The sequence below is a fragment of the Gilliamella sp. W8136 genome (assembly GCF_016101285.1).
In the GTDB taxonomy this organism is placed as follows: domain Bacteria; phylum Pseudomonadota; class Gammaproteobacteria; order Enterobacterales; family Orbaceae; genus Gilliamella; species Gilliamella apicola_N.
Genome location: NZ_JACFQU010000005.1, coordinates 120261 through 177931 on the forward strand (window position 1 = coordinate 120261; position 57671 = coordinate 177931).

Annotated in this window: 58 protein-coding genes and 5 tRNA genes (1 of these 63 only partly in view); 30 read left to right on the plus strand and 33 right to left on the minus strand. The window is 32.4% G+C overall.

All coding sequences use genetic code 11. The features are described from left to right. Positions 1 to 586: 586 nt before the first annotated feature. The 9 genes from H3T96_RS04415 to H3T96_RS04455 all read right to left on the minus strand — a co-directional run bounded on the left by H3T96_RS04415 (position 587) and on the right by H3T96_RS04455 (position 8163). A complete protein-coding gene (locus H3T96_RS04415) occupies positions 587 to 805 on the minus strand; it encodes a Flp family type IVb pilin (protein WP_198248597.1) in 219 nt (72 codons plus the stop codon). A 557-nt stretch (positions 806 to 1362) separates the two neighbouring features. Then, positions 1363 to 1581: a Flp family type IVb pilin gene (locus tag H3T96_RS04420; RefSeq protein WP_144091629.1), complete on the minus strand. Its 219-nt coding sequence runs from the start codon at positions 1579 to 1581 to the stop codon at positions 1363 to 1365. A 539-nt stretch (positions 1582 to 2120) separates the two neighbouring features. Beyond that, the gene (locus H3T96_RS04425; RefSeq protein ID WP_144091628.1) at positions 2121 to 2339 is read right to left on the minus strand and encodes a Flp family type IVb pilin; all 219 of its coding nucleotides are present in this window, start codon (positions 2337 to 2339) and stop codon (positions 2121 to 2123) included. 541 nt (positions 2340 to 2880) lie between these two features. After that, positions 2881 to 3099 carry a Flp family type IVb pilin gene (locus H3T96_RS04430; RefSeq protein ID WP_198248598.1) on the minus strand — a complete coding sequence of 73 codons (219 nt, stop codon included), beginning with the start codon at positions 3097 to 3099 and terminating at the stop codon, positions 2881 to 2883. 388 nt (positions 3100 to 3487) lie between these two features. Continuing rightward, positions 3488 to 3709, minus strand: coding sequence for a Flp family type IVb pilin (locus H3T96_RS04435; protein ID WP_144091627.1), 222 nt, complete (start codon positions 3707 to 3709; stop codon positions 3488 to 3490). Between the two features lie 942 nt (positions 3710 to 4651). Then, a tRNA-Gly gene (locus H3T96_RS04440) sits at positions 4652 to 4727 on the minus strand. Between the two features lie 70 nt (positions 4728 to 4797). Further along, entirely contained in the window at positions 4798 to 5055 is a 258-nt protein-coding gene (locus H3T96_RS04445) for a DUF1145 domain-containing protein (protein ID WP_086309111.1), read from the minus strand. After that, positions 5055 to 5618, minus strand: a complete 564-nt coding sequence (gene rsmD, locus H3T96_RS04450) for a 16S rRNA (guanine(966)-N(2))-methyltransferase RsmD (RefSeq protein ID WP_144091626.1) — start codon at positions 5616 to 5618, stop codon at positions 5055 to 5057. The genes H3T96_RS04445 and rsmD overlap by 1 nt, the downstream gene beginning before the upstream one ends. 13 nt (positions 5619 to 5631) lie before the next feature. Continuing rightward, a complete protein-coding gene (locus tag H3T96_RS04455; RefSeq protein WP_144091709.1) occupies positions 5632 to 8163 on the minus strand; it encodes a penicillin-binding protein 1A in 2532 nt (843 codons plus the stop codon). 267 nt (positions 8164 to 8430) lie between these two features. Between H3T96_RS04455 and H3T96_RS14980 the strand changes: the two genes are divergently transcribed. Next, on the plus strand, positions 8431 to 8838 hold the full coding sequence (locus tag H3T96_RS14980) for a protein YgfX (RefSeq protein WP_086327258.1): 408 nt from the start codon (positions 8431 to 8433) through the stop codon (positions 8836 to 8838). Between the two features lie 35 nt (positions 8839 to 8873). Here the strand turns inward: H3T96_RS14980 and tusA are convergent, their stop codons facing one another. The 6 genes from tusA to H3T96_RS04490 all read right to left on the minus strand — a co-directional run bounded on the left by tusA (position 8874) and on the right by H3T96_RS04490 (position 13186). After that, positions 8874 to 9110 carry a sulfurtransferase TusA gene (gene tusA, locus H3T96_RS04465; RefSeq protein ID WP_039129621.1) on the minus strand — a complete coding sequence of 79 codons (237 nt, stop codon included), beginning with the start codon at positions 9108 to 9110 and terminating at the stop codon, positions 8874 to 8876. Between the two features lie 19 nt (positions 9111 to 9129). Beyond that, positions 9130 to 9936, minus strand: coding sequence for a Cof-type HAD-IIB family hydrolase (locus H3T96_RS04470; RefSeq protein WP_086327259.1), 807 nt, complete (start codon positions 9934 to 9936; stop codon positions 9130 to 9132). Positions 9937 to 10062: 126 nt separating this feature from the next. Then, positions 10063 to 11331 carry a secretin N-terminal domain-containing protein gene (locus H3T96_RS04475; RefSeq protein ID WP_186279224.1) on the minus strand — a complete coding sequence of 423 codons (1269 nt, stop codon included), beginning with the start codon at positions 11329 to 11331 and terminating at the stop codon, positions 10063 to 10065. A gap of 64 nt (positions 11332 to 11395) precedes the next feature. Beyond that, positions 11396 to 11770 carry a hypothetical protein gene (locus H3T96_RS04480; protein WP_144091624.1) on the minus strand — a complete coding sequence of 125 codons (375 nt, stop codon included), beginning with the start codon at positions 11768 to 11770 and terminating at the stop codon, positions 11396 to 11398. Then, positions 11767 to 12240: a type II secretion system protein gene (locus H3T96_RS04485; protein ID WP_144091623.1), complete on the minus strand. Its 474-nt coding sequence runs from the start codon at positions 12238 to 12240 to the stop codon at positions 11767 to 11769. Before H3T96_RS04485 ends, H3T96_RS04480 begins: the two co-directional genes overlap by 4 nt. Continuing rightward, positions 12230 to 13186 (minus strand): PilN domain-containing protein, encoded by a 957-nt coding sequence (locus tag H3T96_RS04490; protein ID WP_144091622.1) that lies wholly within the window; start codon positions 13184 to 13186, stop codon positions 12230 to 12232. The genes H3T96_RS04485 and H3T96_RS04490 overlap by 11 nt, the downstream gene beginning before the upstream one ends. 199 nt (positions 13187 to 13385) lie before the next feature. On the opposite strand from H3T96_RS04490, the gene H3T96_RS04495 reads away from it, so the two are divergent. The 5 genes from H3T96_RS04495 to H3T96_RS04515 all read left to right on the plus strand — a co-directional run bounded on the left by H3T96_RS04495 (position 13386) and on the right by H3T96_RS04515 (position 15700). Next, positions 13386 to 13461 (plus strand) — tRNA-Val (locus H3T96_RS04495). A 35-nt stretch (positions 13462 to 13496) separates the two neighbouring features. Continuing rightward, positions 13497 to 13572: transfer RNA gene (locus tag H3T96_RS04500), tRNA-Val, on the plus strand. A 20-nt stretch (positions 13573 to 13592) separates the two neighbouring features. Continuing rightward, positions 13593 to 13668: transfer RNA gene (locus tag H3T96_RS04505), tRNA-Lys, on the plus strand. Between the two features lie 545 nt (positions 13669 to 14213). Further along, on the plus strand, positions 14214 to 14918 hold the full coding sequence (locus H3T96_RS04510; protein ID WP_144091621.1) for a tetratricopeptide repeat protein: 705 nt from the start codon (positions 14214 to 14216) through the stop codon (positions 14916 to 14918). A gap of 173 nt (positions 14919 to 15091) precedes the next feature. Next, entirely contained in the window at positions 15092 to 15700 is a 609-nt protein-coding gene (locus H3T96_RS04515) for a tetratricopeptide repeat protein (protein ID WP_144091620.1), read from the plus strand. 333 nt (positions 15701 to 16033) lie between these two features. On the opposite strand, the gene H3T96_RS04520 is transcribed toward H3T96_RS04515, so the two are convergent. From H3T96_RS04520 to H3T96_RS04535, 4 genes are all read right to left on the minus strand, one after another. Further along, positions 16034 to 17995 carry a glycoside hydrolase family 3 protein gene (locus tag H3T96_RS04520; RefSeq protein ID WP_086327541.1) on the minus strand — a complete coding sequence of 654 codons (1962 nt, stop codon included), beginning with the start codon at positions 17993 to 17995 and terminating at the stop codon, positions 16034 to 16036. Between the two features lie 395 nt (positions 17996 to 18390). Continuing rightward, positions 18391 to 19017 (minus strand): LysE/ArgO family amino acid transporter, encoded by a 627-nt coding sequence (locus H3T96_RS04525; RefSeq protein ID WP_186279223.1) that lies wholly within the window; start codon positions 19015 to 19017, stop codon positions 18391 to 18393. Between the two features lie 88 nt (positions 19018 to 19105). Continuing rightward, positions 19106 to 20455 carry an APC family permease gene (locus H3T96_RS04530; RefSeq protein WP_198248599.1) on the minus strand — a complete coding sequence of 450 codons (1350 nt, stop codon included), beginning with the start codon at positions 20453 to 20455 and terminating at the stop codon, positions 19106 to 19108. Between the two features lie 111 nt (positions 20456 to 20566). After that, entirely contained in the window at positions 20567 to 20986 is a 420-nt protein-coding gene (locus tag H3T96_RS04535) for an OsmC family protein (RefSeq protein ID WP_086327352.1), read from the minus strand. A gap of 263 nt (positions 20987 to 21249) precedes the next feature. On the opposite strand from H3T96_RS04535, the gene H3T96_RS04540 reads away from it, so the two are divergent. Then, complete coding sequence (locus tag H3T96_RS04540) at positions 21250 to 22056, plus strand: sulfite exporter TauE/SafE family protein (RefSeq protein ID WP_144091618.1); 807 nt, start codon at positions 21250 to 21252, stop codon at positions 22054 to 22056. A 133-nt stretch (positions 22057 to 22189) separates the two neighbouring features. Here the strand turns inward: H3T96_RS04540 and H3T96_RS04545 are convergent, their stop codons facing one another. The 4 genes from H3T96_RS04545 to H3T96_RS04560 form a co-directional block, all read right to left on the minus strand. Continuing rightward, positions 22190 to 22561 (minus strand): ASCH domain-containing protein, encoded by a 372-nt coding sequence (locus tag H3T96_RS04545; RefSeq protein ID WP_086351388.1) that lies wholly within the window; start codon positions 22559 to 22561, stop codon positions 22190 to 22192. Further along, the gene (locus tag H3T96_RS04550) at positions 22539 to 23609 is read right to left on the minus strand and encodes an N-acetyltransferase (RefSeq protein WP_144091617.1); all 1071 of its coding nucleotides are present in this window, start codon (positions 23607 to 23609) and stop codon (positions 22539 to 22541) included. The genes H3T96_RS04545 and H3T96_RS04550 overlap by 23 nt, the downstream gene beginning before the upstream one ends. A gap of 570 nt (positions 23610 to 24179) precedes the next feature. Continuing rightward, positions 24180 to 25259 (minus strand): lytic murein transglycosylase B, encoded by a 1080-nt coding sequence (gene mltB, locus H3T96_RS04555; protein ID WP_144091616.1) that lies wholly within the window; start codon positions 25257 to 25259, stop codon positions 24180 to 24182. Positions 25260 to 25312: 53 nt separating this feature from the next. Next, positions 25313 to 26317, minus strand: coding sequence for a 2-hydroxyacid dehydrogenase (locus H3T96_RS04560; RefSeq protein WP_144091615.1), 1005 nt, complete (start codon positions 26315 to 26317; stop codon positions 25313 to 25315). Between the two features lie 262 nt (positions 26318 to 26579). Here H3T96_RS04560 and H3T96_RS04565 point away from each other — a divergent pair, with 262 nt between their 5' ends. From H3T96_RS04565 to H3T96_RS04630, 14 genes are all read left to right on the plus strand, one after another. Then, positions 26580 to 27842, plus strand: coding sequence for an AmpG family muropeptide MFS transporter (locus tag H3T96_RS04565; protein WP_144091614.1), 1263 nt, complete (start codon positions 26580 to 26582; stop codon positions 27840 to 27842). A gap of 8 nt (positions 27843 to 27850) precedes the next feature. Then, positions 27851 to 28507: an NAD(P)H-dependent oxidoreductase gene (locus H3T96_RS04570; protein ID WP_186279222.1), complete on the plus strand. Its 657-nt coding sequence runs from the start codon at positions 27851 to 27853 to the stop codon at positions 28505 to 28507. Positions 28508 to 28972: 465 nt separating this feature from the next. Next, positions 28973 to 29926: a thioredoxin-disulfide reductase gene (trxB, locus tag H3T96_RS04575; RefSeq protein ID WP_144091612.1), complete on the plus strand. Its 954-nt coding sequence runs from the start codon at positions 28973 to 28975 to the stop codon at positions 29924 to 29926. Positions 29927 to 29940: 14 nt separating this feature from the next. Continuing rightward, complete coding sequence (cydD, locus tag H3T96_RS04580; protein WP_198248600.1) at positions 29941 to 31656, plus strand: cysteine/glutathione ABC transporter permease/ATP-binding protein CydD; 1716 nt, start codon at positions 29941 to 29943, stop codon at positions 31654 to 31656. Continuing rightward, on the plus strand, positions 31650 to 33293 hold the full coding sequence (cydC, locus tag H3T96_RS04585; protein WP_144091610.1) for a cysteine/glutathione ABC transporter ATP-binding protein/permease CydC: 1644 nt from the start codon (positions 31650 to 31652) through the stop codon (positions 33291 to 33293). The genes cydD and cydC overlap by 7 nt, the downstream gene beginning before the upstream one ends. Before the next feature lie 138 nt (positions 33294 to 33431). Next, complete coding sequence (rsfS, locus tag H3T96_RS04590; protein WP_086326647.1) at positions 33432 to 33749, plus strand: ribosome silencing factor; 318 nt, start codon at positions 33432 to 33434, stop codon at positions 33747 to 33749. A 4-nt stretch (positions 33750 to 33753) separates the two neighbouring features. After that, complete coding sequence (gene rlmH / locus H3T96_RS04595; RefSeq protein ID WP_025314901.1) at positions 33754 to 34224, plus strand: 23S rRNA (pseudouridine(1915)-N(3))-methyltransferase RlmH; 471 nt, start codon at positions 33754 to 33756, stop codon at positions 34222 to 34224. 23 nt (positions 34225 to 34247) lie between these two features. Beyond that, entirely contained in the window at positions 34248 to 34715 is a 468-nt protein-coding gene (ybeY, locus tag H3T96_RS04600) for an rRNA maturation RNase YbeY (protein ID WP_039128837.1), read from the plus strand. Between the two features lie 82 nt (positions 34716 to 34797). Next, complete coding sequence (corC, locus tag H3T96_RS04605; protein ID WP_039128840.1) at positions 34798 to 35661, plus strand: CNNM family magnesium/cobalt transport protein CorC; 864 nt, start codon at positions 34798 to 34800, stop codon at positions 35659 to 35661. A 1-nt stretch (position 35662) separates the two neighbouring features. Then, positions 35663 to 37204, plus strand: a complete 1542-nt coding sequence (gene lnt, locus H3T96_RS04610) for an apolipoprotein N-acyltransferase (RefSeq protein ID WP_039128843.1) — start codon at positions 35663 to 35665, stop codon at positions 37202 to 37204. Between the two features lie 227 nt (positions 37205 to 37431). Then, positions 37432 to 38340, plus strand: coding sequence for a glutamate/aspartate ABC transporter substrate-binding protein (locus H3T96_RS04615; protein WP_039128847.1), 909 nt, complete (start codon positions 37432 to 37434; stop codon positions 38338 to 38340). Positions 38341 to 38420: 80 nt separating this feature from the next. Next, positions 38421 to 39155: an amino acid ABC transporter permease gene (locus H3T96_RS04620; protein ID WP_144091609.1), complete on the plus strand. Its 735-nt coding sequence runs from the start codon at positions 38421 to 38423 to the stop codon at positions 39153 to 39155. 1 nt (position 39156) lies between these two features. Then, positions 39157 to 39858, plus strand: coding sequence for an ABC transporter permease subunit (locus H3T96_RS04625; protein WP_039128854.1), 702 nt, complete (start codon positions 39157 to 39159; stop codon positions 39856 to 39858). Further along, complete coding sequence (locus H3T96_RS04630) at positions 39855 to 40580, plus strand: amino acid ABC transporter ATP-binding protein (protein WP_144091608.1); 726 nt, start codon at positions 39855 to 39857, stop codon at positions 40578 to 40580. Before H3T96_RS04625 ends, H3T96_RS04630 begins: the two co-directional genes overlap by 4 nt. A 106-nt stretch (positions 40581 to 40686) precedes the next feature. Here H3T96_RS04630 and recD read toward each other — a convergent pair whose 3' ends face one another. Continuing rightward, positions 40687 to 42537 (minus strand): exodeoxyribonuclease V subunit alpha, encoded by a 1851-nt coding sequence (recD, locus tag H3T96_RS04635; protein ID WP_144091607.1) that lies wholly within the window; start codon positions 42535 to 42537, stop codon positions 40687 to 40689. A gap of 9 nt (positions 42538 to 42546) precedes the next feature. After that, complete coding sequence (locus tag H3T96_RS04640) at positions 42547 to 44136, minus strand: DUF4139 domain-containing protein (RefSeq protein ID WP_086326640.1); 1590 nt, start codon at positions 44134 to 44136, stop codon at positions 42547 to 42549. 243 nt (positions 44137 to 44379) lie between these two features. Here H3T96_RS04640 and nadR point away from each other — a divergent pair, with 243 nt between their 5' ends. Together nadR and pnuC are read left to right on the plus strand one after the other, a co-directional pair. Beyond that, a complete protein-coding gene (gene nadR / locus H3T96_RS04645) occupies positions 44380 to 45615 on the plus strand; it encodes a multifunctional transcriptional regulator/nicotinamide-nucleotide adenylyltransferase/ribosylnicotinamide kinase NadR (protein WP_144091606.1) in 1236 nt (411 codons plus the stop codon). Positions 45616 to 45617: 2 nt separating this feature from the next. Further along, entirely contained in the window at positions 45618 to 46307 is a 690-nt protein-coding gene (pnuC, locus tag H3T96_RS04650) for a nicotinamide riboside transporter PnuC (RefSeq protein WP_144091605.1), read from the plus strand. Between the two features lie 362 nt (positions 46308 to 46669). Here pnuC and H3T96_RS04655 read toward each other — a convergent pair whose 3' ends face one another. The 6 genes from H3T96_RS04655 to H3T96_RS04680 are packed head-to-tail and all read right to left on the minus strand — an operon-like array spanning position 46670 to position 50186. Further along, positions 46670 to 47299: a protein-L-isoaspartate(D-aspartate) O-methyltransferase gene (locus H3T96_RS04655; protein WP_039128036.1), complete on the minus strand. Its 630-nt coding sequence runs from the start codon at positions 47297 to 47299 to the stop codon at positions 46670 to 46672. 5 nt (positions 47300 to 47304) lie between these two features. After that, positions 47305 to 48327, minus strand: a complete 1023-nt coding sequence (truD, locus tag H3T96_RS04660; protein WP_039128038.1) for a tRNA pseudouridine(13) synthase TruD — start codon at positions 48325 to 48327, stop codon at positions 47305 to 47307. A gap of 21 nt (positions 48328 to 48348) precedes the next feature. Further along, positions 48349 to 48834, minus strand: a complete 486-nt coding sequence (gene ispF, locus H3T96_RS04665; RefSeq protein WP_144091604.1) for a 2-C-methyl-D-erythritol 2,4-cyclodiphosphate synthase — start codon at positions 48832 to 48834, stop codon at positions 48349 to 48351. A gap of 18 nt (positions 48835 to 48852) precedes the next feature. Beyond that, on the minus strand, positions 48853 to 49542 hold the full coding sequence (ispD, locus tag H3T96_RS04670; protein ID WP_186279221.1) for a 2-C-methyl-D-erythritol 4-phosphate cytidylyltransferase: 690 nt from the start codon (positions 49540 to 49542) through the stop codon (positions 48853 to 48855). A gap of 8 nt (positions 49543 to 49550) precedes the next feature. Further along, positions 49551 to 49847, minus strand: coding sequence for a cell division protein FtsB (ftsB, locus tag H3T96_RS04675; protein WP_039128044.1), 297 nt, complete (start codon positions 49845 to 49847; stop codon positions 49551 to 49553). A 21-nt stretch (positions 49848 to 49868) separates the two neighbouring features. Further along, positions 49869 to 50186 (minus strand): TusE/DsrC/DsvC family sulfur relay protein, encoded by a 318-nt coding sequence (locus H3T96_RS04680; protein WP_144091602.1) that lies wholly within the window; start codon positions 50184 to 50186, stop codon positions 49869 to 49871. 192 nt (positions 50187 to 50378) lie between these two features. Here H3T96_RS04680 and H3T96_RS04685 point away from each other — a divergent pair. Further along, positions 50379 to 50466, plus strand: a tRNA-Ser gene (locus tag H3T96_RS04685). Positions 50467 to 50687: 221 nt separating this feature from the next. Here the strand turns inward: H3T96_RS04685 and H3T96_RS04690 are convergent. Together H3T96_RS04690 and H3T96_RS14985 are read right to left on the minus strand one after the other, a co-directional pair. After that, entirely contained in the window at positions 50688 to 50882 is a 195-nt protein-coding gene (locus tag H3T96_RS04690) for a transposase (protein ID WP_144091601.1), read from the minus strand. Further along, positions 50843 to 51013, minus strand: a complete 171-nt coding sequence (locus tag H3T96_RS14985; RefSeq protein ID WP_370531423.1) for a PDDEXK nuclease domain-containing protein — start codon at positions 51011 to 51013, stop codon at positions 50843 to 50845. Before H3T96_RS14985 ends, H3T96_RS04690 begins: the two co-directional genes overlap by 40 nt. Positions 51014 to 51305: 292 nt before the next feature. Between H3T96_RS14985 and H3T96_RS04700 the strand changes: the two genes are divergently transcribed. The 6 genes from H3T96_RS04700 to H3T96_RS04725 form a co-directional block, all read left to right on the plus strand. Beyond that, a complete protein-coding gene (locus tag H3T96_RS04700; RefSeq protein WP_144091600.1) occupies positions 51306 to 52166 on the plus strand; it encodes a GNAT family N-acetyltransferase in 861 nt (286 codons plus the stop codon). Positions 52167 to 52231: 65 nt separating this feature from the next. Continuing rightward, positions 52232 to 53545 (plus strand): DUF6271 family protein, encoded by a 1314-nt coding sequence (locus H3T96_RS04705; protein WP_186279220.1) that lies wholly within the window; start codon positions 52232 to 52234, stop codon positions 53543 to 53545. Between the two features lie 27 nt (positions 53546 to 53572). Then, positions 53573 to 54829, plus strand: a complete 1257-nt coding sequence (locus H3T96_RS04710) for a nucleotide sugar dehydrogenase (RefSeq protein WP_144091599.1) — start codon at positions 53573 to 53575, stop codon at positions 54827 to 54829. Positions 54830 to 54859: 30 nt separating this feature from the next. After that, entirely contained in the window at positions 54860 to 55819 is a 960-nt protein-coding gene (locus tag H3T96_RS04715) for an NAD(P)-dependent oxidoreductase (protein ID WP_144091598.1), read from the plus strand. Continuing rightward, positions 55806 to 56699: a TIM barrel protein gene (locus tag H3T96_RS04720; RefSeq protein WP_144091597.1), complete on the plus strand. Its 894-nt coding sequence runs from the start codon at positions 55806 to 55808 to the stop codon at positions 56697 to 56699. The genes H3T96_RS04715 and H3T96_RS04720 overlap by 14 nt, the downstream gene beginning before the upstream one ends. Positions 56700 to 56712: 13 nt before the next feature. After that, positions 56713 to 57671, plus strand: partial view of a M20/M25/M40 family metallo-hydrolase gene (locus H3T96_RS04725; RefSeq protein ID WP_144091596.1) — the 5' portion only. The gene runs 229 nt beyond the window's last position; only the first 959 of its 1188 coding nucleotides appear in the window; the start codon lies at positions 56713 to 56715; its stop codon lies beyond the right edge, outside the window.

Below are 57671 nucleotides of genomic sequence, written 5' to 3' on the forward strand. Positions count from 1 at the left end.
GCTGATAAGTACATCATATTAACTCTCTCCTTTCAATATTTACGATATTTTTAATTTGTTTTCTCTTTCTTATCAGAAAGTTTTCATATTATATGCACTTTAATATCAATTTACCAGCATTAAATGCAATTTTATTGTAATTTTTTTTATATTGGCTCAACAAAGAAATAATAATAATGAAGCAATACAAAATAAACGTTAAAAATCAATATGTTAATTAAAGAATGGTTATTGTTATCCAAAATAGATTGTAATCATTACTTAATTTTTAAGATATAAACTATGTTTTTATTAAAATATTTTATTAAAGCCTATTAAAATTTTTAAATTGCCTAAGAGGAAAAAATAATTTAGATGTGGATCATAAAATTGTTGAAAGTTTAATTTTAAAATACTGAAAATATAATATTAAACTAAATATATAAAGAATTTAAAGTGAATTCTACCGCCATTGATAATATCTATTATATTTTGATACGGTTTATTTTATCACTTGAATAAATAGCAATCCTGCTTAAAAACAATAAACCACCCCTTCCTTTACAAAGGGGTGGTTTATTTCAGAATAGTAATTAAAGATTACTAATTAGGAAATAATACTTGATAATTTAGCTTGTAATGAAGTAAATACACCATATAACATTTTATAAACAGGTCCGTTGGCTTTATCAAAGATAACCAAAAGCACAGCTGAAACACCTGCTGCAACAATTGCATATTCAATTGCAGTTACACCGCGTTCATTTTTAATAAATTTGCCTGCAAAGTTTCTTACTTGTGCGCGAACTGCTGATAAGTACATCATATTAACTCTCCCCTTTCAATATTTACGATATTTTTAATTTGTTTTCTCTTTCTTATCGGAAAGTTTTCACATTATATGCACTTTAATATTAATTTACCAGCATTAAATGCAATTTTATTGTAAATTTTTTATATTGGCCCAACAAAGAAATAATAATGAAGCAATATAAAATAAACTTTTAAAATCAATATGTTAATTAAAAAAGGGTTATTGTTATCCAACAATAGATTGTAATCATTACTTAATTTTTAAGATATAAACTATGTTTTTATTAAAATATTTTATTAAAGCCTATTAAAATTTTTAAATTGCATGAGAGAAAAAAGATAACTTAGATGTGGGTCATAAAATTGCTGAAAGTTTAATTTTAAAACACTAAAAATTTAATATCAAACTAAATATACAGAGAGTTAAAGTGTATTCTACTGCCATTAATAATATCTATTTTATTATCAATACGGTTTATTTTATTACTTGAAGAAACTGGCTTAAAAACAATAAACCACTTCTTTACAAAGAAGTGGTTTTTTTTCAGAATAGCGATTAAAGATTACTAATTAAGAAATAAGACCTGATAATTTAGCTTGTAGTGAAGTAAATACACTATATAACATTTTATAAACAGGACCGTTAGCTTTATCAAAGATAACCAAAAGTACAGCTGAAACACCTGCTGCAACGATTGCATATTCAATTGCAGTTACACCGCGTTCATTTTTGATAAATTTGCCTGCAAAATTTCTTACTTGTGCGCGAATTGCTGATAAGTACATCATAATAAATCTTTCCTTAGATATTTACATTATTTTTAATATCGTTTTCTGTTTATTTCCAGAAAACTTTCACATTATATGCGGTTTAATATCAATTTGCCAGCATTAAATGTAATTTTATTATAAATTTTATGTATTAGCGCAATAAAAAACCAACAATGTATAAATAAAAAATAAATATTTAAAATCAATATGTTAATTAAAAAAGGGTTATTGTTATCCAAAAAATAGATTGTGATTTATTACTTAATTTTTAAGATAAGAGCAATCTATTCATTAAAATATTTTGTTAAAGCACCATTAAATTTTTTGAATTGCATAAGTGGAAAAAAGTAATATAGATGTGGGTCATAAAATTGCTAAAAATTTAATATTAAAATTTAAACATACAGAGAGTTAAAGTGTATTCTACTGCCATTAATTATATCTCTCTTATTATTGATACAGTTTATTTTATTACTCGAAGAAACTAGCTTAAAAACAATAAACCACCTCTTTACAAAGAAGTGGTTTATTTCAGAATAGTAATTAAATATTACTAATTAGGAAATGATAGCTGATAATTTAGCTTGTAGTGTAGTAAATACACTATATAACATTTTATAAACAGGACCGTTAGTTTTATCAAATATAACCAAAAGCACAGCTGAAACACCTGCAGCAACAATTGCATATTCAATTGCAGTTACACCGCGTTCATTTTTGATAAATTTGCCTGCAAAGTTTCTTACTTGTGCGCGAACTGCTGATAAGTACATCATAATAACTCTTTCCTTTAATATTTACATTATTTTTAATTTGTTTTCACTTTCTTATCAGAAAGTTTTCACATTATATGCAGTTTAATATTAATTTGCCAGCATTAAATGCAATTTTATTGTAAATTTTTTTATATTGACCCAATAAAGAAATAATAATAATGAAGCATAGAAAATAAACAATTTAAAATCAATACGTTAATTAGAAAAGGTTTATTGTTATACAAGTATAAATTATAAGTATTACTTAATTTTTAAGATATAAACTATGTATTTATTAATAATATTTTGTTAAAGCATCATTAAATTTTTTGAATTGCATAAGTGGAAAAAAGTAATATAGATGTGGGTCATAAAATTGCTAAAAATTTAATATTAAAATTTAAACATACAGAGAGTTAAAGTGTATTCTACTGCCATTAATTATATCTATCTTATTATTGATACAGTTTATTTTATTATTTGAAGAAACTAGCTTAAAAACAATAAACCACCTCTTTACAAAGAAGTGGTTTATTTCAGAATAGTAATTAAATATTACTAATTAGGAAATAATACTTGATAATTTAGCTTGTAGTGTAGTAAATACACCATTTAACATATTATGAACAGGACCGTTACCTTTATCAAAGATAACCAAAAGCACAGCTGAAACACCTGCAGCAACAATTGCATATTCAATTGCAGTTACACCGCGTTCATTTTTAATAAATTTGCCTGCAAAACTTCTTACTTGTGCGCGAACTGCCGATAAGTACATCATAATAATTCTTTCCTTAACTATTTACATTTATTTTAATGTTAATTTTCTTCCTTTTTAGAAAGCGTTAACATTATATTTGTATTGAAATAAATTTACCAGCATAAGTTTAATTTTATTTTAAATTTTTTAAATTGCATGAGAAGAAAAAGCGTCAACTTAGATATAAATCATAAAATTGCCAATAATTTATCAAAAAAGAATCAAAATATAATATTCGAATGAGTATAGAGAGAATGTTAACGCTTTGGACCAATCTTTTATATTATCTGTTTTAATATTTGCAACGTCTTATGCCATAAGTTGAAGCGATGTTATACTTCTCTAAAACAACAAACCACCCCCTTTATAAAGGAGTGGTTTTTATTAATAATATTATGAGAAATATTACTTATGAATAAATAATACTCTCCATTTTATATCTCAAGTTATTGAATACATCCTCTAACATAATAAAAACAGGGCCACCGTTCGCTCTAAAGATAAACAGAATCACTGCAGAAACACCCGCTGCAACAATTGCATATTCAATTGCAGTTACACCACTTTCGTTTTTAATAAATTTGCTTGTAAAATTCCTTATTTGCGCACGGATTGCTACTAAATACATCATAATTACTTTCTCCTTAATATTTATAAAATTCTAATCTTTATTAATTTCTCTTTACAGATTTTAACAAATTATATGCCGTTTAATATAAATTTACCAGATACAAATATAATTTTTTTAAAAAAATTTATATTAAAAATATTTTATTAAATTATAAAACTATAATAAAAAAAATAAATTTATAACCATTTGAATAATATAGATAAAATCAAAAATAATTATTTTAAACTTCAGATTACCTTTGTAGATAATAAAAAGATTAACGGATAAAATAGAACAAAAAATAGAAATATATTGAATATTTCATGATCTAAAAAGTTGAAAATTTATAAGGTTAATTAGCTTTATTAAAAATTTGAGCTTATCCCCTAAACTGTTATCTATATCTATTTTAATAAGCTAGAAAATGAAAAAGCAAAATTAAATGATAGTATAAAATTTATGCTTTAGTTTTCAAGTAATTCAGTTAAAGCGTTTTTAACTGGATCATGATCACACAAAATACTTGAAATTATCACTGTAATTCCTAATGTATAATTGCATATTCGATCGCATACATACCACGTTCGTTTTTTACAAATTTAGTTTCAATCGATTTTAGCTGACTAAAAATTACAGATATGTCCAAAATAATAACGCTCCATTTACTGGCTTACATTTTATTTTCTTTATGGTTATTTTTTTATTTTACGATAATTACAGTAACGTTAATAATGATAATTAATTTATGATGATAGAAATATTTGGAGGAATAAAAAGAGATATATAATGATAAAATTAAAGATAATCTTTATAAGTTAAATGTTAAATTTCAACATAACAAATACTACTTATATATCCTTTATCGATGATAAGTTACATCAAATTCTAATTAAAAGTAGATAAACTAGATCCTTAATTATCTAAAAAAATTTAATCAATATTGAATATTTGTAGATGAAGAATTGGAGCGGGAAACGAGGTTCGAACTCGCGACCTCAACCTTGGCAAGGTTGCGCTCTACCAACTGAGCTATTCCCGCTTATTGGAATACTTCGAAAGAAGTGGGAGCATTATACAAAATTTTTTGTATCTGGCAACCACTTTTATCGTTATTTTTTAATTTTCCAGCTAAGTGATTCAAATACACCAAAAATAAAAAGACGAAGTGCTTTAAATTTATCCTCTTCTTTCTCTTTATTCGTCATTGTTGACTGTAACATATAGGCTTGCAAGCCATGAGTTAGTGTAAAAGCGGCCAAACCAAAATACGCAACAATATTGGCAGGTTTTGGGTATGGGTGAATCAGATTGAATAATAAAAATAACCACATTATGGTATATAAAAATTTACCAATAAATATAAACATTAATTTTCTTCTCGTATAAAAAGATAGCTGTGAACCTGGCCGACGGTTTTTTCTCGATGTAATTGCCAATTAGTAGGAATATAACTCATTAGCTCATGGTCTTTTTCTGTTTCGATATAAATATATGCAGATGATTTCAGCCAATTATTATTTTCAAGCTGATTAACCGTTTGGGCAACGAGTGATTGATGAAATGGTGGATCGATAAACACAATATCAAACTGTTTTTGAGCAGGTTGATTAAGCCATATTAGCGTATTAGTGTGATGAATCTCAATTGCATCGCAAGCAATAAGTTGTTTATTTTTATTAAGCAGCTGCGCAACTTGTTTATCTTTTTCTAGTAATATTACACTTTTTGCACCTCGTGATGCAGCTTCAAAGCCTAATGAACCACTTCCCGAAAAACAATCTAAACATTCACTATCATAAATAACTGGCATTAACCAATTATAAAGAGTTTCTTTAACTCTATCAGTAGTAGGGCGTAAACCTTGTTTGTCAAGTACTGCCAATTTACGTCCACGCCATTTGCCACCAATAATTCTTATAGAACCATTCATACTCAATACCTTACTAGAATAGTTCTTGTGTGTTACCTTGGGAATCGGTCACACTTGTATCAACTTCTTGAGTTGCATAAGATTTTGGTTCAGTACCTTTAATAAAGTATTCCGACATTGTTTTAGAACCTGATTGAGGTAATAACCCAGTCTTTTGGTCAATGGTAACAGAGATGACATTGTCCGGCTTAATATCTTCATTTACAGGTACATCCTGTAGGGCAATTTTCATATAATCAATCCAAAGTGGATTGGCTGTAACTGCCCCTGCTTCCGCTCGAATAGTTCGACCTAAATTGCGTCGATGATCATCAAAGCCCATCCATACAGTTGTTACAATATTGCCGCCATAACCAGAAAACCAAACATCTTTTGATGAATTTGTGGTACCGGTTTTCCCTCCTACATCTTTTCTACCTAATGCTTTCACGCGCCAAGCCGTACCTTGCCAATCAGAACCGCCAAAGACAATTGTTCTAAGTCCATCTTTCATAATAAAAGCTAAACCACTATCGATCGTATGAGGTGCATATTTTGGAGTAACATCCGTTGCTTTATTATCCAGATTGATATTTGGTAATACCATATTATCATCTGATTTAAGGTTAGCTTGTTCAGGTTCTTCATTACCTGATTCGTCTATTTCATTCTCTACATTATTTAAGGATACTGGCATTGACTCTGTTTTGATAACCTCATCAGTACAATTTTTACAAGCAATCAAAGGTTGATGTTGATAAATAACACCACTACCATTATTATCTTCGATTTTTTCAATTAAATAAGGCGAAATTAAATATCCACCATTAACAATCACCGAATAAGCTCTTGCTACTTGCAATGGTGTGAACGAAGCAGAACCTAAAGCTAAAGATTCATTAAGTGAGATATTTTCTTTAGGGAATCCAAATCGCTCTAAATAAGTCGCAACATATTCAATTCCTACTGCACGCAGCGCTCTAACCATCATTACATTTTTAGACATCCCTAAGCCAATTCTTAAACGTAATGGGCCAGCATAGTTTGGTGGGGAATTTTTAGGTCGCCAAGTCGCACTACCTGTTGAGCGAACAATAGGCGCATCATTGAGTAGTGTAGCCATAGTTAAACCTTTTTCTAATGTTGCTGTATAAATAAAAGGTTTAATATTTGAACCTAATTGACGAAGAGCTTGGGTAGCACGATTAAATTTACTTAAATAAAAATCATAACCGCCAACAATTGCTTTGATAGCACCATTGTCAGAATCAAGTGAAACGAGTGCAGCATTGACAGCTGGAATTTGTGCTAATGCCCATTTATCATTTGTTTTCTTAACCCAAATAAGTTGTCCTGGTTTTAATGTATCAGATACTTTTTTCGGAAAAGAACCTTGTCTAGTATCACTAATAAATGGTCGAGCCCACTTCATATCTTGGAATGCAATAACGATTTTAGATTTATCGGTTAAAACAACATTTGCTTCTAGATCCGAAGATTGAATAACAACACCAGGGCACATACCACTATAACAAGTATATTTTTTTAACGTATTTTGAATTTGCTCATCTTTCCATGCTTTCTCGTTATCTTTCCATAATATTTTTTCAGGACCACGATAACCATGTCTTATATCATAATCAATAATATTTTTTTGCACAGCTTGCTCAGCTGCTAACTGATCTGTTTTAGAAATAGTTGTATAGACTTTATAGCCATCAGTATAAGCATTTTCACCAAATTTATCATACATAAACTGCCTTGCCATTTCGGCAATATATGGGGCTGAAAATTCGATCTGTGGTGAATGATAACTTACATTAATTGGCTTACTAATTGCTTCATTGTATTGTGATTGAGTAATATAAGATTGATCTAGCATACGACCCAAAACCCAGTTACGTCTGGTCAGTGCACGATCAGGGTGTGAAATAGGATTATAAGCTGAAGGTGCATTTGGCAAACCAGCTAATAGTGCCGCTTCATCAATGGTTAGCTGATCTGGGGTCTTACCAAAAAAAGTATAAGAAGCAGCTGCAACACCATATGCTCTAGAACCAAAGTTAATCATATTTAGATAAAGTGTCATGATTTCTTCTTTAGTTAGCTCTTTTTCCATACGAATCGCTAAAATAACTTCTTTCGCTTTTCGTGAAATACTCTTTTCTGGTGTTAAGAAAAAGTTTTTTGCAACCTGCTGGGTTATAGTGCTTCCACCTTGCGAAAATCCTTTTTGCTTTAAACCTATGTACATTGCTCGTACAATCCCGACCGGATCGATACCAAAATGCTCATGAAATCTCGCATCTTCTGTAGCAATCACAGCATTAACCACAACAGGTGGGATTTCATTATATTTTAATGGTGTTCGTCGACGTTCACCAAAAATAGCGATGAGTTCTCCATCTTTGCTCAAAATTTGCAGCGGTGTTTGCAACCTTACATCTTTTAAGGTTGTAACATCAGGCAAGTCTTTTGAATAATAAGCATAACCAGCAATTACTATGACTAAAGCACATAGAAAACAGCCGATAAAAAACTTAAGAAAAAATTTTAACACTTTAATTATTATCACAAATTATTCCTAGCTGAATTTTCAAAGGAAAAAGTAAGGGCAACAAAGTAATTTCTGTTACCCCGCAAATAATTTAACACATAGTTTTTATGAACATTGATATGATGAATTTAATATTCTAGTCATAGAGCAAATATATTAATCACTCATAAAAAATTACTTTAATTATGCGTATTATCTCCCATATTTAGCTTAATTTTAAGCAATTTTTAACAATATCATTTATTAATTGTGTTTTATTTGAACTAAGTTTTTATTATGTGGAGAACTAAATTAACCATATCCCGTCAACAAATAATAATATTATCAATATTTTATTTGATTATAGTTGTTGAATGTTTATTAAAATTTGCCGATACATTATTAAATAACTACACTTTTATTATTTTATTGTTCTTAATTATTGACTGGTGGCGAAGCATTTGTTGTTGCAAAAAAGTCAAAGGAGAATTTGCACTATTTCATTATATCAATCAGATCTATTGGTATAAACAACGGTGGTATTTAAGACGCAATCCATTAATACTTCGTTACATTATTATTTTAAATTTGCAATCAAGAAGAACCAATAAACAACATACCCTATTTTTAATGTCGGATAATTTTTCTCCAAATGACTGGCGTACTTTACGTTACTATCTCTACCAAATTAGGTTAACTTACTAAAATGTATCGTTAACCTGAAATTTTTGGCAGAAAGATCAATGGGATTTTTTTATCCAATATTGATAAGGTTTGGATTCTATTTGTAAGGCAAGCAGTTCATGATCCATATATCTGCAAAAACTCGGTACATCACGAGTAGTGGCAACATCATCAGCGATCAAATAAAGTACTTGTCCTATACCCAGTTCTCTTATAGCTTTTCGAACTAGCATGATAGGCTCTGGGCAACGTAATCCCAGAGTATCGAGTTTTTTATCAAAAGTTAGAGTCATAAAATATAATTAGATTAATTTATAGTAATAAATTACTTAAATAGTGAGGTACGGCATCATCAACGTTTGAACCAATTACCTCTAATTGAGGTAGTTTTTGACGTAAATCTAAACTAGCATTTTGCATAATGCAACCTTTTCCTGCCATTTTTAACATCTCAAAATCATTCATGCCATCACCAAAAGCAATACTATCTTTTAGATCGAGACCAAGTTTTTCAACTACCCTTTTTAGCGCACTGCCTTTTGATACATTTTCAGCCATAATTTCAAGACAGTTTGAAGATGAAAATGTGATGCTTATTTTACTACCATATTTTTTATCAAGCCTATTTTTTATTTCAGCTAAATGTGGATGTAATGAATCACTACTTGTTGTGAAGTAAATTTTGGCAATATCGTCGGCTTCAAAATCAGATGGATTAAAATATTCATAAGTAAAATCTGTATCTCTAAAAAAACTTAAAGAATAAGTATCTTCTTTATTAATAAGCCAATTATCACCGCGGTAGACATGAGTGTATACTAACGGATCATCAATACATTCTTTTGCTACCTCACATGCTAATACAGGATCAATACTTTGCCCGAAGATTAGATTCCCTGAGCTATCATGCACTCTAGCGCCATTGGAAGTAATCATAAAAGCATCAATTTCCATGTTTTCTCGCATTTGAGCCACATCAATATGGTGTCGCCCTGTTGCAAACACAAAATGAATATCTTTTTTACGCAAAGCTTGAAGGACTTGTTTAGTGTAAGGTGATAAGCAATGCTCAGGAGTTAATAAAGTGCCATCTAAATCAGAAGCTACAACACGAAACATAATATTCTCTACTTTTATAATAATTTGTAATGATGATGACTAAAAAACTAAACATTGAAACAGTAAATTAAGTTTCAAAGTAAATCATAGAAAAATAAACTCTGTATGATACAACTCTGATGACATTTACTCAACTAATTGTAGCGTGATAAAAATAACAAGTTCTTTTTTTTGCTGTTTTTTACCTTTATATTTAAATAAGTTACCAATAATCGGAAGCTCACTGGCACTTGGTACGTTTCGTTTAAGATTATCGTTAGTTTGTTGAAAGATGCCGCCTAAAACAATAGTTTCGCCGTTGTTTACTTTCACTTGTGTTTTAATTTCTTGGGTATCGATAGCTAATGCTTCCCCTCCCTCACTTCGTTTTATTGAGCGCCCTGCAGTATTTTGAGTAATGTACAAATCTAAAAGTATCTGATTATCAGATAGTATTTTGGGCGTCACTTCTAATCCTAGAACGGCTTGCTTAAACTCAATTGATGTTGCACCATTATTTCCATTTGAAACTTCATAAGGTATTTCTGTACCTTGCTTTATTGATGCCATATTCTGGTTGGATGTTAATAAATTAGGGCTAGCAATAATTTCAACTTGATTTTCAGACTCTAAGGCTGATAGTTGTAAATTAAGCAAACTACCAGAAATTTTAGCTAAATTGAAACCTATGGTAGAGGTAGAGTTAGTAATACCTAATCCAACTTCAAACTTATCTAACAATTGAGATGATCGCCCTGAATAGCCCCATTTAATACCCAATTCATTCATACTTTCACTACTCATTGTTACAATATGTGCAGATATATGTACTTGTGGCATTGGTTTATCAATCGACTTAATCAAGTTGTTAATCGCTTTAAACTGTTTTGGTAAATCCATAATAATAAGTGAATTGGTTCGTTTATCCATAATCACTTTGCCCCGTTCGGATAATAATCCTTGCTGCTGAATGGTTTCATTTAAATTTGCAAGATCCGCATGATTAATCGCAATGGACAAAGATTCAAGCGGCTGCTTTTGCTCTTGTTGTTTGAGTTCCAATTGCTTTTTTTGTTCTAAAATTTCTGGTTCGATAGCTTTGGAAATAAATAAAATATTATCATCCATTGTGGCTTGTAAATTGGCCGAATCTAAAATAATGGTTAATGCCTTTTGCCAATCTATATTTTGCAGTTTAATGGTTTGTTTTATCGATATATTCTCACTCATAATAAGATTCATTTGTTTACAATCAGCTAAAGCTTGCAGAATAATGGCAATATCTGTTTGATAAAAATTCATTGAAATCAGATCATTATTATGCAGCTCAACATTTGAAGATAAATTAAAACTTAACTGATTTTCGTTAGCTCTAACAGTACTTATCATGATGATCATTGAGATCAAACAGATCATTGTTATCCTTAACAATATACTTTGACATTGATGAATCGATGATATCTTTTTTGTTTGCATATCTTTATGACTCATTTATTAACATTGTCCATTCAATCGTTTCATGACAATAATCTGTCAAATTAGCTTGCCACACGATTTTATGATTTTGCCAAGATTGCAAAAACCAGGGAAATAGTACTTTAGAGTGAACCTCTTGATTTATGGCAAGCCACTGATTTTCAGAATAGAGCCAAATTTGCGGATAATAATGACTTTTATGTTGAATCAGGCCTTTGAATCGCCAAGCTTGTATCTGTTTTAATAATATCTCTTTCTGTTCATTACATGACGTTTGCGTTGGTTCAACAAATGGATCTCGATAAAAGTTTAGCTCTGCGATAACATTAAAACAGCTGATAATCAATAAATAACCCATTATAAATAAGTTTGCTTTCACTCTATTTTCCTTTTAAATAATAAGGTAAATATAATTTGTAGATAAGATTCCTGTTTAGTCATCTTTAAATCTCGAAAATTCAAATAGTAATAATCTTTATTAAGGTCTGTAATTAAATTCATAAAATCAATAAATTCACCATTAAGTTCAATATCCCAATTTATTGTTTCATCCGTTTGATATTGTTTGAAAGCGTTTAGGATTAAATGGTTTCGTTCAATATATTGAGCAAATTCGTTTTGATTGATGATTATTAATGAACGGTTTTGCCCAAATTGATAATGTTTAAGCCTTGATTGTAATGATTCAATTTGTAGCTGTTTAGTTTGATATAATTTTTGTTGCTTGTCTGATTGTTTGTTTATATCGTAAATAAAAAACAGATAACCGATAATAAAAATAACGATCGTTAACAAAATACAGATTAAATATTGTTGCCAAAATGGCCGATTTAAAAACTCACTGTTCATTTATGTCAATATCCATTTCAAAAAACAGACTATGTTTATTATTAATAATTGTTTTGATTTGGCTTTTACTGACATTTTTATGTTGTAAAAGATTTAGATTAAAATTAGTGAGTTCAATATAGTTAAAACTATGCCCTTTAATTGTTATTTTATCGGGTTTATAAGTAAACGAAGTTAACCAAATATTAGTAGGTAATTGTTCTGAAATTAATATTAATGACTGCTCGATTTGTCTTTGACTCGCGGAAGGATTTGGCAGATAAGTTGATAATTGCTCATTTAACTTTTGCTCAATAAGTTGTTGCTGTGAAACGTCATTTATACAGCGGGTTAATTTTGTTTGGGCTTGCCTCCACATATAACAAAATAAACAACTCATCACCCCCATCAAACATACTATTACAATTGATAAATACTGTTTTTGCTTATTATATTGACTTTGTCGCCATGGTAAAAAATTGAATCTTTTATTATCGCTTGAACAACCAATAAAATTAATTAAACATTCATTTTTTTTAAATAGCTCAATCCAGCTATTAACATAATCACGCTCGCATACGGCAATCATAATTTGCTTTTGGTTCTGTTTATCAGTTAAAAAATTAAAATCAAAAAAGACGTTTTTAGCGGATAACTCAAATAATTTATAGATCGAGGCTTCGATATATAAAGCAATTTCATTGGGTTGCAATTTCACCTCCGGCATCATCACTTTTGTTAATTGAATATAGTTATCTGAAAGGTTTATTTCATATTTGGTATATTTGGGTAACTTAGCTTGTAGTTGACCAACAAAAATATCAATATCATTGAAATTTTGATAATCATATTCAATTAAATCGCCAAATGGAGAAAACGTTAATAGCCCATTAGATTGACTTATCTTATATCGTATAACCTTGGGTTCGACATAAATTATGACCCGACATTTATCTATTATCTTCATCAATTAACTGCTCATAAAAATAATTTTATCCACAAATCATAGTCACAACAACTGAGGCAAACACAAATAAAAGGTGTTTTTGCGATTCATCACCCAAAAAACGTTTAAAATTAAATCGAACAAAGCTAATTTTGCAGAAAATTAAAAAAAAAGGTTGACTGAAATAAGACGTGCCTTATAATGCACATCCACACGGTAAGGGTGATTAGCTCAGTTGGGAGAGCACCTCCCTTACAAGGAGGGGGTCACTGGTTCGAACCCGGTATCACCCACCAATCTTTACCGTGACGTTTTAGAAATAAAACATTTGGGGTGATTAGCTCAGTTGGGAGAGCACCTCCCTTACAAGGAGGGGGTCACTGGTTCGAACCCGGTATCACCCACCACTTTTAGCAGTTTTCTATATGGGTTGTTAGCTCAGTCGGTAGAGCAGCGGACTTTTAATCCGTTTGTCGAGCGTTCGAATCGCTCACGACCCACCACCTTTTTTAATTCTCTGTTTTACCAATCAAAGACAATAATTAAATATATTGAGTTATAAGAATACTAGCGTTCAACTAATCCGCTCGTAATGAATCTGAACAATATTAAATGTCTGCGCTGTGAAATGATAAGGTACATAATGTGCCGAATAATCAAGCTTAAAATCTACCAATTATTTCTCTTTTAGAAAATCAATACGAACGATAATAAATCAAACAGTAAAAACACCAACATTCAATAAATTAATATGCGACTATTTTTAATTAACATAGAATATTAGCTCAAAAGGAGCATGTAAACGATTGTTCAAATTATCAAATTTAACACCTTGAGTTTTCTACAAAATGTAACCCTTAAAATCAATTCTATTTAATAAAATTAAGTGTTGAAAGCACCAACATTTGATAAACGTTGCTAAAATAGCAAATACCCTATTAATCATTTATAACCCTGACTTCTCCATCCTCAATAAATCAACTAACACCTTAAATTTGTTATCATGTAAAATATATCAATATCAAAAGGATATGATTTTGGAAATATTATGAAAAAGTTATTATTATCGACGTTTATTATGATCAATTTGTTGACGGGTTGTAGTTCTGATTCTGATTATAATGAGGTTGAAACTTATAACGATAAAGATGTGTTATATAAAAAAGCAGCTGTATTACAGGATGCTGCAGCGCAATTTGCTTTAGGTGCCAATTACTATTTTGGACAAAATGGTTATACCCAAGATTATAGTCAAGCTAAAAAATGGTTTGAAGCGTCAGCCAAGCAAGGATATACAACATCTCAATATAATCTAGGTCTTATGTATAATAAAGGAGAAGGAGTAAAACCTGATTATAAAAAAGCAATAATGTATTATGAACAAGCCGCTCAGGCTAACTTTGTGAGAGCGCAAAATAATTTAGGTTTTATATATTATGAAGGTAAAGTGGTTCCACAAGATTTAGATAAAGCGAAATTCTGGTTTGAAAAAGCTGCTAATCAAGGTCATCTAAAATCTCAATTAGCGTTAGCAACCATATATCTGTCAAATAGAAAAAACTACCCTAAAGGATTAGAACTACTTAAACCAGCGCTAAAAGCCAATAATCCTGAAGCACAAGTATTAATGGGCGTATTGTATTATAATGGAACAGTAGTATCAAAAGATATGAATGAAGCCAAAAGATATTTTGACATGGCTTGCAAAAATGGATTACAAAAAGGGTGTGAACTCTCCAAAGATATTCAATAACAACAAATTAATAAAAAAATCTTTCAATTTTTAATGGCAAGATGTTTAAGTGTAATTAAATGAGATTTCCATTATATTTATATTATTTATGATATTTTAACCTAATATATGGCGATATACACAAAACAGGTAATCCAAAGCATGCCAACGAATGATTTACTGTAGGATGAAGTATGATCAAGTTCTTTGCTAAAATTATATTAGGTTTATGTTTCAGCATTTTTGTCAGTGCTAATCAGCAAATATTATTTGATTTTAACCAAGAATATCAGAAAGCGACTGAACAAAACAATGCTGAAGCTCAATTTCATTTAGGTATTATGTATGCCAATGGTACGCATACTAAAAAGCGTTATTTTAAGGGTATTGAAAAACAATTTGAACAACCCGATGAATCTCAACCAGATTATACTAAAGCTAAAGAGTGGTTCGAAAAAGCAGCCAATCAAGGTCATATTGAAGCACAACATCAGCTTGCTTTACTTTATTATAATGGTCAAGGGACTAAACAAAATTATTCACAAGGAATTAAGTGGGATACCAAAGCGGCAAAAAAAGGTAATGTGATAGCCCAATATACTTTAGCTAATCTTTATTATAAAGGTACAGGAGTAAAACAAGACTATTTTAAATCAAAACAATGGTTTGCTAAAGCAGCTGAACAAAACTACTCTGATTCCAAAGAACAATTGGCCATTGTATCGAAAAAAGTATCAGCGATTGTTGCTAAGCAACAAGCAGCTAAAAAACAAAAAAGTAATTATGATTGTGGTTGTGATTAACATAAAATAATTATAACGCTATTTTCTATTATTATAGGTACGCCTAATAATTTTGATATTAAAGTCAGATCATATATCACAAGAAAGTAAAATAGAGATTTAATAAATTTATTTTTTTACTAAAACCTAGGTGTAACCTGTAACTCTTTCAGCAAAAAAACGATTGAAGAATACGTTACCATTGAATATTAATTACAGCAAAAATCGTATTTGAAAAGCCCTTAATTCATAGTTTGGTTGATTATAAAATAGAATAATAAAAGATATACTAACTGGTGACGATAGTAATATTATTGCCATCATTAAGATAGCAATAATATTTAACAAGATAAATTAATGTGTTAATCCATAACCTAATGGATATAAAGATTTCATGTCATTTGGTAAATCAGTAGCTTGTTGAAGTACACTTTCCATTGAATCAGGTAAAGCAAACGGCATTTTAGCGCTATACGGTTTATCCGCAAACAAACGTTCAAACAACACTTCATCATTTACACCAAAATTAGCCACAATAGCGCTAGCATATTGTTTTATCGGTGTAAGAACGGCTGGTCGATCTAAGTAAACTGTTACAATAACAGGACATTTTTTACTTGCCTTGGCGATAAATTTAATATTTTTATCTTTTTCAGGAAACGCAAGTGAACCTTCATGATGTCTTAAACCAAAAAAGTAATTTTTATGGTTTTGCTCAAAAGGTGCATCAATACGTGCAACCACCACATCAGCATCATCAATATCATCAACAATAGTCACTTTATTTTTTAATTGATTTTTTGCCTCCGCCATAAAACCATGTAAATAAACTTTTTTATTAGTATCTAGTGGTAAAGTTTGTTGTTCATTTTCAAGCAATACCATTGAGTTAAATTGTGCCTTATTTGCAATTTGTTGGAATTGTTGATTACCCACAAATTTGCTTGCTTCAGTTGGATCATTATAAGGTGTTTCAAATTGGCCTAAAGCAAATTTTTGCGTCAAAATTGCCAATACTGCACTGTCTATTAGTTTCTCATCTAGTTTTTTATTTTTAACTGCCGAGACAATAGTTGAACTGTCGCTTACGCCCCCAAATTGTTGAACACCCGCTAGGATAGCTTTAATAAAACGCTCTTCTACTGTTAGATCCTCAACCCCCCAAGGCATTCCTTCTGCTTTAGGTGCAACACCTTGAGGTGATCCATTAATACATACTTCATTACAATCTTTAGTAATATTCCAATCACTCATGATGACACCTTTAAATTTATAGGTATCACGTAATAAATCTTTCAATAAATAATTATTAAAACCTGCACCAACAGGATCGATTTCATGATTATTTATTTGAGCATTTTTCAATATGGAATATGTCGGCATTATAGCGGCCACATTCACCTCAAAAGCACCAGTAAATGGAATAATATGCTGTTTCAAACTATCATTTTGTGTAAATAAAGCATATTTGCCATAAAAACTATGGCTATCTAGCCCTTCTTCGGCAGCACCATACCCCACCCAATGTTTAACAACGGCAGAAACACTTTGTGAATTTAATCCATTTTTACCATTTTGCATGCCTGATATATAACCGCGCACCATCTTTTTACTTAATTCAGGGTTTTCGCCAAAGGTACCCTCAAAACGAGCCCAACGCGGTTCAGTACCTAAATCGGCCATCGGTGATAATGCTTGAGTTACTCCCAAAGATCGATATTCTTGTCGAATAATATCGCCATATTCATTAATATCTTTTTCACTGCCAATTGCAGCCATTCCTAATGTACCTGGCCATTGGCTAAAACCACTTTTACTGGTCACTTCATTACCATAATAGAATGTATTTCGAGGATCGACACTGATAGTTAAAGGAATAGAGAGGCGTGATAGTTCAGCAATTTTTTGCAACTGATTATTTTGTTGTGCAAAATCTTCTGGGCTGACTTCTAAACGAGTGATTAAACTATTTACTTTATCATTTAATACCAGATCCTTGATCTCTTCTAAATTATATTTATCACCATGACCAAGTTCATCATTTAAACTTCGAGCATTGCCATGCATCATCATGCCTGCTTTTTCTTCAAGCGTCATTCTAGCAAGTAGATCTTTTGCGCGCTGAGCCGGTGTCAAACGCCAATCTTCATAAGGTGTTAGTTTGCCATCTTTATTCATATCTTTAAATTTAAGATTATCAACGGTAATGATTTTTAATTCTTGGCTTTCAATTTTAACCTGCTCAATTGCCCATAATGTGTTGGATACAAGTGCAGCGCTAATCAACAATGCTAGCTTTATGGATTTACATTTCATATTATACTCCTTGAATAACTTATTATATTTAAGCTAATTTTTGTGCGCTTAAAACAACAAAAACCTAAGCACTTTGCTAACCAAAGTGCTTAGGTTTTGCCTGCATACTTGTTAAGTTTTACAGTAACAATCCAAAATTATGCTCAATAAATTAGCATTAATCATAGAAATAAGAAATCAACAATTAAAACTAAATGAAACAATTGTGATAATAATCACATTTTTTATGTTATTACTTCAACAAAACATCAATTTTATATATCTCTTTAATATTTATGGAAAAAAGTGATCTGACAAAGAAAGGAAAGTGAAAAGAGTTTAAATAGATCAGAACAAAAATAAGGCGCAATATGCTTTAGCTAACTGAAATTGCGCTTAGAATAGATAATTTTAGCCTAATTACCACAATATACGTACATAATTAAACGATAAGCAATATAAAACATTACCAGACCAACTAAACAATCTAAAATCACCCACATTCTTTTTTGTTTAAATAAAGGAGTAAGTAATCTTGCACCATAACCAATACTGAAAAACCAGATGAATGAAACACATACAGCCCCAATCAGAAAAGCAATTTTTTGTTCACTGCTTAACGTTCCAGCAATACCGCCAACAATAACGACAGTATCTAAATATACGTGTGGATTAAGTAAAGTAATGGCTAATGTTGCCAAAATCACTTTGACTAAATTGCTGTCATTTGAGTTTTGAGATTGAACTTGCATACTACTGGTACCTTTAATTGCGCTTTTAAACGCCTTAAAACCATACCAAATTAAAAAAAGTGCACCTAATATTGCTAATACATTCGTAATTAAGGGATTAGTACTGATAAATGTCCCAACCCCAAGAATACCAATTGACATCAATACAAAATCACAGATAAAACAGATCCCCGAAACATAAAATATATGATTTCGTAATAATCCTTGTTTTAATACAAATAGATTTTGTGCACCAATGGCAATAATTAAACTGGCTGAAATTAAAGCCCCTCGTAATATTTCTGAAATCATTTTGTTATAACATTGAGTTAAAATGGACAAGCATTGTTATATAATTAATACCATTAATCAAATAGTTCAAATTATTTCAATCAGATAATTAATATTTAACTTTATCTAACCAATTTAATTGAGCTTTATCTCTATTAAAATAAAGAATTATCAAACCGATTGCTAACCACACAATACCTACAATTTTTGCGTAATTATCAATGTGTAATAGCACGGGTAATAGCACTAAAATACCCACAATAGGTATAAACACATCAAGACACCATGAAAGTGCTCCTTTTGAAGCTTTCTTGAATTTAAAGTAACCAATAACTGAAATATGTAACATAATAAATGCGGTTAAGGCTCCAATATCAACAAATGATACTAACGTCGGTAATCCCTTAGCATTATTAGCGGCAATAATCACTAAGCATAAATTAAATAGAGCTGCAAATAAGATTGCCATTGTTGGAACACCGCTTTTCTGACTTACTTTGGCAAAAAAAGGTGGTAAGCGCTTATCACGTCCCATACTGAATAAAAGACGACTTGCAGCAGCCTGCCCTACCATTGCAGCAAATGACGCTCCGATCGCTTTCATTAAACTTAATGCCCATCCCAACCATAAATTAATCTCTTGATTGACAATATGATAGTAAGCTTTGCCTTGTAGTTCAGGATGATTACGCAAATATTCAGAATCATAAGGTGAAAGTAAGGCTGCAACGTAAATCTGCATTACAAATAGACAACCAGCTAGAACTAAACAACTAATAATAGCCTTGCTAACTAAGTTGCGCTGACCGCTGTTTTCTTCCGAGAAAGTGGCAATAGCATCAAATCCCAAATAAGATAAAACAGCAATCGATACGGCACTAAACAGATTACTCCAAGTAAATGCAGCTCCGCCAATAAAGGGTTGTAACCAATTTCGGTTAAGATCCGTAGTCACTATGATCCAAATACCCACCAATAACACAGCAAACAGTACTAGGATTTCAAACAATAAAATGATTAAAGTTATTTTGGCAGATTTTTTTGCTCCAATTAAATTTAGAGTAGTTGTTAACACTACCGCCAAACAAGTCCATAGCCATACTGGCACATCAGGTATCAAAGCGTTGAGTGAAATACCACTAAATAAGTAAGCAACGGCTGGAATAAACATGTAATCAAGAAGTAACAGCCAACCGACTAAAAAACCCGCATTGGGATGAATGCCTAAAGAACAATAAGCATAAACGGCCCCCGCATGAGGTAAAGCATTCGTCATTCTGGCATACGAATAAGCAGTAAATGCCATCACTAAAGTCGCAACAATATAAACTAAAGCAATAGCACCATCGCTTATCGCATCTAAAACACCAAACAAACCCACTGGTGCGGCAGGGCCAATAAAAAGCAATCCCAAAATAACCATATCTCGAAATCGCATATTTTTACTTAACTGTTGCATAATCATTCCTTTGTAACAATCTATCAATTAAATAAAATGTTAAATGATTACTGCAAAACTCACTAATATTAGCTAGTTATTAGATTATAATTTTTTGTTATAAGAAGATATTTACTCATGTACACGTATTTCATAGGTGTAGGACATTTTCGCTGTCTTACCTAACATGATAGAGGCACTGCAATATTTTTCAGAAGCAAGTTTTATCGCATTTTCAACCGCTTCGTTATCCACATTCATACCTGTAATTACGATATGAAAATTAATTGTGGTATAAACTTTTGGTGAAGATTCTGCCTGAGTTTTATCAATTTCAATCCAAAGATCACGCACATCCTTTTTTTTATTTTTTAATATAGCGATAATATCATACGCCATACAACCAGCAGCGCCGTGCAGTAAAAGTTCCATAGGACGAGCACCACGATTACGCCCACCATGCTCAATTCCGCCATCCATCACTAACGAATGACCACTTGCGGTTTCACCTAAAAAACCAAAATCATCAATCCACTTTAAACGATCTTTCATTTTTCACTCCTTTCAATTTAAATTTATCTTAAAACTTTTATCAATTAGGCTAAATAACATAAGATTTTTTAAGCACTATGTCATCTTTTAGCTGATTACTTTGCTAATCGATTTCTCGTTATATATTAAACAACTCGGATAGAATAACCAAATTATTTGCAACAAGAATGAAACATATTTACAATCAATTGGCTAGCTATGATTTTTATTTTTGAAACAAATAGACAGGCTAATGACGTTAGCCCATCTTAAGGATTAAAAATATGATTTTTGAGTTTGTTATCTTCCTCATTATCGGGGCTGCGGCGGGTTTGCTTGCAGGTATGTTCGGCGTTGGTGGGGGAGCATTGATTGTACCGGCTCTAATTTTTACGCTCAATTATTTCAATCTGGGTAACCATTGGACTCACCATATTGCTATAGCTTCATCCTTAGCGACAATTATTGGCACTAGTTTATCATCAAGTTGGACCCAAAATAAAAACAAAAACATTGAATGGTCAATTCTAAAAAAGATGGTAATAGGTTGCATTATCGGTACAATTGCCGGTTCTTACATGACCCCTTATATTCCAGGTATATGGTTAAAATGGCTATTTATCGTTTTTCTAATTTATGTTGGTAGTAAATTTATTTTTAAAACCAATAAAGTGATACAAAATCAAATATCTGAAGTAACTTCGTTGGGTAACAGTATTTTTATTGCTGTTGGTACATTAATTGGTGTTTTTGCTGCGCTGGTCGGTGTGGGTGGCGGTGTACTGGTTGTACCGTTTTTGAAAAAATGCGGAGTCGATATGCGTAAAGCAATTGGAACATCAGCTGCATTCACCTTACCCGTCGCTTTTGGTGGCACTATTGGTTACATTATTGCGGGTTGGAATATCCAAGAACTTCCTGAATATAGCTTAGGTTTTATCTATTTACCTGCGGTATTTTCAATTATGCTCACCAGTATACCTATGGCAAAAGTCGGCGTGCAAATCTCGCAAAAATTACCAGTAAATAAACTGATTACCTATTTCGGTATTTTTTTATTAATGCTTGCAGTAAAGCTTATTGTTTCCTAATTTTTTATTTTCATAATCATATAATTCAAAAAATTAGAAAATTAAAACTATCAAAAACAATTCTAAAATAACACTTTAAATTATAAATCATTGTGTATTCTATCTCTTGAAATTTTAATTAGTATAACAAAAATTACAAATATCGGTACGACTGAGGAGCAACAATGTTTTTTCCAAAATAGTTCAAAGATTTAGGTTCATCATACAAAGTTACTTTGCCAACTGCGATAGCAAAGGCCAAGGATTTTTCTTCAAAATACTCATCATAAAAGCTTTTACTAACACCTGCATATTTTTTGGTTTTTTCCCATACTAAATTTGGCTCATCGGAAATTACGTGATCTATATCAAATTCACCAACTACTTTTCCAATAGGCATCGTTGCGTAAATTACAATAGTCTTAACGGATTGTCTTTTGAAAAGTTTTTTTCTAAACTCATATTTCTTTTCACCAGATAATATTTTTTCAACAAATTCTGGTTTAATTGATAATAAAACTTTCATTGACCTCACCTAATTTCAAAATTTTATCAAATTGTTTATCAGTAAGTTTTAAACATCCCCACCTTATTTCACTATCTAAGCCTACTTCGTTAATAAGAGCTTTTCTATTTGGCCGATGTGATAAAGCAATATTATATGTAAACTTTATTACATAACAAGGAAAAGAAGTTTTGTAATGATTTTCATCATACAGCTTATTTAATTCTTCCGAAGTAAATACACTATATTTAGTGCAATATTCAACATATTCTTTTTTATTAGAAAAAGTAGACATTTGTCTTACTTCTTCAATAACACAAATTGATGTGGCAACAGAGGAAAAATATGCTTTTTTGCCTTCATCCGCTGTTCTATAAATTACAACAATATCTCCTTTTTTTAAATTACCAAGCGTTTGTATTTTAGAAATATAAACTTTATGAATACTGTTAGTATGGGATACATCATGAATTATTGAACTTGATTCTGTTATTAAAATTGAATCAGGGAAAAGTTGGGTGTGAAATTTGGGATATATAGCTAATAAATATTTATTATTATTCGTATTAATATAAGGATAATCTTTTTCCAAATTACCTGTAAATTGTCGTTTTTTTAGTAATACATTTTCAGAACCATTATCACTTTTTTTTACTCCAGCAGAGTGAAAACCATATCTTTTGAATAAATTAATTAAATAATCATGTTTATCAAAAATTGTTACATATATACCCATCACATTATTTACAATTGCGACATCAAATATTTTTTTTATAAAACGTTCACCTCGTAACGTACCTGCAGGATTGAATTTAAAAGTACCAACTTTTAAGTAACAACCATCCATTAATGGGGGATTTATATCATCAATATTATTCTCTAATTTTAAATACATAAAACCATCTATGGTTGAAAAATTATCATTGTAAAGAACAAAGGCTTTATCTTGTAATTGAACTTTTTTAAGCCACCAATTTATAAAACCATGCGAATAATCATTCTTGAGTGTATCAAAAAAAGGGTCAGAAAAATCAATTTCTCCAAACTCTTGAATCTTTAAGTTATCCATATTATTCCTTATTATTAAAAAATCTATTATAAGTATCATTTTTTTATTTTTATATTTGATTATATAATAAACCATATATAACCCTAAGATAATATTATAATTTCAAAAATTTTCGTTCTTGATCGGAAAATTTCCCATTGTAGATAAAAATCTAATCTTCTGAAATTTTAATTAAGTGCTTTCGATAATCATTTGTGATGAAAAAGAAGTTTAGAGAGTTCTAACTAATGATATTGATATAACAGACAGCTTTGTAAAAATTATTCAGGAGTCTATACCATTTCAATTTTAAATAATTAAAAAGGTCGCTAATGCAAATTATTGATTTAGTTATTAAATATGCTAGGTATTATCGCGCCTCTTTCACCACTAAGTTTTTTGCATACCGCCATAATAGGATCAGTAGTTATAACATGTGATCACAGAGAAGTTTAGAGAGTTCTTAGAAATGATATTGGTATAACAGATAGTGTTGTAAAAATTATTCAGGAGTCTATACCATTTCAATTTTAAACAATTAAAAAGGCCGCTGATGCGACCTTTTGTTTCAGTTACGAAATATGCTTGGCATTATCGCGCCTCTTTCACCGCTAAGCCTAATTGCCATACGGCCATAGCATAATGCGTACTATGATTGTATCGAGTGATGACATAAAAGTTTGGTAAGCCATACCAATATTGATAGCTATCGCCCATATCCAACCGCAATAAACTGACCTTATTATGGCCATCTAATGAACTTTTTGGTTTTAGTCCTGCTTTAGCTAACGTTTCAACGGTGTATTTTGTACTAAAACCCGTATCAAGTGATAGCGCTTGCCCATCGGCGATAACCGCGACTTTTTTACCACTTTGCCAACCATGTGCTTTAAAGTAGTTAGCCACACTGCCGATTGCATCAACCGGATCCCACAGATCGATGTGTCCATCATTGTTAAAATCGACAGCATGATTTCTGAACGCTGATGGCATAAATTGACCATATCCCATCGCCCCAGCGAATGATCCACTCAGATCAAATGGGTCAACGCTTTCATCACGGCACATAACTAAAAAGTGCTCTAACTCATCTGTAAAATATTGTGCTCGTCTTGGATAATAGAAAGCAAGAGTTGAGAGTGCATCAATGATTTTGGTTTTACCCATCACTCGCCCCCAACCCGTTTCTACACCAATAATGCCCACAATAATTTCAGGTGGTACACCATATTGGTCATACGCTTGTTGTAACTCTTTTTTATAATTATTCCAAAATTCTACCCCACGAGGTAAATTACTTGGCGTGATAAATTTGTTTTTATAACGGATCCATGCACCATTAGGTTTAGATACTGTAGAAGAACCTGATGTTGGCGCTTGCTTATCCATTAAATTAATTACCCAGTCAAGTTTGTTGGTTTGCGAAAGCACTTCGCGTAATTGCTCACGATTAAATCCATGTTTATTGACCATTCTGGTAATAAAATTTTCTTGATCAACAGCCAACGGTTCACTGTTGTTTTTTGGAGGATTGTGTTCTTCTTCTAAATAGACACCCCCTTCGACATTAGGATGTCCGCGATGTTCTTGCATAGGCGATATTGAAGATTTCTCACTACCACAAGCTGTAAGCAACAATATTATATTAATTAGAATGATGATTCGCTGCATATAAAACCTATATTTTATGTTATTAAAAAATCGTTAACGTCAAAAAGTATTTATTATTTTTCAACAATATTTGGACAATCTTTACCTTCAGCAACCTGTTTAATATTCGTTAAAGTCGTATCAGAAATATTTAACAGTGCTTCTTGAGTTAAAAATGCCTGATGTCCAGTAAAGATAACGTTATGACATGATGATAAGCGACGAAATACGTCATCTAATATTACATCGTTTGATTTATCTTCAAAAAATAGATCGCGTTCGTTTTCATATACATCCATACCGAGAGCGCCGATTTTGGTCTGTTTTAATGCATCAATTGCGGCTGTAGCATCCAGTAATGCTCCTCGGCTAGTATTAATAATCATGACGCCATCTTTCATTTTTTGGAAAGATTCTTTATTCAGTAAGTGATAATTTTCAGGTGTCATTGGACAATGTAATGTGATGATATCCGATTTGGCATAAAGTTCGTCTAATTCGACATATTGTGCGCCAAGTTCGACAACAATGTCATTTGGATACGGGTCATAAGCCAAAATATGCATGCCAAAACCTTTTAAGATGCGAATCGCTGCTTGTCCAATTTTACCTGTGCCAATCACGCCTGCAGTGCGGTTGTGCATATTAAAGCCTGTTAATCCATCTAAAGAAAAATTAGCATCGCGTGTGCGTTGATAAGCCTTATGGGTACGGCGATTAAGAGTCATCATTAACGCAACTGCATGTTCAGCAACCGCTTCAGGTGAATAAGCGGGTACACGCACAACGGTAATACCTAATTTTTTTGCCTCAGCAAGATCAACATTATCGAATCCAGCACAACGTAATGCTAGAATTTTTATGCCATATTCAGCCAATTTGTGTAAAACTTTTTTATCAACTTCATCATTCACAAATACACAAACTGCATCATAACCTTGCGCAGTAACCACCGTTTTTTGGCTTAATTTGTGTTCATAATATTCGATATCGAAACCAAATTTTTTATTGGCGATTTCAAGATGCTCTTTGTCATAATGTTTACTACTGAATACAGCAATTTTTGTTGGATTTTTCATATTATCACACCCCTTTGAATGGTGATTAGTTGATCTATTAATCGGTCGTTTTCTTTGATGCTTGATTAATAACAGCGTTTTGAAGCATTTCTTGCATGCTCCAAATAAGTGAAGTTTTTATTTCAAAACATCCATTGTCACAGTTTTCCTACTTTAGAATCAGGCTTGAGATAATCCGTTTTATCTTGGCTTGCAGAATTATTTTTTATAGTTGTATGCTATGATAACACTTTGCGAAAAAACTAATCAATAAAGTTAAAGAATGACTAATGAGCAAAATTCACTTATAAAAACAATTTTTACCGAAAAAATGCTAATCTGTATTTTTACTGGATTTGCATCTGGTTTACCTTTTTATTTATTGTTGCAATTATTACCTGCTTGGCTAGAGAGCGAAGGTATCAATATCAAAACAATTGGCGCGTTTTCGTTAACACAATTTCCCTATATTTTGAAATTTGTCTGGGCGCCATTTATGGACAATATTTCGCTTTTCAATATAGGTAGAAGACGAGGATGGATGCTTGCTTCGCAAATTGTATTAGTATTCTTTATCACAATTTTAGGTTTTTTCTCGCCTACATTAAACATTTGGGTAATCGCTGCTATCTGTTTTATTATTGCTCTATTTTCAGCCACACAAGATATTGCCCTTGATGCATTTAGGCGAGAATTACTTTTAGATAACGAACAGGGACTTGGCAACAGTATTCATACCAATGCTTATCGTGTTGCTGGTTTAGTACCAGGTTCGCTATCATTAATTTTATCCAATTATCTACCTTGGAACAGTGTTTTTATTATTACTGGGCTATTTATGTTACCAGCAATTATTATAACATTGAAAGTTAAAGAGCCTATCAATCAAGCGCCAAAAAACCATAGTATTGAAGATATCATCATTAAGCCATTTAGTGAATTTATTAATCGTCAAGGTATAAAAAGTGCACTCACGATTTTGGCTTTTATCTTCCTTTATAAATTGGGTGACAGTATGGCAACCTCACTAGCAACTCCTTTTTATTTACAGATGGGTTTTAGCCGTTTGGATATTGGCTGGATTGCTAAAAATGCATCATTATGGCCAAGTGTATTTGGTGCATTAATGGGCGGCATATTGATGATCAAAATTGGGATTAATCGTGCACTTTGGCTATTTGGTTTTGTACAAGTTATTTCTATTTTAGGGTTTGCATGGTTGTCTGTTGAAGGTCCATTTACTGAAATTACCTACCACGCTAAAATTTTATTAGCTTTAGTGATTAGCTTTGAAGCGTTAGGCGTTGGGCTAGGATCAGCGGCCTTTGTAGCTTTTATAGCAAAAACAACTAATCCCCTTTATACAGCAACACAATTTGCATTATTTACAAGTATTGCTTCTATCCCAAGAACATTAATTAATGCCACTACAGGCATTATGGTTAATTATTTAGGATGGACAACTTTCTTTGGTTTATGTACGATTCTTGCCATACCTGGTATGTTACTATTATTAAAAGTTGCCCCATGGAATACAAAAGAATAGGAGAAAACATGGATAAATTAACACAAGCCTTATATTTTCGACATGCATGTAAAAAATTTGACAAGACCAAAAAGATTGATCCTGCTGAAATTGAATATATTTTAGATGCAGGTCGCTTATCCCCTTCAGCATATGGATTGGAGCCTTGGCATTTTGTGGTGGTTGATAGCCCTAAAATTAAAAACGAATTATCTGAGGTTTGTTTCAAGCAAGAGCAAGTGACCAGTTGCTCACATTATGTGATCGTACTTTATCGTAAATCAAACAGTTTTTCGATACAAAGTGAGTATTTCCGTAAGGCGGTTGCTCGTACTTTACCTAACCCAGATGATCAAAACAGTATTGATGTTATGTGTCAATCAAGGCTCAACTTTTATGAAAATGGTTTAGCCAGCGGCCTAACTATGAATCATTCATTTGAAATGCAGGCTTATCTAGCTTGTGCCAATATGCTCACAGCTGCCGCTTATCATAATATTGATTCCTGTGCGATTGGTGGATTTCAACATGATGGTGTTATTAAAATTTTAGAAAATCACATACCATCATTTAGTGGTGAAAATTTCGGTGTAGCACTCTGTTTAGCATTTGGCTATCGCATCAATGAACCAAAACCTAAAATACGCTGGCCACTCAAGGATATCACCACATATCTATCTGAATAAATATAAACTGTCTATTGCTTTATGCCTCAAAGGCGTAAAGCAACAATGAGATTAATGGTTACTTAACCAATAACGCTCCAAGACCGTTTTTAGTTTAATCTTACCTCAATAAATGTTTAGAATAAGATAGTTATTTAGTAAATTGTTCCACTTTTTGTTATTATAACTTTATATTTTATCATTTATTTTTTATACAACTTCTAAATTTTTTATGAACCATTTATCTTCCTTTCTTTTTTATAAATAAATCGATAATTTAAATTCATTTATTAATTGTCTTTAAAAATAAAGTGAACAATAAAAAAAGATAACTTTTGCCAACTGTTGAAAAAATATCTTATCGTCATTACCTATCACTATAATAATCAATTTTTTTGCACTATAAAGATTGATAATGTTAGACTTAACAATTATTAATTGAGCGAGTTCTGTGTTAACAGCCAGAATATAAATAAGGATTTAAAGATGAAAACTAAACATGCACGTTTACTAATACTTGGTTCTGGCCCTGCTGGCTATACCGCAGCCGTTTATGCCGCTCGAGCAAATCTTTCACCTGTTTTAATTACTGGGATACAACAAGGTGGTCAACTCACAACCACGACCGAAATTGAAAACTGGCCAGCTGGAGCACCTGAATTAACTGGGCCTGATTTAATGGTTAAAATGAAAGAGCATGCCGAAAGATTTAATACTGAAATTATTTTAGATCATATCGATCAAGTCGATTTTAGTAGCAAACCTTATAAACTCTATGGCAGTGAAACAGAGTACAGTTGCGATGCATTAATTATTGCGACCGGTGCCTCTGCTCAATATCTTGGTTTACCCTCTGAAGAAGCGTTTAAAAGTAAAGGTGTATCAGCATGTGCCACCTGCGACGGTTTTTTCTATCGCAATCAAAAAGTAGCAGTAGTAGGAGGCGGAAATACTGCCGTTGAAGAAACGCTTTATTTAGCCAATATTGCCAGTGAAGTACATTTAATACATCGTCGCGATAGCTTTAGAGCAGAAAAAATCTTAATGGATCGTTTAGCTGAAAAGATACAAGAAGGTAAGGTAATCTTACATACTCATCAAATTGTTGATGAAATATTAGGTGATAATATGGGCGTTACAGGGGTTAGACTGCGTAGCACCCAAGATCCTAATCTTACTGAGGAACTATCTGTTATGGGCGTATTTATTGCCATTGGTCATAAACCCAATACCACTATTTTCGAAGGTCAACTTGAATTAAATGGTGGCTACATCAAAGTTAAATCTGGTACACATGGTAATGCGACACAAACCAGTGTCGAAGGTATTTTTGCCGCAGGTGATGTGATGGATCATATTTATCGCCAAGCGATCACTTCAGCTGCAACTGGATGTATGGCTGCACTCGATGCTGAACTTTATTTGGATAATTTGAAATAAACTAAAATATCATCATGTCACTAGATAAAAAACGTCAAACTTATCTATTTGGCTGGTTGAAACAGCATGCAAAAATGCATAAAGCAGATTTGCGTGCTTCTGCTTTAACTGGTTTTGCATTGACTTTATTGGTTATTATGCAAGCGGCTCTACTCGCTGTTATTTTACAAAAACTGATTATTGAGCAACAACATTTTGTCGATATCCTACCTTACTTTGGCTCACTTATTATTATTTTATTAGGTAGAGCGCTGTTAATGTATGTGCGCGAAAAGATCAACTTTGCACTAGGGAAAAAGGTACGAAAACAAATTCGCAATGACTTAATTAATCAACTTGAAGCTTATGGCCCTGCTTATTTAAATCAAAGTACTACGGGCGCTTGGAGTACGTTACTTATAGAGCAAGTAGAAAATCTGCATGACTTTTTTGCTCGTTATCTGCCACAAATGCGTTTAGTCAGTATCGTCCCAATTTTAATTTGCATTGCTATTTTACCGTTTAACTGGGCAGCAGCCGCTATCTTGTTATGTACTGCTCCACTGATTCCAATCTTTATGATTTTAGTTGGTATGGGCGCGGCAGATATTAACCGTCGTCATTTTAAAGCTCTGGCATATTTAAGTGGTCACTTTTTAGATCGCTTAAAAGGACTTAATACTATCCGTCTATTTAATCAAGGAGAAAAACAAGCCAACGAAATTGCTCAAGCATCCGAAGACTTTCGCGTTAAAACCATGCAAGTATTAAAAATGGCTTTTTTATCCTCAGCTGTGTTGGAATTTTTTACGTCAATTTCTATCGCCATTGTAGCGGTGTATTTTGGTTTTTCGTATTTAGGTGAATTTAATTTCGGTTCATATAATGGTACTGTGACCTTATTTGCGGGTTTTTTTACGTTAATTTTAGCACCCGAATATTTTCAACCATTACGCGATTTAGGAACTTACTACCATGCCAAAGCTGAAGCCATTGCAGCAGCGGACAATATTGAGGCTTTTTTAAGTAAAGATATCTTGTTAAATCAAGCTCATCATGATGCCAACCCAATTCAAATCAATCAACCATTACATACTATTGAAGCAAGTAATTTGATTGTACTGTCTAGCGAACAGCAACCCATTGTTGGACCATTATCATTCACTTTACAAACACCTTTTAAATTAGCTTTAGTCGGTAAAAGTGGTGAAGGTAAAACTTCGTTAATGCAAGTTTTGCTTGGCTTTTTACCTTATCAGGGTTCGTTAAAGATTAATGGGATCGAATTTAATCAATTAGATATTAGCCATTGGCAACAACAAATCAGTTGGATCGGACAGAGTCCTTATCTTATTAATGGCTCAGTGCGTGAAAATATTTTATTAGGAAAACCGAATGCTTCTGATGATGAGATTGAAACTGTAATTGCCAATTCCCAGTTAGTATCTGTTATTGATAAATTACCTCAAGGATTAGATACCCAAGTAGGTGAAGACGCAGTGCGTTTGTCAGTCGGGCAAGCACAACGTGTGGCCATCGCTCGAGCAATGTTAAAACCATGTCAATTACTCATTCTTGATGAGCCTACGGCAAGCTTAGATAGACAAACCATGCAAAACATAGATCAGCAACATATCGCACCAAATACAATTACCATTACCCATCAAACCGATGATATGCACATTTATAACCAAGTTTGGCAGTTAGCAGATGGTCAGTTACATTGTGATAGCAAGGAGGATTTATGTTAGCCATATTACGTCCTTATATCGCACTGTATAAACACTATTTTTGGCAGATTTTGTGTGGTCTATCTTTAGCGCTTTTGACGCTTTTTACTAGTGTATTTTTACTCTCTTTATCGGGTTGGTTTCTAGCTTCAACGGCAGTTGTTGGGGTTGCTGGCTTATATACTTTTAACTATATGTTACCGGCAGCGGGAGTGCGTGGGGCAGCAATTACTCGCACAGCAGCACGCTATATGGAACGCTTGGTGGATCATAATACGACATTTAAGATCTTGGCCTATTTAAGGACATTAGCTTTTCGTAAGATTTTACCACTGAGTGCCAATCAGTTAGCTCAATATCAAAGAGCCGATTTACTTAACCGCTTTATTGTTGATATTGACGCGCTGGATCATCTTTATCTCAAACTGTTTTCGCCTATTGTGACCGCCTTGCTCACGATTGGTATAATCTTTATTGTGCTAAGTAATATCAATCTACCGGTAGCGCTTGTTATCACTATTATTCTGACCTTTACTTTATTAGTCGTACCCGTTATTTTTTACCAAGCTGGAAAAGAACTGGGCAAGAACTTAGCAAAGCAACAAAGTGAATATCGCTTATTACTGATCAATTATTTACAAGGGCAAGCTGAACTTACCCTTTTCAATGCTCAATCTCGTTATCGTCACAAACTGGATGAACTGGAAACAAATTGGCTTCGTAATCAACAGCAGCAATCAACTTTAATGGCACTTTCAAGTGCATTAGTATTATTGATCGCTGGCTTTTTAACTCTATTGGTTCTTTGGTTAATTACGCAATATACCCTTTCGCCTTTAGTTGCCTTATTTGTATTTGTGAGTCTTGCCAGTGCCGAAATTCTAGCACCAATCCCTGGTGCGTTTATCTTTTTAGGGCAAGTATTAACCTCCGCTACGCGCACAACAGCAATTTTTAATCAAACACCTGATATTAAATTTGTCTCGGAAAGTGAAAGCAAAAAAGTTGATTTAAGTTCAGCAACGCTACAATTTGAAAACATCAATTTTAGTTATCCCAATCAACCTTTCGCGGTATTAACAGATTTTTCGTTAACGGTTAATCAAAGGGAACATATTGGATTAATTGGAAAAACTGGGTGCGGTAAATCAACATTATTAAATCTCGTTAATCGCGCTTGGGAACCCACCTTAGGCAATATCTATTTTAATGGCACACCATTGAATCAATTGGACGAAAAAACCTTACGACAGGCGATTGCGATGGTGCCACAAGTTATTGCAATTTTTAGTGATACCTTAAAGCAAAACTTGTTGATAGGCAATGCACAAGCTACTGAGCAACAACTTATCGAAGTCTTAAAACAAGTTGAACTTGAAAAATTGTTAAATACAGATCAAGGTTTGAATTTGCCTATCGGTCAAGGTGGTCGCGCTTTATCGGGTGGAGAAATTCGTCGTATTGGTATTGCCAGAGCTTTACTGCACAACTCTCCACTCATTTTGATGGATGAACCAACAGAAAGCCTTGATCAGCAGACCGAGCAACAAATTATTCAATTGATCAAACAAACTTGTAAAAATAAAACGTTAATTATGGTTACCCATCGTTTAACGGATAATCCATTATTTGATAGAGTTATTGCTCTTAATAGTTGAATTAATGAAATAATTTTTACTAAAACATATAGTGAATCTGAAACTTCTTGACAAAATATACAAGGTCAATGTTATCTTCACCGTTATTTTTTAAAAATATGATATACTGATGCTTTAATTTTTTATGATAGAGAGATTATTTTGCAACAGTCGTTACAAGATTTTATTATCGATAAGATTGATGATCTAAAAGGCAAAGATATTGTTACCTTAGATGTGCGTGGTAAATCAAGCATTACCGATTATATGATTGTCTGTACGGGCACTTCAAACCGTCATGTCTCATCCATTGCTGGGCATTTACTTGATGAAGCGAAAAAACATGGGCTTCTTGTTTTAGGTAGCGAGGGCAAAAATGATGCTGATTGGGTAGTGGTTGATATGGATTCAGTCATTGTACATATTATGCAAGAAGAAACCCGTCAACTTTACGAACTCGAAAAACTTTGGAGTTAGTGGCGTGAAGATACAGCTTATCGCTGTTGGCAACAAAATGCCAAGTTGGGTTACCACCGCTTTTGAAGATTATCGTTCGCGCTTCCCTAAAGATATGCCACTAGAACTTATCGAAATTCCAGCTGGAAAACGAACTAAAAATGCAGATATTGCCCGAATTTTAGATAAAGAAGGCGAACAAATGTTAGCAAATTGCGGTAAAGGCAACTGCATTATCACATTAGATATTCCAGGTAAACCTTACACTACGCATAATTTAGCACAACAGTTAGAACGTTGGAAAACCGATGGCCGTGATGTGAGCTTGCTCATTGGGGGGCCTGAAGGCTTATCTCCTGCTTGTAAAGCTGCGGCAGAGCAGAGCTGGTCGCTCTCGCCTCTTACGCTTCCACATCCTTTAGTGCGTGTCATTGTCGCAGAAAGCCTTTATCGAGCATGGAGCTTAACCACTAACCATCCTTATCATCGTGAATAAATAAATTAGGTAAACACAGTAAAATGAGTGCAATTATTTTAGATTTGCAAATAGCTACAGACGATAACCAAAATTTGCCAACTGAAGAACAAATTATGCAATGGTTAAACGTGATTTTGCCTCAATTTATGGATAATGCTGAAATCACTATCCGAATTGTGGATGAACAAGAAAGCCAGCAGTTAAATAATACATACCGCCACAAAGATAAACCCACCAATGTACTCTCTTTTCCATTTGAATCACCGATTGAAATTGAGGTACCACTGTTGGGTGATTTGATTATTTGCAAACAAGTGGTGGAAGCTGAAGCGAAAGAACAACATAAATCGTTAACTTCACATTGGGCACATATGATCGTGCATGGTTGTTTGCATCTATTAGGATATGATCATATTCTTGACGAAGAAGCCGAAGAAATGGAAAATATCGAAATTGATATAATGCAACAACTAGGATTTAATAATCCATATCAACCGATTGACGAATAACTGTGTTTAGTTATCATCATTGATGATAACTAAACTGAAGTAAAAATAATTAAATACAATAAATTAGTAAAGGAAAAAGCAAATGAGCGATGATAATCCCCGGAGATCCAAAAAAGGGTTTGCCTTATGGTTAAGTCAGTTATTTCATTCAGAACCCAAAGATAAAGAAGAACTGATTGAAGTTATACGCGAAGCTGAAGAAAACGAACTTATCGATCCAGACACACTTGATATGATTGAAGGTGTCATGGATATAGCCGAACAACGCATTCGCGATATTATGATCCCCCGCTCACAAATTGTTACTATCAAAGACAATTATTCACTCGATCAATGCTTAGATATTATTTCTGAACATGGTCACTCTCGTTATCCTGTCATTAGTGAAGATAGAGATCACATTGAAGGTGTGTTACTGGCGAAAGATTTACTCATATTTATCCGCCAAGGTATTGACGGTTTCGATTTAAAAAAAATACTACGACCAACGGTTATTGTGCCAGAAAGTAAACGTGTTGATCATATGTTAAAAGAGTTTCGTATGCAACGTTACCATATGGCAATAGCGATTGATGAATTTGGTGGAGTATCAGGTCTTGTTACAATTGAAGATATTTTAGAGCTCATTGTAGGTGATATTGAAGATGAATATGATGAAGTTGAAGATCGGGATGTTCGTCGCTTATCTCCTTTGGTTTACACCGTACGTGCGCTCACTCCTGTAGAAGATTTTAACGAAATTTTTGCGACACATTTTAGTGATGACGAAATGGATACGATTGGTGGTTTGGTAATGCAACATTTTGGCCGCTTACCTTTACGTGGTGAAAGTATAATCATTGACGGTTATCAATTTAAAGTAACTATAGCCGATAAAAGACGTATCATCCAACTGCATGTAACTATTCCGGAAGATGCCACAGTGCCTAATTTAGAGTTGCCATAACATGCTTAAATATCTGCTACTAAGTTTTATTTACGGTTGCATCGCTGTTTTTAGTTATGCACCCTTTCATATTTGGCCTTTAGCATTTATCTCTTTTGCTGGCCTATTATGGCTTATTGCAAATAAAACTAAAAAACAAGCAATGTTATTAGGATTGACTTGGGGAATTGGTTATTTTACCTCAGGAGTCCATTGGGTTTATATCAGTATTAAACAATATGGGGAACTACCTACACCTATTGCGATGGTGATACTAGGCTTTCTGATCCTATATTTGTCACTTTACCCGATGTTATTTGCTTTTTTACTTAGAAATGCAGATCGTTTAGCACCTCAATTTTCATTCAAGCAATTGGCATTAGCTGCACCTATCTTATGGCAATGTACTGAATTTTTACGTGGTTACATTTTAACGGGTTTTTCATGGTTACAACTTGGTTATAGCCAACTTGATAGCCCACTGCGGGCCTATTTTCCTATCGTTGGTATAGATGGTGTGAATTTGCTAACTTGTTTTTTATGTGGACTAGCTATTTACAGTTTATATAAAATTAAGCAACATCAATCCCAAAAGCACGCGCTTGGTGCAATAATTGCACTATTAACGATCTTCATTGCACCAATTTTATTCAAAGATAAAAACTGGACCGAAGTTGATCATCATCGTATAGCGAATTTTTCATTAATTCAGGGCAATATTCCACAAACTTTAAGGTGGAGCAGTGAACAATTAAATAATACTTTAGAAACCTATTATCAACTTACCCAACAAAGTTTTGGTAAAGATAAGATTATAATATGGTCAGAAGCCAGCATTACAGATTTTGAAACCAATCAACAACCTTTTTTATATTATCTAGATAATCAAGCAAGAGCGAATGATTCTGAAATTGCCGTTGGTATTATTGATTATCGTTTTAATGAACCAGACAATCGAAATAAAGGTAATATTTATAATTCGTTAATTGTATTGGGCAAAAAAGAACCCTATCAATACCCAACAGCTCATCGTTATCAAAAACATCATTTAGTACCATTTGGTGAATTTACACCATTTGAATCTTTACTTGAACCCATTACTGAACTGCTTAATATTCCAATGTCTTCAATGAAAGCAGGCGATGAAACACAGCCCCAATTAACCATGAAAGGGTTTAAATTCACAACCGCTATCTGTTATGAAGTAATTTTATCCGATCTTATATGGGAAAACTTTAAGCCTGATACAGATTTTTTACTCACTGTCTCAAATGATGCTTGGTTTGGTGATAGTATTGGTCCAAAACAGCATTTGCAAATGGCACAAGCTAGAGCATTAGAGTTTGGTCGTCCATTAATTCGCAGTACTAATAATGGTATTACCGCAATAATTAACCAGCAAGGAAGAATCATAAAACAAATTCCAGCATTTACCACCACTGTTTTAACTGAGAGTCTATCACCAACTACTGGCCTAACTCCTTATGCTAGATGGGGAAATAAACCTTATTTATTGTTCATGATATTAATGTGTATCCCAATATTTATAAAAAGACGTTCATAATTTACGATAATGGCATAAATATTGCTTAACTATACCTAGTTTCAAATAAAATCATGTTCAGAAATAATTGCTTATAAAGCATAATTATAGCTACGCATTTGGAGCCAATGATATATAAATAAACAGTAAAAAGTACTTTTATGCTAAAAAATAAGTTATAATATACGCCCTTTGTAAAAATATTAAATAAATTTAATATGATACAAATCAAACAGTAGGAGACGAGAATGAACAAAAAGACAAAATTAACCAAATTAGTTTTATCACTTGCAATGTTAGGTCTAATGACTGGTTCGGCATTAGCTGAAGAACTTACTGGCACGTTAGCTAAAATTAAAGAAAGTGGTGTTATTGTTGTTGGTCATCGTGAATCTTCTATTCCATTTTCCTACTATGGCGATAAGCAAGAAGTGATTGGCTATTCACAAGATTACTCTAATCTAATCGTAGATGCAGTGAAAAAAGAGTTAAACTTACCTGACCTTAAAGTAAAATATTTACCTGTTACTTCTAAGACACGTATTCAACTTCTTAACAACTATACTTACGATTTTGAATGTGGTTCAACTACTAACAATCTTGAACGCCAAAAAACAGTTGATTTTTCAGACACCATCTTTATTGTAGGTACGCGCTTTTTAGTTAAAGCAGATAGTAATATCAATACTATTGAAGATTTAAAAGGCAAAAATGTAGTAACGACTGCGGGTACTACTTCTGAAATCCGTTTAAATCAAATCAACAATAAAGAAAAATTAGGTATCCGGATCATTACCCCAAAAGATCATGGTGATGCATTTAATGCACTTGAAACTGGTCGTGCAGCTGCATTTTTAATGGATGATGCTTTATTGGCTGGTGAACGTTCACGTGCAATTAATCCTGCTGAGTGGAAAATTGTTGGTGAACCTTTATCTTATGAATCTTACGGTTGTATGTTAAGAAAGGGTGACACTCAATTTAAACAACTAATGGACAACGCCATTGCTGAAGCCCAAAAATCAGGAAAAGCATTAGAGTCTTATAACAAATGGTTCACTCAACCAGTACCACCAAAAGGTGCAAATATGGAACTTGAAATTTCACCGAAAATGGTTGAGCTTTTTGCAAACCCTAACGATAAAGCATTAGATTAATACTTTTCTTATCTTTCTAATCCATGTACTAAATGCCGTAGCATTTAGTACATAATCTAAATTAGTGAATTAAATATATTATGAGTTTTAATTGGACACTATTTTTTGAACCCACCCCTTATGGTGATGGGATTTATTTAAATTGGCTGTTAGATGGCATTTTTGTGACCATTTCATTAGCCATTACAGCATGGATCATCGCCTTTGTGCTGGGTTCATTGGTTGGTATCTGTAGAACACTTGACAACAAGTTTCTAAGTAATTTTGCGGCAAGCTATATTCAGCTATTTCGTAATATCCCCTTACTTGTACAAATGTTTTTATGGTATATGCTATTTCCTGAACTTCTGATAGGCAGTTTAAGAACGTGGTTTGTATCTGGTTTATCACCAAATATTAGTTCGTTCATCATCGCCGCAACTGCTTTAGGATTGTTCACATCTGCGCGAATTGCCGAGCAAGTAAGAACGGGTATTCAAACTTTGCCTAAAGGCCAAAGATATGCAGCAATCGCACTTGGTTTAACCAATCGTCAAGCATATAGATACGTTTTATTACCTAATGCTTATCGTCGCATTATTCCACCATTAACATCAGAAATGACTAATATTATTAAAAACTCATCTGTTGCTTCAACAATTGGGTTAATAGATTTAATTGGACAGATTGATCGTATTAATGAATCAACCAATAGTATTGTCGAAATTTTGTGTGGTGTAACGATCGCCTTTATGCTAATAAATTATGCGGTACTCACTATTATGCGTATTGTTGAAAAACATACTCGCTTACCTAACATGAATCATGGAGGATAAAATGCAGCTTTTTGATTGGATTGCAAATATACCTTCATTGGTATTTGATAATTATCATTTACTATTAAGTGGTTTATGGTTAACAACAAAAATCACCCTTAATGCGGTCATTTTTGGTATTGTTTGGGGTACTATGCTTGCGTTAATGCGTTTATCAAATAATAAATTGCTTAATATTTTTGCTAAATGCTACGTAAATTTATTTCGTTCCATTCCACTATTATTAGTGCTGTTATGGTTCTATTTAGCATTGCCACAAGTTATTAAATATATATTTAATTTACCACCTTATGCGGATGTACGTATTGTTTCAGCAATGATCGCTTTTGCACTTTTTGAAGCAGCTTATTATTCAGAAATCATTCGCGCGGGTATCAATGCAGTGAACAAAGGCCAATATCATGCTGCTTATGCTTTAGGTATGACTAAAGGTCAAGCCATGCGCTTAATTATCTTACCTCAAGCATTTCGGTCTATGGTGCCACTGTTACTAACTCAAGGTATTATCTTATTCCAAGACACCTCGTTAGTTTATGTGATGAGTTTAATTGACCTTTTCGGTGCAAGTGTAACTCAAATTGGTAATGTTCAAGGCGGTACGGTTAAATATTCAATGATTATTTTTGCAGCAGCAAGTTATTTTGTAATTTGTTTTACTGCTTCACTGTTAGTTAATTATTTTAAGAAAGGGATAAATCGATGATCTCCTTAGAAAATATATCAAAATGGTATGGACAATTTCGAGTTTTAAAGAACTGCACAACAAGAGTAGGTAAAGGTGAGGTTGTCGTTGTTTGTGGACCTTCTGGTTCAGGTAAATCAACATTAATCAAAACTGTTAATGGTTTAGAACCCGTACAACAAGGTAAAATCATTATTGAAGGGACAGAAATAACCGATCCCGCAACTAATTTAGCGAAATTACGATCAAAAGTGGGTATGGTATTTCAACATTTTGAACTCTTCCCTCATTTAACCATTTTAAAAAATTTAACGCTTGCCCAAATTAAAGTATTAGGTCGAGCGGATGAAGAGGCTCGTGAAAAAGCTCTTAATCTATTAGCACGTGTGGGTTTACTTGCTCATGCTGATAAATACCCTGCCCAGCTTTCTGGTGGTCAACAGCAACGTGTTGCGATTGCTCGAGCACTTTGCATGGATCCAATTGTTATGTTATTTGACGAACCAACCTCAGCGCTTGATCCAGAAATGGTTAATGAAGTACTTGATGTAATGGTTGAACTTGCTTATGAAGGCATGACGATGATGGTTGTTACTCATGAAATGGGCTTTGCGCGTAAAGTTGCACACCGTGTTATCTTTATGGATAAGGGAGAAATTATTGAAGATACCTCAAAAGAACAATTCTTCTCTAATCCACAATCAGATCGTGCTAAAGACTTCTTAGCTAAAATTATTCATTAATACCAATTACAGGGCGATATGCCCTGTACTCTCTTCGTGCCTATATAATTTTTTATTTTTAATATCTAATAAAATAATCAATCTGCTAACTTTTATTTATAGAACTTTATCCTTTATTCAGTAATAAATTAACTAAACCACTGTGCCTTTGTGTTTGAGATTTTATTGCTTCTTGCAGAATTTGTTCCATTGCATAAATTGAAACCGTTTTTTTAGCGCGAGTGATAGCGGTATAAAGTAATGAACGATTAAGTAATGGTGAATAATCCGTTGGCAAAATAATATTTACATGATCAAATTCTGAACCTTGTGATTTATGGATCGTCATTGCATAAGCCGTTTCATGCTCAGGTAATCGGAAAGGAGAAAACCCTTTTATCGAACCGTCCGCAAATGGAAAATAGACTCGTAATTTTGAATGGTCATGCTCTGCCCTTAAAGTAATTCCAATATCACCATTATAAAGTCCTAATGAAATGCTATTGCGTAAAATCATAATCGGACGACCGACATACCAAGCTTCGTCATTCTTAAGGTGAATGAACTTTTTTTGAGCTAATAAAGACTCGATTTGCTTATTTAAACCACTCACACCAAACTGCCCTTCTCGAACTGCGCAAAGTAAGCGATATTGCGCAAATTTATCTAAAATCGTTGCAATATCATCAACACCGTGTTGATTTATTGCATTTAGATAATGTTGATATTGATCCACACTATCATGTAAAACAGCTTGGTAGGCTTGCTGAGATGAAAGTTCCTGATACTTAATATCACTCAATGAAGCATTGTTTAATAATTGTTTAACAACACCTGATTTCCCATCTTTTACCGCATTAGCAAGTAAACCGATACCCGATGCCTCATCAAATCGATAACTCTTCTGTAATAAGCAAATACTGTCAGTAATGTTGGCTGTTTGCTCTGAAATTGGCACATCATAACCTGTCACTTGGCTTAACTCTTTAGCTCGTAATTCGCTGTATCCATCCGTAATAAATGCACAGAGATCACCAAATACAGCACCTGCTTCGACCGATGAAAGTTGATCTTTATCACCAAGTAAAATTAAGCGTGCTGAGGATGGTAACGCATCTATTACTCTCGCCATCATATTTAAGTCTACCATTGATGCTTCGTCTATCACTAATACATCCAAGTTGAGTGGATTATCTTTATCATACGTGAACGAGCGATTATCCGCTTTGGCGCCCAATAAGCGATGCAAAGTAATTGATTCTGTATTAATATTTAAAGGTGATAAGGAAAGCTGTTCAATTGCTCGACTTAGCGATTCAGTTAATCTTGACGCCGCTTTACCTGTAGGTGCGGATGTAACTAATCGAGCTTTAGGATTTGTTTGTCTAATTGCAGCAAGTATTTTTGCAACTGTTGTGGTTTTCCCCGTTCCCGGCCCACCAGAAATAATGGCTACTTTACGGGTTAATGCAACTGCCACGGCAACTTTTTGCCAATCGATAGACTCTTCATTATTGCTAAAAAGCTGATTGAGAATTACATTTAAATCAATTAAGTAATTGGATTCTTGGGCAAGTGTTGTGTGATTAAAATATTGAGCTACATTGACTTCATCAAACCACATACGCTGAAAATAGAGTTTATTTTGGGTAAAAATAAGGGGTGATAAGTTTCTGCCATCACTCACAACGTGTTTACTTTCAGCTTGTTCAAGTACAGCTTGCCAAGCTTGTTCACTCGGTGCCCCCAAATCCTGCCATAATTGTGGTTCAATGAATTGTTGATTTAAATTAGTCAGATCAAGACAGACATGACCTGCTCTCACTTCTTTACTCAGTGATAAGACTAAAAAACTAAAACGTTTAGCTGTAATATCATCATCTAGCTCCGCTTTATCGGTTAAAAACAGAGCTAAATGAATATCAAGTAAACTGATTTGGCTATTTTGTTCAAATTGGGTTAACCATTCTATTAACATGGGATATGTTCAGTTATTAACTTTTAGTCCCATTATATCGTTAACTTTATCTTTTGGATAAGTGAGTTTGAAGCTTAAATTAAGTTTTTTAGTCTCATTCGGATTCAAATCAAACTTCCATTTTATTAATCCTGTTTTTTTATCATAACTTGCACCGGTATACTTAATATCATCAAGCGTTACGATTTTATTGATAATAACTGGGAGCTGATCATAGACAACTAAATTTATTGGCATCGACTTGCCATTTTTTACATCAATCGTATAGGCATATCTTTGTGAAACATCATTACCCACCGACACAGGTTTTAAGGTTTCACTATTATCTCGATAGCGTGAAAGTGAAATATTTCTATCTTTACCTAAATAAAGATCTAGAGTCTCTTCAGCAAATATTGTATTAATAAAGCTTTTACCTATATATTTACCATTAAAAAATATTGATGATTGACCAGGTAATAAATTAAGTTTATCCCAATCTGCAATTTGTGCTTCCAAATAAACGTTATTATCTATTTTTGGTGTTGCCACATAATGGTATTGGGCTTTCACTTCTTTATCTTGTAATGTTAATAAGTCACTTTGATTGTTTGTTTTAATGGTATAGGGCAAATTAACTTCAAACTGAGTATTCACACCCAACTCATTAGGAAAATCTTCATCCGATGGTCTTCTCGATCTTGATTCTTTTTCGCTCTTTTCATCATAACCAATTTTAGAAAAAAAGAACCCACCTTTTTCTGAATAAGTGTCAATATGCCATAACCATAATTCCGATGACTTTAGGTTATCTGTAGGTAGAGACGTTGACAAGCTAAAATTAATATCTTTCCAATCTATACCGCTATTTTGGTAAATATCAGCTTTATAGGTTAAATGTAATGGAGAATCAATATCTTTAACGCGAATATCATAAACAGGCTTCCAACCTGCGTTTTTAGTTATATAAGAAAGCGTAACGGGTAATGTAATGTCATTTTGAGCATGAACTTTTACGACAACAGCACTAACTAAAGCCTCTTGAGCTTGCTTTTGTTTGTCGATTTTAGTTTGGCATTCAGTTATCTGAAAGGTTAATTGTTCAATTTCTTGTTGTAACTGATATTGTTCATCTAATGCAACAACCAAATTAGTTTTGATAAAATCCATCACTTTTTTTAATTGAGCTAAATCATCATTATCAATTTTAGTTAATTTTTCTAATCGATTGCCTTTCAAAAGTTCAATTTGCTCATTTACAGCTTTTAACTGAATTTCAGTTGTATCAAACTTTTTTTGTAACTGTTGCAATTGTTGATTTAATGCACTGATTTCACTACTATTTTCATTAGTTTTTGGATGCTTTTCGTCTAATGATACGGATAATATTTCTACGTTACTATTAACATCAAATCCAACATTTATAGAGTTTGGTCTAATACCATCTGCAATTCCAGTTAAAACTATTTCACTTTCACCTTTCTTTAGTGATACCATTGCTTGACCTTGTAATTCGGCACCTTGAAAAAATAAAGTCACTTTATTTAAAGTGATATTATTATCGGCAAAAGCACTACCTGAAACTAATGCAATTAAAAAAACTATTTTTTGAATTTTCATACTGTCCCTTTTTTAATAATTTTATATTTTAATTATTTAAATATATTCATGTTATAAACATGTCTGTATCGCATATCTATCCATGATAACCGTACTTAAAATAGTATTGGCTATTTCTGCTTAAATTTCCATAAAATTTAATTTTGTGTTAAATAAAAAATTAATTTAGTTTTATATATTGAACATTTGATTAAAAAAATGTATATTTTGTTAAAAATAAAAAACAAAGTATAAGGAAACACTATGAATAGCTTCAGTTATTTAAAAAAAGCAATCAAACGTAGGAATTTATCATTGCAAACCGTTGCCGATGCTTGTCAAATGACTAAAGGTTATTTAAGTCAACTCGCTAACGATAAAATCAAAAATCCAAGTGCGCAAAAATTGCAATCGCTTCACCAATATTTGCAAATTGAACAACCAACCAAAAACAAAAAAGTGGGGGTCATTTTTGGTAAATTTTATCCATTACATACTGGACATATTCACCTTATTCAACGTGCAATTAGTCAAGTCGATGAGTTATATGTGATTCTTTGTTCCGATACAGAACGTGATATGGCATTATTTGAAGAAAGTGCCATGTCTCGGCAACCAACAATCAATGATCGAATTCGTTGGCTATTACAAACTTTTAAATATCAAAAAAATATTCACATTGAATTATTAGAAGAAGATGGCATCCCTGCCTATCCAAATGGTTGGCTGCAATGGAGTGAACGCGTCAAAAAGCTGTTTAAAGCAAAAGGCATCGAACCTGAATGCGTTTATTCAAGCGAACCTCAAGACGTTACCATGTACAAGGAGTTATTTAATTTAAATACGGTACTCATCGATCCACAAAGAGAATTTATGAAAGTTAGTGGTACCCAAATTCGCAAAGCACCCCTCAAAAATTGGCAGTACATTCCAACTGAAGTCAGACCATTCTTTGTTAGAACAGTGGCGATTTTAGGAGGCGAATCAAGTGGTAAATCAACATTAGTCAATAAATTAGCTAATGTATTTAATACTACCAGCGCTTGGGAATATGGGCGAGATTACGTTTTTTCTCAATTAGGCGGAGACGAACGAGCATTACAATATGCAGATTACGATAAAATTGCACTAGGTCATGCACAATATATTGATTTTGCAATAAAACATGCCAATAAAGTCTCATTTATTGATACTGATTTTGTCACGACTCAAGCTTTCTGTAAAAAATATGAAGGTAAAGAACACCCATTTTTACAAGCAATGATTAACAACTACCGTTTTGATCTAGTTATATTGCTTGGCAACAATACACCTTGGGTAGCCGACGGATTACGCCATTTGGGGAGTCCGAAACAGCGTAAAGACTTTCAACAGTTGCTCATCTCAATTTTAGAAAAAAATAACATTAACTATATTCGAATAGATTCACCTAATTATGAAGAACGCTATTTATGTTGTATTGATTTAGTCAATCAACTTATCAACAATGAAGAGTATTAATTATGAATAAATTAAATCAACTTATAATATTTATTGGACGAAACAAATTCTATCCACTTTTTTGCATAATATGTGTAACGTTGGTCTTTTTATACACCGACCCATTTAGTCAATTTAATCTTCGTTATACCATTTCCTATATTGGTGCTTTTTGTGGATTGATCTGTGTAATATTATTGGCCAAACGTAAAAATATGGGAAATGTGATGGGCATGTTAGCCAATGTTGCTGAATGCTCTGCTAACTTTCTTAACGGTAATATTGGTGCTGGCTTACCAAGTATTTGCTATTTTGGTTCACACATTTATGGCTTAATTAATTGGCAAAAAAATCAAGATAACAATAAAAATGTTAAATCCAGAACCTTGAGCGAAAGTAATTTTTTATGTGCCATTATCGCCCTTATTGCAGCAGTATTTTTAAATATTTACATCACTGAATCGCTTGAAGTCAACAATAGTAGTTATCAGCTTATAACTAACTGCTTTATCTTTGGATTAGGAATTGTTGCCCAATTATTGTTGATGATGCGTTACTCATTCAATTGGTATTTTTGGGTGATATTAAATGTGTTGGTAATTGGTCTTAATATTTATACAGATAACATCGTTATTGCTGCACAATATTTAATTTATCTATTTAATGCAATTTATGGTATTTGTGAGTGGAGAAATTCTGAACAAACACAATAAATATGTCTGTCAAAAAGTTTCAGGAAATGCATACGTTTCAGTAAAAAATTATCCATGCAAACAGCATGGATAATTTTATATCTATTCAATGATATTTAGAAATTAATAATCGAAAGATTTCACCAGCCAACAATCAGAATTTTTTAATTAAATAGTTATCACTTTAGTTGCTATTGCTATAAAGACAGGTACCCATGAGTATGGTGGATAATATTCAAAAGAAAATCAGCAAAATCTAATCAATCACTATTTGTTTATATTATTAAAAATAACAAAAAACAGTAATATAAGATCAGTCAAAAAATACTGAGTATTAAATCTTAAATATTAACGAGCTCATTAAAGTTATTAATAAGGCTTTGTTATTCAATATCACCTTTAATAAGTGGGACAAATTTAACATCTTCGACATTTTTTACAATAAAACCGTCACCACTGCGTTTTATTAATTGAAGGACTTGATTGTCTTCATCCCCAACAGGGATGACTAAGCGCCCTTTATCCGCTAACTGATCTAAAAGACTTTGTGGTACCTGTGTTGCAGCAGCAGTGACAATAATACCATCAAATGGACCTCGTTCCGGCCATCCTAACCAACCATCTCCATGTCGAGTTGAAATATTGTGAATGTCTAACTGTTTTAAACGACGTTTAGTATTCCATTGTAAACTTTTAATTCTTTCAACCGAACAAACGTGGTTGACTAATTTGGCTAAAATTGCCGTTTGATAACCAGATCCAGTTCCAATTTCAAGCACTTTTGAGTTAGGTTCTAAACGTAATAGCTCGGTCATCTTTGCAACGATATAAGGTTGTGAAATGGTTTGCCCACTCCCTATCGGTAAAGAACAATTATCATAAGCCTGATGGGATAGAGCCTCGTCGATAAAGTGTTCTCGTGGTATAGAGGCAAAAGCTGTTAAGACACGCTCATCTTTGATTCCCTGCTGACGCAATAATTTAATTAGAGACTGCATTTTTAAACTTTGCATATGTATTACTCATTTCCTATTATCAATTCACGTATCACACTTGTGGCGTAACATCCTGACGGTAAATAAAAACGCATAGTAAGACTATTATCATTTAACCATTGCCAGTTAAGTTCTAAAGGATAGACCACTATAGAGCGCCTTGCAGTTTCAATACGTTCTTTTTTAAATAATTCAAGAAAAATGGTCCAATTTTTTAAACAATTTTGCTCAAATTCAAGTGCTTGAGACATTGTCCCTAGTGGGGAATCGCCCAGCATAGGTGCAGTAATGGTAATTTCACGATTTTCTAAACGGTGTTGCAATAAATCGAGTTCTTCTGTTTTTGCAACAAACCAACTTCCACGCCCAGCAAGTTGTAATATATCACCATCAAGTGCGGTACGATGCAAATTTTCGGCAATTCGTTGACTGACAATATCATTAAAAATCGCACTACGTGCTGCTGAAAGGTAAAAACTGCGTTTTTTACGATCTTTAACGGAAATCTCGCCATTTGCCCATTTGATAGCTTGAGTGATATTATTTTGTTCGCGACCAAAACGCTGTTCGCCAAAATAATTTGGCACCCCATTTTCTTTAATTAACGCTAATTTAGTCTCAATCCCTGATTTATCACTTAGCATTTTCAACGTAATATCAAAATAGTTGCCTTTCAAAGCCCCTATTTTTAATTTTTTATTATGTCGTGTAATTTTTAAAATTTCACATCCGTCTAAATTAAAATCCGAAAAATCAGGTGTTGCTTGACCTGGCATATGTAAACTAAACCACTGACGAGTGACCGCTTGGCGATCTTTTAATCCTGCATAACTGACTAACTTGGCTGAAATACCCACATATTTAGCTAATTGCTCAGCAACAAATATCGTATTACAATCACGTTTTTGAAGATAAACCAAGACGTGTTCACCATCACCGGTTAGCTCAAATCCGAGATCTTCAGTAACAATAAAATCTTCATATTGTTGTTTATATTGTCCTGTTACTGTTGGTTTACCATAAAAATAATTCAGTTCTGTTAACACGAATGCTACCTATCTTTTGATTTAATTGACTTTAGCTATTTTAGTAAGTAATACGACTGCTTCACAGGCTATACCCTCTTTACGCCCGGTAAAACCTAATTGTTCTGTAGTGGTTGCTTTGACACTAATTTGATCAAAGTGAACATTAAGATCTTCAGCAATATTAACTCGCATTTGATCGACATGCCCACGCATTTTAGGCTCTTGAGCAATAATAGTCGTATCTAAATTAACAAGTTCATAACCTTTGTTTTGAATAATGCTATAAACTTTTCTTAATAATATTCGGCTATCAATTCCTTTATATTGAGGATCGTTATCAGGAAAAAGTTTACCAATATCTCCTAACGCTAATGCACCAATTAACGCATCAGTTATGGCATGTAATACCACATCCCCATCGGAATGAGCAACCAGACCATATTGATAAGGAATTTTCACTCCTCCAAGCGTTATGGGGCCTTGCCCTCCAAATTTATGAACATCAAATCCATGACCTATTCGCATAATTCTACCTATAATCATTTATGTAGTTAAATAAAAAGTGGCCAACGCTAAGTCTTCAGGTCGAGTAATTTTGATATTATCGCGGCGACATTCAACCAATAATGGATGCCCACCACAATATTCAATGGCAGAAGCTTCGTCAGTAATTGTCATATGATTATCCAAAGCCTGCTGCAAACATGATTTTAGCTCATTTGCTTTAAATAACTGTGGCGTTGCTGCTGCCCATAAATAATTTCTATCTTCGGAGCATTCAATAATATTATCATTATTTTGATAAGCACGCTTTATGGTATCGCTGACGCGAGTAGCTAAAATACCGCCTTGTTGTGCATTGAGTACAATATCAATTAATTGTGTTATATCATCATGGCAAACACAAGGTCTTGCTGCGTCATGAACCAGCGCCCATTGATTATCATTTAATAAATGCAAACCCGCTAATACCGACTCGGCACGGGTTTCTCCGCCTATAGTGACTTTTATCTTATCATGCAAAGCAATTGCAAGCGTTTTAAATATTACATCTTCACGATTAATAACGACAATCACCTGTGTAATTTTAGGATGCGATAATAGCTTATTTAAAGTGTGCTCAATGACCGTCTTGGAGCCAATTTTCAAATATTGTTTTGGTAATTGATTATTCATACGGCAACCGATTCCAGCGGCTGGAACAATTGCGACAATATTACTGGTACTATTCACGTTACGCCTTATTGAGATTGCGGGTTGGGATCTTTAATAATTCGATAGAAATATTCATTCGGTTTTACCATACCTAAATGGTTGCGCGCACGCTCTTCTATCGCTTCAGAACCTTGCTGCAAACTATTAATCTCGGCAAACATCTGTTCATTACGATCTTTTAATCGTGCATTTTGCTCATGAAGATCAGCCAACACTTGTAGATTATCTTGGTAATCATAAATATTATTTTTGCCATACCATAGCGAGTATTGCAAATAACCAAGCACAAGAAGTAAAATTAAAGGCAATTTCCATCTAATCATGAGATTATTCTATTCGCTTATTTAGATACATTTAACGGGTTTTGGTAAGCCTGCAAGTTTAGTTGCTTGTTTAGCAGGGCCATCAGGAAATAATTTATATAAATAACGACTACTACCCTTTTCTACACCAAATTTTTTTTCCATCGCTTTAACTAACGCTCTAATCGCTGGCGATGTCTTATACTCTAAATAAAAATCACGGACAAATAAAATCACTTCCCAATGTGCATCAGTTAATTCAATAGACTCCTTTTTTGCCAATAAAGGAACCAAATCAACAGTCCAATCCTGCCAATTTTTTAAATAACCATTATCATCAGTTTGTATTTGCTCTAACATTTTTGTAAACACGCATTTTTATTTGTGCCATATTATACCCGTTAAAATAAATTCCAACACTATTTTGATAGTGAAAGCGCCATATTTACACTAATTATGGCTAGATTTGATGAAAATTAAAGCAAACAATCAAAAAATTTAAAATACCTATTTACAAATAAGTAAGTCTACTTTAATATGCACAGCCATTGCGGAAGTGTGGCTGAGCGGTTGAAAGCACCGGTCTTGAAAACCGGCGAGGGGCGACCCTCCCAGAGTTCGAATCTCTGCGCTTCCGCCATCTATTTTTTGTGGCGGGTTCCACAGCAATCCAGAGAAATTCATTTTGACCTTTATCATAAAGGGTTTAAGTGAATTTTTTTTTGGTTTCATTTTTATTATTCATTCCAATTGGTCAAGTCTGATCCCTTTTTGACTGAGTTCTAGACTACTTTTCGTGGTGTCCAGTCGTTGCTTCGCATGATACCCCCCAACAATGAACCTCACAATACAGCAGACAACTTAAACAGCGGAACTAAGCTTAGCCAAAGAAAATAGACTCTCAAGTAAACCAATGGTTTGACGTAACGGGAATTGAAACAGTGCTTTTATTGTTAAACAACACTCAATAGCTTGATCAGAATAAGTAGCAGATCTCCCCTGCTTTTTAAATTCATCTAAACAATTATCAATAGTATTTCGATAAGTATCAAGCATTTTAGCCGACGATGAAAAAAGTAAAATCTATTTTTGAAGCAATAATCATCAATTCTCAGTTTACATTGTTGGGCGGAAAAGGCAAAGTCGTCGCCAAGTTCAAGCAGAAAATTTGTAAGATGTTCGATCAATACTTTTTCAAGATCGGACTCTGAAGATTGATCTTTTATATTGACAAAAATTTAAATTTACTATAAAACAGATAACCGGTATTGTAAAAATAATAAATCAATGTATTCGTTCTTTGTAACAAAAGTTATTTATAGCTTTCTTATCTTAAAAATTAAATAAATATAGAGCATATCAAATATTATTTGTTGATTAAACTTAAATCCATTAACAATTAATGACTTAGAAAATTAATTCTATTTTATATATAAATTTGTTTTGCTAAATATTTTTCTGATAATGATGGAGTGGAGAATGGTAAATAAACTACAATCATATCATTGCTGTTTCCATGATGATTATTTCAAAAACATCATAACTAAATATTTTCAATTTAATTATATAAATATAGTAATTAATGCTGCAAATAGAAATTACAAGGTTGATCTATTTTACAATGAAATTGATAAAATATACCAAATTGGTGTCATAGGTTATGGCGGTATATTTCCAGCACCACAGAGTTGTTTTGTTCTTGAAGAAATAATTGTTAATCTAAAAATTATCCATGATATAGACATAAAAAAAATAATAATCCCTCCACTTTTTCCTTGCGAACTTTCTGTAGAAAACCTAAATAAGTATCTGAAAACAGAAATGACTACTCAAATAATTGTAATGCAAGAGTTTAGAGAGTTGGGTTATCGCTTATTTAAAGGTAGTGTGAGAACAGATATTAGATGCGCAGAAAAAAATCAAATAACAGTTCATTGTTATAATAAAAATAATCGTAGTGAATTAGTGTTTTTTTATGATTTATATATAAAAACCATGAAAAAAGTTAATGCTAATTATTGTATCAGTTTGCCTTTAATCGAAGATTTGCTTAATGATGAAAGAAATGCAGAACTATATTTAGCTTACTATAATGGCAAAATTGTATCAGGTAGTATTATATTAAAATCAAAAAATAATATCTTTTATTGGATAAACGCTAGTGATAGTGTTTCATTGAAATTTAAACCAAATCATAAAGTACTCTCCCATATTATTACTAAGTATTCAGATATTGATTATATCAACTTGGGGTTTTCACATAGTGATACATTAAGACAATTTAAAAAAACATGGGGAGCTAAGGATTTTAAATATTATGTGTTTGAAAAATCATTTTAAATATTATCGTTTGTTACAAAATTAATTATTAGTTCAATTAACTAAGGAGTAACTAAGGAGTAACTATGAAATCAGTATTTTTTATACCAACAAATAGAAGTATTAAAGATAGTGTTAGTAGTTATATTAAGGAGATTTTATACGCAAATAATGTCTTGCAAGTTAATATTCCTTTAATTGTAGTTGAAACCAATGAATTTTCATCTATAGAAAATAATGAAATTATTAAATCATTAAAAAATCAATATCCAAAATTGAATATTCTACATCTATCTGTTGATGTACAGAAAAAATACTTTAAGTCACTTTTTAAAGGTATGGATGATGATTTCTATAAGATTTTTACTTATACAGGTACCGATTATGCTACTGCTACGAATAAATTAGGTTTATTTGCGTGCTCAATGGGGGCTAACGCCTATCATAGAAGAGATTCTGATACTTGTTTGTTATTTGATAGAAGGAGTGAAGCTAGGGAAGTCTATCCAATTGAGTATGAGTTAAAGTATTTAGGTAAACCAATAATGGAAATAGTTAATGACTTGGATATCAAAAATCTTAAACAAGATATAAACAATAAAAGACGAATACTTGTGGTTGGTGGGAATTACTTAGGTGAGTGGAATCTTGATGTAAAAGATTTTGCAAAAGTGTCGTATGACTATGTTTATAAAATATATGAACTACTTGGTTTTAAATCTGAGCATATTATTGATATTTGCGATGATATATTCAAATTAGAGCAACCCGTTCCTCAAAATGATGTTATTTCCTTAGTTACTTCTGTTAACGATGGGTGTAATCCTGACTGTGGTAATGTAAGTGTATATCGACTATTTGAGTTTCTACCAAACTTACCTGGTAAAAATACATTAGCAGCGGATTATTTCGCTTTTGATACCTCGACTGCATTAGGCTACCCATCTGTACATCATACTAGACCCGTGTTTCATGAATATCATGATGAAAGATTTGAGTATGATAAAAAACTAAAATATTGGTATGGGATGTTAAAATTTGCAGATTATTTTTCATTATATGGAAGTATCTATAATGATAAGCTTATTGATAACTTTTGTGATTATGATGATTGCTTCGTTTCTCAACAAATGTGTGAGTCTCTTTCTGAAAAAATAGCATCATTTGCTTCTAATGATACTAAAAGAGAAGAGCATATAATCAGAATTATTGATGAAGTATTATTAAAATTCGATGAAAATTATTCAAAGATAGGACAAGAATTAAGGAAAGTCACTACAAAATGTATTGCCGAATGTAATGAAGAATACTTCTTACACGTTAAACTCTTAAAAAACTGGAGTAAAATCATAGTGCAGGCCAAGAACATTAGTTTAATGGATTTTATTGTTGATCATTAAGTAAAATTAATATGCTGAGGTGCTGTTATGAACAATACAAATAATAGAGAATTTGAAATTGCAATAATAGGAATGGGGTATGTCGGTTTACCTCTTTTCCTTGAATTTTCTAAAATTTATAAAACAATAGGTTTTGATATTGATAGCAAAAAAATCGAGAGATTAAAAAAAACATATAATACTTCAAATATGACCTACTGTAGCGATGATTTACTTAATTCTAATTTTTATATAATTGTTGTTCCGACTCCTATTGATAGTAAAAATAAACCTGATTTAAGTTGTTTATTTTCAGCAACGGAAACCATTGCGCGAAAATTAAAGAAAGGGGATATAGTCGTATATGAATCTACAGTCTACCCAGGAGTGACAGAGGATTTATGTATTCCTCTTTTAGAGAGAGTTTCACAATTGAAAGCGAAAAAAGATTTTCAGGTTGGATATTCTCCTGAACGAATTAATTGTAACGATGATATGCATACAATTAGAAATACAGTTAAAATAGTGTCTTCAAATTGTGATAAGGCGTTAAATACAATCTCATCAGTTTACCAAAGTATAGTTGATGTACCGCTGTATAAAACTAGCTGCATAAAAGAGGCTGAAGCTGCAAAAATTATAGAAAATTGTCAAAGAGATATAAATATTGCATTTTTAAATGAGATTTCTATATTATTGCAATCAATTGGAATTAGTAGTGTAAATGTATTAAAAGCATGTAAAACAAAATGGAATGCGCTGGATTTTTGTCCTGGATTAGTTGGAGGGCATTGTATAGGTGTCGATTCCTATTATTTAATTGAAAAAGCGCAAAAGATTGGTGTTAACCTTTCTTTGTTAGAATCAGCTAGAAATATAAATGAAAAAATGGTTAACCTAATTGAATCAGTTATTAATGAGTTTATTCTGGTAAATAATATTAATACCCCGAAAATAACTTTTCTAGGTTTTTCTTTCAGAGAAAATATTGGTGATGCTAGAAACTCAAAAGTTTTGGATTTGGTAAATGTGTTAAATCAGTATAACTATAATATTGAAGTTCTTGATTGCTATATTGAAGAGGATATAGCTATGAACCTTCTACCATATAATTATGTAAAAAAGATGTCAGATAATAATGACATAATAGTTCTGACAGTTCCTCATGATGAATATAGAAAAATAAGTTTAGAAGAGTTAAAGCTAAAATATAGAAATCAAGAGAATGCTATATTGTTAGACGTTAAGAGTATTTTTGATAAAGAAAAAGCTATAGAGCTAGGCTATACCTATTGGAGTTTGTAATAGTAATTATTTATGTAATAGGAGTAGTGTATGTTATATAATCAAAAAATTCTAATCTTGGGCGGCTTGGGGTTTATTGGAGCAGCTCTTGTTCGACATTACCATATAACCAACTATATTACTATTGTAGATAAAATTGAATATGAAAATTCAGTTCTTAAATTAATGTCATTAGATTTAACGAATATCACAATCTACAAAATGGATATCACTAACAAAAAAGACTTTTTAAATGTAGGGACAGATTATGATTATATTATTAATGTATCTGCGTTATTAGGAATAAAAAAAGTTACTGTTGAATCCATTCAAACCATACTAACTAATTTGAAATGCGCTGAAAATTCTTTAAATTTAGCATCAAAGCAATCCAATCTTAAAAAATATATAACATTTAGTACCAGTGAGATTTATGGAAATACAAGCGATAATGCAACAGAACATGATCCCGCTATTATAGGCTGTATAAGTGAACCTAGATGGTGTTACGCCGCCAGCAAAATAACGGCCGATCATTTAACTTCTGCATATCATCGTGAATATGGTATCCCCGTCATTATTATTCGGCCATTTAATATTTTTGGTGAATACAGAAAAGGAAGTAATGCTATTAATACTTTTTTGACTAAAATGCTTAATAATGATGATGTGTATGTTGATGGTGATGGCAAGCAACTCAGGGCTTGGTGTTATATTGATGATTTCATTTTAGGTGTAACTAAAGCCATAGAATCAAATTATGTATGTGAGGTTTTTAATATAGGTAATCCTCACAATCAGCTAACGATATTTGAACTGGCAAAATTAATTAAGAAATTAGTGAAATCAAAATCAAAAATAGAGATAACTAATTTGTTTGTTCCCGATATTCAATTAAGAAGAGTTAGCATAGATAAAGCAAGGAATCTGCTTGGATATGAACCTAAAATTAGTCTTATTGAAGGAATAGAAAGAATGATTAAATGGAATAAAGCACATGAATCTAAATGAATCAATTGATAGCAGGCTTGGTTTTTCTTTTTATGCACTGGATCTAGAGCAAGTTTCACAAAAATTAATTTCTAACTTTAATAAGGCTGAAGCAATTATTTTCTCAATCAATGACCTTCTAGGAAATAAAATAGAAAAAATTAGAGCCAATATTGATATATTAGGAAAAATAATTGGTCATAAAAATATAAGTTTTCATTTTCCTATGAATGATTGTGATTATGTAAATGATACAAATGTTTTTAATTACCTTAAATTATGTATTGAAATGTGTGATGATTTAGGATTAAAAACTTTAACAATACATCCAAATATTAAATATTTATTAAATGAGTGGCATGGTAAAAATATTGATTATTTAAAAAATAAATTATTCGATAGGTTATATTTAGCTACAGAATTTTCTAAAGGACTAACATTATGTTTAGAAAATATGCCTCCAATTGGTAATAGATGCGATGATGCTGATGCTTTAATACTTTTTGACAGCGATGTCAAAAATATGTCAACAGATAAGCTTAAATTTACTTGGGATATTTGTCATTACTTTAATGTGGTTGAAACTATGGAAAAATCTAAAATAGATGATGATTTCCGAAAAGTATTACCTCGATATAAAGAATGTTTTCATATGGATTACTTGAACATTATTGATGAAATCCATCATTGGCATTTTTCCGCTTTTGATGTGATTGCGAATCCATTAACTAATCAGTTTTGTAATGAAGGAATTATTCCAAATAATGATCATTATATAGAAAGTTTTAATTCTATATTAAATAAAAGCAAAGGAAATATTATTTTAGAAATTAGGGAAGATGATTATGTTAATCGCACTAATATTTATTTGATGAAAAAATGGTGCTCTAAAATTACTTGAATAGGGTCATATTATGATGAAAGATAAAATAAATAACATTTTGTCTCATAAAAGTATTCAAAGTTTTAATTACGATGTTTGTGAATCTTTATTTTTAGCCACAGAACTGATGGATTTTTATCCTATTTATGGTTCTGATGCTCAATTATCATCTCAGATAAAATTAAAAAAGTATTTAGATAATAATGGTTGGAAAACTTACTTAGATTATTTTACTTATTCAGATATTAAAAATGAGAAATATATAAAAAAACCATGGCGTTATCATGATTATTACAATGACTATAAAAATAGAGATAGAGTTAATTTATATGCTATCCTTGATTCTGGTAAACCAGGTAATACCATTTTGTTAAATGGACACATTGATATTGATATTATTGACTTTGATGTAAAAAAGAACGCTGTTTTTATTGATGAATTCAAACTATATGGCCGTGGTGCCAGTGATATGATAGTTGGCTTATGCCTGTATACTTTTGTAGGCAATATATTAAAAGATACTAATTGGAGAGGGAAAATCATTTTCACTTCAGTAGTGGATGAAGAAATAGGTGGAAATGGTTCAATCAGATGCAGCCAGTGGTTAAGGTCTCACAAACTGGTTGATACTAGTACTCAATGTTTTATTGGTGAACCATCTAGCAATAAAATGTGTACTGCAACTTTCGGAATGTTGCCATTTCAATTAACAATATACAATACTGTTACTCACATGAATGCTCAGTACGAGCCTGATGCTATTAAAATACTTTATGAAATAATCAATAAACTTGAGCAAGAATTAAAACACTACAAACATTTTAACTATAATATAGGTTTAATAAATGGAGGGGTAGATGCATCATTACCTATACCAAACTTGACAATTCATGGGTCGTTTACTTTGCCCCATAATTTACTGGTAAATGAAATGAAGCTAGTCTTTAATAAGATATGTAACTCCTATAAACATAAATTAGAGTATAATGA

Excerpts from the sequence above, each read along its gene's own strand:
- H3T96_RS04540 (WP_144091618.1), top strand. The coding sequence starts at position 21,250 with ATGATTTTTGAGTTTGTTATCTTCCTCATTATCGGGGCTGCGGCGGGT.
- corC (WP_039128840.1), top strand. The coding sequence starts at position 34,798 with ATGAGCGATGATAATCCCCGGAGATCCAAAAAAGGGTTTGCCTTATGG.
- ftsB (WP_039128044.1), bottom strand. The coding sequence starts at position 49,847 with ATGATTAGATGGAAATTGCCTTTAATTTTACTTCTTGTGCTTGGTTAT.
- H3T96_RS04705 (WP_186279220.1), top strand. The coding sequence starts at position 52,232 with ATGAAATCAGTATTTTTTATACCAACAAATAGAAGTATTAAAGATAGT.
- cydC (WP_144091610.1), top strand. The coding sequence starts at position 31,650 with ATGTTAGCCATATTACGTCCTTATATCGCACTGTATAAACACTATTTT.
- H3T96_RS04545 (WP_086351388.1), bottom strand. The coding sequence starts at position 22,561 with ATGAAAGTTTTATTATCAATTAAACCAGAATTTGTTGAAAAAATATTA.
- H3T96_RS04525 (WP_186279223.1), bottom strand. The coding sequence starts at position 19,017 with ATGATTTCAGAAATATTACGAGGGGCTTTAATTTCAGCCAGTTTAATT.
- H3T96_RS04625 (WP_039128854.1), top strand. The coding sequence starts at position 39,157 with ATGCAGCTTTTTGATTGGATTGCAAATATACCTTCATTGGTATTTGAT.
- H3T96_RS04680 (WP_144091602.1), bottom strand. The coding sequence starts at position 50,186 with ATGTTAGAGCAAATACAAACTGATGATAATGGTTATTTAAAAAATTGG.
- H3T96_RS04415 (WP_198248597.1), bottom strand. The coding sequence starts at position 805 with ATGATGTACTTATCAGCAGTTCGCGCACAAGTAAGAAACTTTGCAGGC.
- rsmD (WP_144091626.1), bottom strand. The coding sequence starts at position 5,618 with ATGAATGGTTCTATAAGAATTATTGGTGGCAAATGGCGTGGACGTAAA.
- H3T96_RS04485 (WP_144091623.1), bottom strand. The coding sequence starts at position 12,240 with ATGAACAGTGAGTTTTTAAATCGGCCATTTTGGCAACAATATTTAATC.
- H3T96_RS04435 (WP_144091627.1), bottom strand. The coding sequence starts at position 3,709 with ATGATGTATTTAGTAGCAATCCGTGCGCAAATAAGGAATTTTACAAGC.
- H3T96_RS04570 (WP_186279222.1), top strand. The coding sequence starts at position 27,851 with ATGGATAAATTAACACAAGCCTTATATTTTCGACATGCATGTAAAAAA.
- H3T96_RS04520 (WP_086327541.1), bottom strand. The coding sequence starts at position 17,995 with ATGAAATGTAAATCCATAAAGCTAGCATTGTTGATTAGCGCTGCACTT.
- recD (WP_144091607.1), bottom strand. The coding sequence starts at position 42,537 with ATGTTAATAGAATGGTTAACCCAATTTGAACAAAATAGCCAAATCAGT.
- H3T96_RS04700 (WP_144091600.1), top strand. The coding sequence starts at position 51,306 with ATGGTAAATAAACTACAATCATATCATTGCTGTTTCCATGATGATTAT.
- H3T96_RS04715 (WP_144091598.1), top strand. The coding sequence starts at position 54,860 with ATGTTATATAATCAAAAAATTCTAATCTTGGGCGGCTTGGGGTTTATT.
- H3T96_RS04445 (WP_086309111.1), bottom strand. The coding sequence starts at position 5,055 with ATGTTTATATTTATTGGTAAATTTTTATATACCATAATGTGGTTATTT.
- H3T96_RS14980 (WP_086327258.1), top strand. The coding sequence starts at position 8,431 with ATGTGGAGAACTAAATTAACCATATCCCGTCAACAAATAATAATATTA.
- H3T96_RS04710 (WP_144091599.1), top strand. The coding sequence starts at position 53,573 with ATGAACAATACAAATAATAGAGAATTTGAAATTGCAATAATAGGAATG.
- H3T96_RS04425 (WP_144091628.1), bottom strand. The coding sequence starts at position 2,339 with ATGATGTACTTATCAGCAGTTCGCGCACAAGTAAGAAACTTTGCAGGC.
- H3T96_RS04565 (WP_144091614.1), top strand. The coding sequence starts at position 26,580 with ATGACTAATGAGCAAAATTCACTTATAAAAACAATTTTTACCGAAAAA.
- H3T96_RS04720 (WP_144091597.1), top strand. The coding sequence starts at position 55,806 with ATGAATCTAAATGAATCAATTGATAGCAGGCTTGGTTTTTCTTTTTAT.
- H3T96_RS04615 (WP_039128847.1), top strand. The coding sequence starts at position 37,432 with ATGAACAAAAAGACAAAATTAACCAAATTAGTTTTATCACTTGCAATG.
- H3T96_RS04475 (WP_186279224.1), bottom strand. The coding sequence starts at position 11,331 with ATGATCTGTTTGATCTCAATGATCATCATGATAAGTACTGTTAGAGCT.
- H3T96_RS04640 (WP_086326640.1), bottom strand. The coding sequence starts at position 44,136 with ATGAAAATTCAAAAAATAGTTTTTTTAATTGCATTAGTTTCAGGTAGT.
- pnuC (WP_144091605.1), top strand. The coding sequence starts at position 45,618 with ATGAATAAATTAAATCAACTTATAATATTTATTGGACGAAACAAATTC.
- tusA (WP_039129621.1), bottom strand. The coding sequence starts at position 9,110 with ATGACTCTAACTTTTGATAAAAAACTCGATACTCTGGGATTACGTTGC.
- H3T96_RS04560 (WP_144091615.1), bottom strand. The coding sequence starts at position 26,317 with ATGAAAAATCCAACAAAAATTGCTGTATTCAGTAGTAAACATTATGAC.
- H3T96_RS04535 (WP_086327352.1), bottom strand. The coding sequence starts at position 20,986 with ATGAAAGATCGTTTAAAGTGGATTGATGATTTTGGTTTTTTAGGTGAA.
- H3T96_RS04490 (WP_144091622.1), bottom strand. The coding sequence starts at position 13,186 with ATGAAGATAATAGATAAATGTCGGGTCATAATTTATGTCGAACCCAAG.
- H3T96_RS04550 (WP_144091617.1), bottom strand. The coding sequence starts at position 23,609 with ATGGATAACTTAAAGATTCAAGAGTTTGGAGAAATTGATTTTTCTGAC.
- H3T96_RS04690 (WP_144091601.1), bottom strand. The coding sequence starts at position 50,882 with ATGCTTGATACTTATCGAAATACTATTGATAATTGTTTAGATGAATTT.
- H3T96_RS04630 (WP_144091608.1), top strand. The coding sequence starts at position 39,855 with ATGATCTCCTTAGAAAATATATCAAAATGGTATGGACAATTTCGAGTT.
- H3T96_RS04430 (WP_198248598.1), bottom strand. The coding sequence starts at position 3,099 with ATGATGTACTTATCGGCAGTTCGCGCACAAGTAAGAAGTTTTGCAGGC.
- H3T96_RS04530 (WP_198248599.1), bottom strand. The coding sequence starts at position 20,455 with ATGCAACAGTTAAGTAAAAATATGCGATTTCGAGATATGGTTATTTTG.
- H3T96_RS04420 (WP_144091629.1), bottom strand. The coding sequence starts at position 1,581 with ATGATGTACTTATCAGCAATTCGCGCACAAGTAAGAAATTTTGCAGGC.
- lnt (WP_039128843.1), top strand. The coding sequence starts at position 35,663 with ATGCTTAAATATCTGCTACTAAGTTTTATTTACGGTTGCATCGCTGTT.
- cydD (WP_198248600.1), top strand. The coding sequence starts at position 29,941 with ATGTCACTAGATAAAAAACGTCAAACTTATCTATTTGGCTGGTTGAAA.
- H3T96_RS04510 (WP_144091621.1), top strand. The coding sequence starts at position 14,214 with ATGAAAAAGTTATTATTATCGACGTTTATTATGATCAATTTGTTGACG.
- nadR (WP_144091606.1), top strand. The coding sequence starts at position 44,380 with ATGAATAGCTTCAGTTATTTAAAAAAAGCAATCAAACGTAGGAATTTA.
- H3T96_RS04655 (WP_039128036.1), bottom strand. The coding sequence starts at position 47,299 with ATGCAAAGTTTAAAAATGCAGTCTCTAATTAAATTATTGCGTCAGCAG.
- H3T96_RS04515 (WP_144091620.1), top strand. The coding sequence starts at position 15,092 with ATGATCAAGTTCTTTGCTAAAATTATATTAGGTTTATGTTTCAGCATT.
- trxB (WP_144091612.1), top strand. The coding sequence starts at position 28,973 with ATGAAAACTAAACATGCACGTTTACTAATACTTGGTTCTGGCCCTGCT.
- ispF (WP_144091604.1), bottom strand. The coding sequence starts at position 48,834 with ATGCGAATAGGTCATGGATTTGATGTTCATAAATTTGGAGGGCAAGGC.
- ybeY (WP_039128837.1), top strand. The coding sequence starts at position 34,248 with ATGAGTGCAATTATTTTAGATTTGCAAATAGCTACAGACGATAACCAA.
- H3T96_RS04470 (WP_086327259.1), bottom strand. The coding sequence starts at position 9,936 with ATGTTTCGTGTTGTAGCTTCTGATTTAGATGGCACTTTATTAACTCCT.
- H3T96_RS04620 (WP_144091609.1), top strand. The coding sequence starts at position 38,421 with ATGAGTTTTAATTGGACACTATTTTTTGAACCCACCCCTTATGGTGAT.
- mltB (WP_144091616.1), bottom strand. The coding sequence starts at position 25,259 with ATGCAGCGAATCATCATTCTAATTAATATAATATTGTTGCTTACAGCT.